This is a genomic window from Mesorhizobium sp. M0152, assembly GCF_040322415.1.
Lineage (GTDB): Bacteria > Pseudomonadota > Alphaproteobacteria > Rhizobiales > Rhizobiaceae > Mesorhizobium.
The window spans coordinates 55327-111887 of record NZ_JAMYTH010000002.1 but is presented as its reverse complement, the minus strand read 5'-3'; the positions used below and the strand labels follow the sequence as shown (position 1 = coordinate 111887).

Here is a 56561-nt window from a genome sequence, read left to right as displayed (position 1 = left end):
ATCTGAGGGACCAGAACAGCTCCTTGGGCAGCTTCAGGTTCGTCGCGGACGCAGTCAGCGAGATCCGGTAAGAGCCGGGCGGCAATTGAACATATTGCTGAAGCGCGGCGTTCCTGACGGGGGTATTCAGAAACCGAAACGTCGCTCCCCGATCGCCTTCATCCGTGCCTTGTGATCCGGCGAAAGTGATTTCAAGGCCCGAGCGATCGTGAAGCGTCCAGTCGAATGGCTTGCTGCTATAGACCGGTTCGAAGCCGCCATTGAAAATATAGCCACCGAGCTTGCGCTCCTGGTCGGACAGGCTGAAAAGAAACAGCCGATAGGCCGGCCCGTACTCTTTCTGCCTGATATAGCCGTCGATCACGGCAGACAATTCGCTCGAAGTCGGCGGCGCGTTGGATCCCGCGAGATCAAGCAGCAGCCGGTTTGCGGCCGGCAGGCCCTGGGGATTCTGGCCAAGGGTGGAAAAAAGCTTGCCTCGCCATGGTGCCTCGGACCGGACGGCCGCCAGCACGGCCCGATATCCATCCGGATTGGAGAGAATGGCCGGCCAGCCCGGGGCGATGGCCGAGAACCGGGCCGGCCACCGGCGCAGCAAGATGTCGATCTCGCCCACCGCCTTTGCCAGATCGCCCGTTTCGACCGAGCGATCGATCGATCGCTGCAACGCGTGCAGCTCGGTCTTGGACAGCATTCGAGCCCTGTCGAAGAGTTCGAAGGCAGCGTCTGTTTCGCCCTGCCGATACCTGATCTCGCCGATCAGGCTGTAGAGCCGTGCGTCCGCGACATCGAAACGAAGTGCGTTGCTGGCCTTGACGGCCAACGCATCAAGATCGGGAGCATTGTTGGTTTCGTTCAGTTCGCCCGCGATGTCGCCGATCAAGGCATCTACGTTCAATGGATCCAGAGCGAGAGAGACGGTTGGCGTCGCGGCCTCAAGGAGCCGACTTAGCCCGATCGACGAAGCCATCAACACCAGAACGGAGGCGACGAACCAGACGCTTGAACACAGGAGATTTTGGATGAGCGGGCTGGCCTGCTCCTTCATCGACTTTGCCCTCGATTTCTGGGGTATTCGTGCTGTAGTCGTAATAGTGGTAGTTCACGTACCCATAGGCGTAGTTGTGGTCGAACTTGTTCGCCGCGAATTTCGATATCGCCGCCCCGATCACGTTCGCGCCGGCCGCACGCAGCCGTTTCAGCGCCATCTTGGCCGATTTGCGCGTCACCTGGTTGGTGGAGATGACCATCAGCGTACCTTCCGCAAGTCGGCTGAGAATGGGCGCATCCGAGAGGCCGACTACCGGCGGCGCATCGATGATGACCAGATCGAAGCGTTTGCCAAGATTGGTGACGATCAGTGCCATTTTAGGCGAAGAGAGCAGATCCGCCGGATTCGGCGGGATCGTTCCAGATGTGAGAACAGTCACGTTTGGGTATTTCGTCGTCCTGAAGATGCCCGCCACATCTTCCTTGCGGACGGTGTTTGTCAGGAGATTGCTCAGCCCGATCGTGTTGTCGAGACCGAGCAGCCGATGCAGGTTCGGTTTGCGCAGATCGCCATCGACAAGCAGAACCCTTGCGCCGAGGGCGGCAAAATCCTGACCAAGCTTGAACGAGGTGGTCGACTTGCCTTCGGACGGCTCGGAACTGGTCACCAGGAGCGACCGCGGCGCGCCTTCGGCACCGGAGAATTGCAGCGACGTCCGCAGCGATCGATAGGCTTCCGAAAGCCCGGATTTCTGATCGGCGATGCTGGCCAGGAGTTCGCGGTCGCCAACGAGCGGCAATATGCCGAGCACGGCCAGTCCGAGTTCTTTTTCGATCTGCTCGGGGTTGGTGAAGGTGTTGTTCAGTAATTCGACGATGTAGATGATCGACCCGCTCAGCGCCATGAAAAGCGCCAGCGCGATCGCGAGATTGATGCTGAGGCGAGGAGAATAGGGACTCAGGGGCCGCGTCGCGAAATCGACGATCGCAGCGCTTTGCGTTTTCAGCTCCGAGCTCACCCCAACTTCATTCAGCTTGGCGATCAGGCTGTCATATTGCGATCGGTTGGAATCCACCTCGCGCTTGAGGATGGTGTATTTGATGTTCTTGTCGTTGAAGACGCCCTGTTGCTTTTCCAGTTCCGCGAGCTTGGCGCCGAGATCGGCTTCCTTGTCCTGCGCTTCCTGGTACTTCAGCCGCAGGGAATCGGTTATCGCCAGCACGCCATTGTCGTAGAGGCGCTGCAACTCCTTGATCTGCGACCGCAGCTGCTGCATTTCCGGAAAGCCGGGCTTCAGGATACCCAGCTTCTGCTGATATTGGCTTGTCAGATCCGCGAGCTTGTCGCGGAGCTTCAGCAGACCATCGCTTTCCAGAACCGGCCCCAGGCTCGAGCCGCGCCCCTTGTCTATCTGGTCCACCACCCGGCCGGCATCGAGACGATCCTGGACGGCGGTTGCCAGCGCCGTGTTGATGGCCTCGATATTTGATCCGATCAGCGATTTGTCGTCGCCGGTGACGGTGATGCCGGCATACTTTGCATAGGTTACCAGTTCCTCCTCGGAAGTCTGCAGCTTCTGCTTGACCTGTAAGACCTGTTCCTGGATGAACTGCCTTGCCAAGTCCGATGTCTCGCTGGTCTGGTCGATGCGTTGATCGATGAAACTCTGCGCGACCTGATTGGCGACATCGCTCGCATATTTCGGCTTCTGGTCGATAAAGGTGATCGACAGCAGACTTGTGTTCGTCACCAGATTGACCGTGAGATCATCCAGGACGCGCCTGATCGCCATTGCCTCGCGCTCTTCGGGGGTCTTTTCCTGGATCGAGGGCGATTTGGAAATTCTGAATGCACGATAGAAGATGTTGCTGAGCGAGAAGCTCGAGGTCGGGAACAGGAAATCGGGCTTGTCGGCAAGCCCGAGCTGAAACACCACGCGCTGCGCCAGCGCCCGGCTCTTCAGCTTCTCGCGTGCGGTCAGGAAGGTGCGGATGTCGCTGTTTTCGGAAACCACTTCGATGTCCTGGAAAACCTTTGCCGAAGGAACCAGAACTTCCAGTTGCGTCGTTGCCTGATACTTCGGCGTCTGCATCATCGTCACGACGACACCGGCGACGAGGCCAGCCATGGTCATCATGACGATCAGCCAGCGGTATTGGACCAGGTAGAAAAGCAGTTTGAGCGGGTTGAAGCCCTCGTCCTGAGCGGCATGGTCGCGACCGTAAGGGCCATAGTTCTGCGCTCCATCGTAATAGAAGTCCGCGAACGGGGCCCGGCCAGGTCCGGGATCGGCGATTTGATGCTGCCTGTTGCGATCGAGCATGACGCTGGTGACCCTAGGGAATGACCGCGATGCGGGCCGCGCTTGAGGCGAGGCCAAGGGCATCCTTCAGATTGTTCATCGCGATTTTCGACTTCGAAGCAAAAACGACGATCACATCGCCGCCATAAATGCGCGGATTGCGATTCCTGCCGGCGCGGATTTCCTCGACATTGTAGTTTGCGACCAGCTCGCTTTGACCGACATTGCGATAGACGAAGACCTTGCCGGCATCACTCACCGGGTTGAAGCCTCCGGCAAGCGCGACCGCATCCAGCAATGACGCGCTGCTGGAAACCGGATAAATGCCGGCCCTGTTCACCTCACCATCGACGGTAATGCGCTGGCCGGCCGATTCCTTGACGAAGATCGTCACATCCGGCGATTGCAGGTATTTTTCGCCGTAGGCGGTCTCGATTTCCTTTTCGAGCTGACGAACGGTTTTGCCGGCCGCGGTCATCGTACCGATGAGCGGAAGGGAAATCTGCCCACTGGCGTCGACCTGAACGGTCCTGTTCAGATTGTCGACCTGGAATACGCTGACTTCGAGCACGTCGTTGGCCGACAGCGGCTGCTCGCTACCATTTTGCGTGTTCCGCGGCGCCGGCAGATCCTTCACCATCCGCAACGCGCCACCGCCGGCAAGCGCCGACGAAGACGACCTCGGCCGCGGCGCATCGACGGAGCTGGTGGAAGGCGTGGACGAACTGCTCGCGCAAGCAGAAAGCGCAAGCAATGCGAGCAGCACGGGCGTGCCTGCACTGTGTCTTGCAAGATCGAAAATGCCCATCGCCGAGCCCCCGCTCCTGAATAGCCGTCCCGATACGCCGAAACGGCTGGCACTGCCGGCGCCCGGCTTCTTCACATTCACCTTCGAATGCGCCACTTTTCGATTGGCCGCATCTCGCAGGCGTATACAAAACGGCGGACGTCAGCCCCTCGACTACCGGCTGACGGCATCATCATCATGTTGCAGGCCAAGAAGAACTGCCGCCCCGCCGCCAACGGCGCCGGCGCCCAGCAGAACCGGCAAGACGCTAGATTCAGAACCGGCCGGCACCATGGCGGCCTGGGGCGCATCGACTGACACGCACATGCCATCCTCGACGGGATCGATCTTCACGGTCATATTCGCTGGAATATCGAGCGCGCAATTGGCACCCACGGTGAGCGAAGCGGAAGCTTGCGCCCCTGTCATGATGCGCGCGCCCAGATAGACCGGCGCTTCGGCGCCTACTCCGGCGTAGCCGCCGGCCTGCGACACCTGCACATCACCACGAACTTGCGTCAGCTGACCGACCGGACCAGCGGATATCGGCATGGCGGCGAGGCAGGAACAGGTCTGCGCAGTCTGGGCAAAAGCACCGGACGCAGAAAACAGGGCGCCTCCCGCGGTGAGCGTCGCGAAAGCAAAAACAGACTCGACCCCGTAACGAACCCTCATTTCCGCCCCTCGAAAATCAGCGATCCGCCCCCGAAAAATCGCTCACGCACTTCAAACCTAAAAAAAGGCGATATGGTCAACGTACTCAACAAGAACATCTTCCAGTCGTATTCAACGTATGGCGGCCACCGCGGCAATTGGCCGTCGCTCAGCCGCAGACAGCGTTCTCCTATCCTGCGTCGAAGTCAGCACGCCGACGGTCGGCAGCGCACCAGCGAAAATCCCCCAGCGGACGGCTGACAGCTGCCTACTCCGAACCCACCAGCCTGATAACGAGATACATCCGTTTGTCCTGTTTCCTCCCGCCACCTTTCAAGATGCAAAAAAGATGGTGATATCAGCGCCTAGCAGTTTTTGGCCACAATTCCAACCCAATTCGCGCAACGCAGCAATTTTGACCAGTGACGTGCCCTTAGGAATGTAAGATACCAGCGAATAGGCATGAACAGTTCTGATTGCGGGGGAGGATTTCTTATCCTCCAAGAAGAAATTGAAATTTCTCTTTCACCACGACTGCGCCCGAATGGAACCTGATCAGGATCTGAAAAACTGATGACGTGATCCGTGATGCGATTTCATCAAACCTGGCCAAAGACTGGGCGATCACCGCGTCAGCGGCAGACAGATCAAGCAACGCTAGTCTGGAATGCTGCAATGCGCCTTCGCCGCGATACGGCAGCGTCATTCCACCTTTGCGGAATCATTGCGCGTTCATCTGACACTTTGCCGAAGAGCGATAGGGCCGTTTGTCCTGTTCCCGCGGCGGCGAGTTGGTATGCGAGTCTGTCGCCGCGGTCGGTGCTTTTGCAGCGCCCTATGGTTGCCAGAAACGCTTGGCGATCTCTGCCTCGGCCTGCTGTTTCGTCAGACCGATGTCGTCGATGAGATGCGGATTGTTCTTCAACATTTGCCCGAGTTGCCAGCGAAAGCGCATCCGCTCGCGCAAGGTCCTTCGCTCCCGCCAGATGGCGACAATGCTTCGCTGGACAGTCAGGTGCCGATCCGACGCCGGCTCTATGAGCATTCCCGGCCGCGCTGCCTGATCCGGGGCTGACGCAAGAGTATTGGTCATCGCAACCTCCATTTGGCCTGAGGGCCTTTGCCCTCGACCTGAAAGAGGATGGATTCTGCCGGATACGAACAGCGCCGTAATTAAGGTCTCCCAAATAGTTCTCAAAAGTTCCAAACGGGCTATAGATGCGCGCTATGCAGGGAGAGCGCTTTGCCTTCGGTCCGTTTGTACTTGATCCGGGTGCGGGAACGCTGCTTCGGAACGACCTCCCCGTTGCCGTTGGCTACCGTGGTTTGAAGCTGCTTGCGGCGCTGGTTGGACGGGCCGGCGAGATCCTTGGGAAGGCCGAGTTGATGGACGCGGCATGGCCGGGCATGGCCGTCGAGGAAGGCAACCTCACCGTCCAGATCGCCCAATTGCGGAAGCTGCTTGGTCCGGCCGACGACAGCGGTGAATGGATCGCCACGGTCCCGCGCGTCGGCTACCGCTTCACGGGGATCGTCGAACTCCTCGATGGCACGAAGCGAAAACCTTTGCCGCTGCCCGACAAGCCGTCGATAGCCGTGCTGCCTTTCGTCAATCTCAGCAATGATCCGGAGCAGGAATCCTTCGCGGACGGATTGACCGAAGACCTGATCACCGACTTGTCCAGGAGCTCCGGCCTGTTCGTAATCGCGCGCAACTCGGCCTTTGCCTATAGGGGTAAGGCGATGGACGTGCGCGACATCGCACGGGAGCTTGGCGTACGCTACCTCCTGGAGGGCAGCGCAAGACGTGCCGCGGGGCGCGTGCGCATCAATGCCCAACTGGTCGACGCGGTGAGCGGCGATCACCTGTGGGCGGAACGGTTCGATCGCAGCCTGGAAGATGTCTTTGCCGTCCAGGACGAGGTCACAGCCAAGATCGTGGAGGCATTGCTCGGCCGGCTGCGCGCGCCGCCGCCGCGCAATCGGCCCAAGAATCTCGAGGCCTACGATCTGTGCGTGCGGGCGCGCAAGCTGATCGACGATTCGCCGCAGACGGCGCGGGAGGCGCATCTGATGCTCACGCGGGCTGTTTCGCTGGATCCGGAATACGCCGAGGCCTATCGCTGGCTTGCTATGAACCACTGGATGGGATGGGTGCATTGGGGCGAGCCGGTGGAACCTAACCGCCGCATTGCCCTGGAGCTGGCGCACAAGGCGGTGGCTATCGATCCCAACGACGCCGGCTGCCGCTGGGTGCTCGGTAACCTGCTTGCCTATGAGCGCAACTTCGCCGAGTCGGATGCCGAATTCGCCAGGGCCTTCGAGCTCGACCCCAACGAGGCCGATGCCTGGGCGACGTTGTCTGACATCTCCGTGCTCGCCGGATGGGTCGAGGAGGGGCTCGAACAGATCCGCAAGGCGTTTCGGCTCAACCCGTTTCCGGCAAGCTGGTACTATCTGACGCTCGGCGCGGCGCAATATGCGGCGCGCGACTACGAGGCCGCCGTCGAGACGTTGCGCCGCGACGAGACTTATCGAACGAGCTCACGCCGCTTCCTGGCGGCCAGCCTCGCGCAGCTCGGCCGGCTCGACGAGGCGCGCACGGAAGTGGAACTGTTTCTCGTCGGCAATCCGCATTTCACCACCAGCCACTGGGTCTGGACGGAGCCTTTCCGCGATACGGCGATGCTCGACCATTTCGTCGATGGCTTCCGCAAGGCCGGTCTTCCGGAGTGAGGCGCCGCCGGTCTCCTCGTCACGACGCCTTCCTGCCGTCCGCGCCACTTACTCCTCGAAGCGACCCGTGGCGTCACGATCGCGCTCGTATCGTCTCGTGACCGGAAACGGCGGCAACCAGGACTCGCGACGGACGGTCCAGCTTTCGTAAGTTGGTATCAGCTGGTCAGGGGCATCCAGGGATCCCAGATGCACTTCGATTTCGTCTGCGCTGCCTGCGAAAACGGACGAGCCGCAGTGGGGGCAGAAAAAGCGGCCGGCGTAGTCGCGTGTTTCGCCCTCGATCGTCACCGCATCCCGAGGAAACACCGCGGCAGCGTAAAAAAGGGCGCCATGATGCTTGCGGCAGTCAAGACAGTGACAAATGCCGACCCGGTATGGGAGCCCTGACGCCACAATCCGGACGTCGCCGCACAGGCAACCGCCGGTGAATCGGTCCATGCTGCGTCTCCTCTGAAATCAAGCGGTCGCAATGGCTACGACGAACAACGCTGTCATTGCAATCGCCCGCATTGCGGCGTCGGTGTGCTTACGAGCCAGATCACTCCCTCATTTCGCTGTGAGCGCAACGAGTTCCTCCATCTGCCGCAAGTACTTCTCGATGACGATCCGCTCGGAAAACTGCCGCTCGACCTTCTTCCTGCTCTCCATCCCCATCCGGTCCTTGGCGGCATCATCCATCATCGCGAACTCGATCATCCTGTTCGCCAGGTCACCGGCATCCCTCACCTTGCAAAGGAAGCCGTTGACGGCGTGATCCACCACCTCCTTGCAGCCGGGCACATCGGTCGCGATCAGCGGCTTGCCCATCGCGGCCGCTTCGAGCAGAGCGCGCGGCGTGCCCTCCCTGTAAGACGGCAGAACGATACAATCGGCCGCGGTCAAAAAGGGACGCACATCGTCAGTGGCGCCCAAATGCTCGATCAATCCCTCCTCGACCCATTGCTCGACCCGCGCACGACCGACCGCTGTGCGGTTCTCGACATCAAGAAACCCGAGGAGCTGGAAACGTGCCGCAGGCACCTTGCTGCGGACCAGGCGGGCAGCTTCGATGAACTCTCCGACGCCCTTGTCCCAGAGGAGCCGGGCCACAAGCAGAAAGACGATGGCACCGGACCGCGGGCGCTGACCAGGCGGCGGCGAGAAACGCGCGAGATCGACACCGGAGCCGGGCAGCAGCGCGGTCTGGTTCTTGCGAACCAGGCGCTCGTTGACGAACAGCATCCTGTCGTCGTCATTTTGAAAGAAGACCGTTTTCGAACGTGCCAGCGCCACCCGGTACAAGGTCTTGGCAATTTCCTGAAGAAGGCCGCCACGGGCGAAAGCCGTGCCAAGACCGGAGATGTTGTTGATGGCCGGGACGCCGGCGAAATTTGCAGCAATCGAACCGAAGACATTTGGCTTGATCGTAAAGCTTACAAACGCGAGCGGGTTCTCGCGGCGCAGCATGCGCCAGTAGCGCCACAGAAGCATCATGTCGCGAAACGGCGACGTGCCGGAATTGTCCATTTCGACCTGAATGTAGCGGCAGCCCATGTCCGATATCAGGGAAGAATAGGCATCCCTGGGTGCGGCAATGACAACGTCATAACCCTGCCCCTGCAATGCCTCGATCAGGCCCTTCCGGAAATTGACCACGTTCCAGGATGTGTTGACCGAGATGAACACCTTTTTCTCAAGCATCGCCCATGCCCCTTCGGATGCTCACATGCCGTCACAACCCACCGTTGCTGCTCGTTTATCGTGCATACCACCCCAATATTCCATCGTGGTCGGGTATAGTAGGGCCGAATGGAGGCCCCCACTGGCCTGCTATTCTTCGCCATTCCGCAAATCTGCCTCATAATCCTGACCACCGTAATAAACGCCAATAATATTCACCGTCTTCTCCGCCACCTCGAATGCGATCGTTACGCGGTGGCGATACCCGAGCATCCTCAGGCGCGGCCGAATATCATCGCGCCGGGTGCCCCGGTGCGGGAAGGTTCCCAGATTCTCGCAATAGTCCACAATAGCATCAACATATCGTGCCGCCACGGCGGGCGACCCCGCCTCCGCTATATGGCCCTCCAACTCATCAAGCTGGTTGAGAGCTTCCGGGGTGAAACGAACAGTATGGGTCACTCCGAGGTTGGCCGCTTGCGCTTGTCCGCAAGGTGCTGACGCACCTGTGTCACACTGCGCGCCCGGCCTGGATCGGTTTTCAGTTTGTCGTAGGCGCCGGCTACCTCGGTGCGTAGCCAGGTATCAAGGGCCTTGTCGCGCGCCTGCAAGGCTCGCAAGCCATCGCGGATCACCTCGCTCTCACTGGCATACTCGCCCGAAGAAACCTTGGTCTTGACCATCTGCGCCATTTCGTTCGGCAACGTGATGCTAAATTGTTGCGTGCTGCGCATTGAAATCTCCTGCCACGGGGACGTTCTCAATAGGATTAAACACTATCATATCTAGGCTAGATCGGGAACACTGCACGCTTTTCACGCATTTTTCCGGGCCTCCTGGATGCCTGCACCACTGCTCGCATGCCTCACACCAACCGCCATCGTCGCATCCGCTTCGTCGCGAAAGCCTTGAACAGGCGCAGGATCTCATCGTCATTGGCGACAGATGAGATGCGCGAAAAGCAGACATCCCTTGCAAGCGACAGATCTTCGGGGCGAGCGAGAAGCGACGCTATTGCCCGCGCGATGTCAGCCGGATCTTCGGCATCGAAATCATAGGCGCGACCCTCAGGAATGTAGCCTCTGGTGCCGCTGTCGCGCGAGATCAGTACAGCACACCCCGCCCAGGCCGCCTCGATGGGGGATATCGCCGCGGGCTCCCTCCGCGAGGGCAATATCAGGAGATCGTGGCTGGAGAAAACCGAGAGCATCTCGTCATGAGCTACATTGTTCCGAAACTGGAGCCTGTCCGCCAGTCCAAGAGTCTGGGCCTCCTGTACCAAAGCCTGACAGAAAGCGGCGTCGGACTGCGTTGCCTCCTCGCCACAGAATGTTACCGAGAACTGTGATTCCGATATCGCCGCCAAAGCTCTTAGAAGAGCGCTGTGCCCCTTTCGCTCCCGGTATTTTGCGACCATCAGGATGCGAGGCGGCCACTGCAATCGTCTCTTCCGCAGCTCTTCGACTTGCGCCGGCCCGAAAGGGCTTCCGAATGGCAGCGACACGGCAGCGCCAGTGCCGACGCGAGCATGGTTCGATGAGAGCCGCGACGTAAAATGTGGAATCCCCAAGCACTGGAACACCGTTCGGCGAACCCATGTGCTGCTCCATGCCGGAGGCGTGGCATCCTCCTGATCGTAGATGACCAATCTGCGCCCTTGCAGGACCGTGCATAATGCCGCGACCCTGCAAAACCAGCGCGTCACACCTCGAACGATCACCACATCCGGATCCTCGGCGCGCAGATGTCTCCAGTACGAAATCAAACTGGGAAAGGAAAAGGGCGAATTCGGAATGCCGCTCGAACGTCGGCGCATAATCCTCCGCGACAGAGCGGACGGGGCCATGACATTGGGAGAAAGCAGGGTGTGGTTCTCGGTGGGGCCGGTTTCGACGACATCGACCGCGACGTGATGCCCCGCCGACGTCAGTATGCGAACCCACGGCACGGCGTTGGTATGGTATCTCGGCAGGCAAAACAGGTACCTCAAACCGTCGGCCCTTCCGCCATGCGGACCCGCCTTTTCAGCAGCGATCGCGAAGCCATTGCCATTGCCGCGTAGATCGCAGCCGATACGATCAAACCTGCCCAGGCTATGCCCGAAATCCCGATCCAGCCGGATAGAGCCAGGGAAAGGGGGAGGTAGACGATGGTCGCAAGCGTCAGGATTTTGAGAAGCGGCTTCGTCCCGGCCAGAACCTGGATCAACGGATTGAAGTGCATGCCGGCCAGGCCGAAGCATTCCGCCGCGAACAGAATAGCAAACAGTTGCGGCGCTTCGGCATAGGCCGCGCCGACAGCCAGAAGGACGACGACTTTTTGCAGCAATATCGCGACAACCGTCATTCCACCGGCAGCACACGCCGAAAGCACGGTGACATGGTTGTTCAATCTGAATAGCCGATCGGGGGGCTCGGCGTTGGACAGTCTGGCAATTTCGGGAAAGATCACCTGGTTCAATGGACCAGTCAGCCGAGAGACCATCGTCGCGAGGCGCGATGCCACGGAATAGGACCCGGCGGCGACTTCTCCCAAAAGAGATGCCACCAGGAACAATCCGACATGTCGCCTGGCGCCCACAAGCGTGGAGACCAAACTGGTCCCGGTCGCCATGGCAAGAAAAATCCGGAAGAAACGCCGTCTGGATCGTGAACCAAGCGGATTGAACAGGCCGATGTTTTCCCGCCTGGCACGGAAGAGCAGCCGGACGAACAGCGTCAGATTGTAGAATGCGCCGGCGGCAGCCAACACGGTCACATAGGCGAGCAATGACGCATCGACAGCCCAAAGCACGAGCGAGACGATCACCATCGCAGCCCCTTGCGCGACTTGATTGCCGGCAATGACGTCGTATCGGCCGTCCAGCCGAAGCATGCCTTTTGGGGTGCCCGAAAGACTGGCCAGCAAGGTAAGGCTGTAGATTGCCGCCAGGAGACGATTGTCCCGCGACACGCCAATAGCCTCTCCAAACAGCAGAATTCCGCCGATCGCCACGACGGTGGCGAAAAGCGCGGCCGAAATGTCGAGAGCGATCCCGCAAGATGCGGCTGGCCCGAGACGTCGGCGCGACTTCGCGCATAGCCTGATCACAGGCTGCCAACTCTCAAACGTGCAAAGGCCGGAGATGAACGTGGCGTAAGCCTGTGTTACGGCAAGGGTACCAAAATCTCCCGGCCCCAGCGACCGTGCGTTGAGCGCCAGCGCGAGGATGGAACATAGAGCTGCCACCGCGCTCGAGGATGTCGTCAGCGTCGCATCCCGCACGACCCGCCGTGCGCGCGCCCACCCGGAAGGCTGGGCGGCCACCGCCACGTTCTCAACCATTGTCTCGGCGCAGGACCGGCGCTCCCTGGGGACGCATCATCACCTCGGCAGGGGCTTGCGGAAAACATTTTCGGTGAACGTAAACCACGCCGAATATGAAAAACGACACAAGAACGGCTCGCTTGGCGGAGATGAACGCGCCGAGCAGCTCCTTGCGCTGAATGTAGAACGTGAAGTGGATGATGCTCACGATCAGCCCCGCCTTCAGGGCCGCACTGCGGACATTGCGGACTATCGCTTCAATGGCGACGCAGACGAGCGAAAGAATGATGACGAGCAGCGGAAACCCGGCATACCCGAAATTGGCGTAGAACTCCGCCCAGATGTTTGCGGCGACACCACCGCTGTAGCCGGGAAAGAGAAATGGCTGGACCTGCTCGTTGTAAGTGCATCCGTCCTTGCCAAAGACCATGTCCGAGAACGGAATGAAGGAAAGAGGCACCAACCAAAGGTTCGAGCAAGGCAAGGTGTAATCATACCTTACGATCAGATCCAGGTGTGCCAACGTTAAGAATTGCTCCAACCCTACCAGCGCAGAATCCGACAATTGGTCGAACTGTATTCTCTGGCCTACCAGCTCAAAATTTCCGGACTTTATCGCCGCGTATACCGACTTGTATACCGCCAGAAAACAGAACGATAAAATTCCTCCGAGTAGATATCTCTTCTTGACCAGAAATAATGATTTGTTTCTGTATTTCACATAGGCGAACGACAAGATAGCTACGGCGATGGAAGAACGATGCCCGACGTAGAGCGTCAAGGCCAATCCAAGGCAGCTCAACGCTATGACCAGCTTGGATTTACGCCAACCGGACAGCACGCCGAATACGACACCGATTATGCAGGTATTGTAGAATATGTACTGAAATCTTCCGGTCGACGATAAGACGTCTGCTTTTGACGCGGAAAACAGTGCGGGGGTCGCTATCGAAATGCCGCCAAAGACCAGCAGCATCGCTATTATTGTTACCGCCTCTCCCCGGCTATCGTGCGCGACCTCGAAACTCTGGGTTCGAGGCAGAAAGAGAGCCATCGCCGCGGCGATGCAGGAAAGAGACAGGAGAATGGCGTATCCAGTCCCCGCATGGTAGATGAAATCGTATTTTCGCCCGCCGACGTCGACGTATTGGAACCCTCCAACAACGTATGGGACGAAATAGACCAAGCTGGATATGAACAGGAGCATTTGCGGGGTCAGCGCAAATGGTGAAACCAGATAATCCCTGCCGATCCGCCCCACTTTTCGATCCAATGCTTTAAATCGAAGCGATGACAGCTTCGCTGATATGATCATGCATGTCGCGCCTGGTCTTCAATGGACAATCTCTCCCACAGCGCGCCATATGATTTTGCCATCCGCTCAAGTGAAAACCGAGACGCGATACGATCCCGAGATGCCTGCCGCCTGATTGTCCAGGAAGCCGAATCCCGCATCTCCAAAGCCATGATCTCCATGGAGCGCGAGAGCGCCTCGGGATCCCGCTCGGGAACGACGAATCCCACGTTCCCGACAAGCAACCCCACATCTCCAACATCCGTCGCAACACAGGGCGTACCGCACGCCATTGCCTCCGCGATCACATTGGGAAATGCTTCGCTGCTGGAGGCGAGGACGTGAATGTCGAACGCGTTCATCAGATCGGCAATGTCGTCGCGCGGCCCGAGAAGCATCACCTTGTCGCGAACGCCATGGTGATCCAGCAATCCGACAAGCTCGGCATTTTCGGCCGTGATCCCCGGACCGACAAGAATGCACTGGAAGGGAAGCCTGGTGCGCGCGGACAGCGCGGATAAGGCGGCGACAAGGTTCTTGTGATCCTTGTCCGGGTGCCAGCGCGCAACATTTCCAATGATGAACCGGTCGGCCTCTATCGACCAGCCCTGGCGCAATCGTGCACGGGCTTTCCCATCCGGTTCGAAAACAGCCAGATCATAGCCATTCGGTATTATTGTCCACTTCGAGCTTGAGTACCCCGCGCGGACATGGCGCTGTGATGCCTGCTCCGAACAGCTCACGATCCGGGCGGGAACCGCTCCGGATATCGATGCGCATATCCTGTCCACCGCCCTGGTGGCGAAGGGGGCTGCACGTGGGTCCAGTCCGGAACTATGCATCCCCCAAAGGATCGGCTTGATGCCGAAAAGACGCGCCAGGACGCCTCCGACCAGATTGGCGTGGTACATCCAGCACTGAACCACATCCGGCCGATAGGTCGCGAATATGCGCCGAAGCGTTGCGAGGCCCTTGAGGCTCAACCTCCCCTTCGGCATCGACAGACAAACCAGGGATATCCCGGCCTCACGAAGCAGCGGCCCATATTTTCCCTCGCCAGAAAGCGAAACGACGAAATGCGAATGGCTGCGCTCGGCCGTGCAGAGACGAAACAGGGCCGCCTCGGCGCCGCCATTCTGAAGTCCCGTGATGATGTGCAGGACCTTAATGCGGTCGCTCCTTCGCCACGGCGTTCGTCGGGTCCACACCCATCGCGAGCAAATAGGCGTCGGCAATCTTTTCGACGCTGAAATCCTGCGCCCGGCGTCTCACATCCGGGCGGTCGGTTTCATCAAGAGTCGCCAATATCGCGGCCGCGAAGCCTTGGGCGTCGCCCACAGGAACAAGCCGTCCCCACTTGCCGTCCTCCAGAATTTCGGACGGCCCGCTTTCGCAATTCGTGCTCACCACCGGTGTTCCGCAAGCCATCGCCTCGATGATGGTGTTCGGGAATCCTTCCCGGCGGGACGACTGAAGGAACAACGCGGCGTGCCGCATCCATGGATATGGGTTCTTCGAAAAGCCGACCAGGGCGACCGAAGAGTTCAGCCCGAGTTCGTCGATCATCGTTTGCAGCGATGCACGCAATGGCCCTTCTCCGACAATCGCCAGTTTGACGGGCCTCGTCCTTGCGACCCGCGAAAAGCTGCGGATGAGCGTGGCGTGGTCTTTTGCGAAATCGAGACGACCGACGGCCACCAACAAGGCCCTGCCGTCCTCATCCGCGAAGGCATGACGGACGGGCTCGTCCGCCTGTGCCTCGATGTATTTGATATCCAAAGGATTGTGGATCGTTTCGATGCAATTCCGATCGACCCCGACGCTTCGAATGAGGTCTTCCGCAACACCACGCGATACGGCGATGATCTTGTCGGCATGACCGTAAGTCAGCCGCATGAAAAATGGCAAAAACCTTTCACGAACCAGTTTCGTATCGGCGATCGTCCTGGACAGGTTGCTCCTTTCAGAGATGACTATCCGTACCTTGTGCGATGAGAAAACAGACGAAACTATTCCCAGGATATTCGCGTGCGGCAAAGCCGTCAGCATCACCCGTGGCTGCTCTTTCCTCAGGTATCGGATCAGGCCGACTATGGAAAAGAGCAAGCGCGAGGCCTGGAGGTCGCTGACCCTTACGCCGTCGGGAACCAAGGCGAGATAGTCACCCGTCGCGCGCCCGAGCACCAGATCGGTCAGCAGTCCGCGCCTGTCAAATTCGCGGGCCAGAGTAAGCATGGCCCGCTCGGTGCCTCCGGCACGAAGGGAAGGGATAAAAACGGCTATATGCACTGAGTGGCTGCTGGGCATTGTTTCGCCTCGGCGCAGCAGCGACACTATCTCACCATCGGTTTGGCGCGCAAAAAGTGACCTCTCTAGCCCCGCTCAAAATACGATTTGTACCAGTCGACGAACCGCCCTATCCCCTCGGTCACCGATGTGCCGGGGCGATAGCCGACCGCCCGCTCCAGGGCGGAGGTATCGGCAAACGTGTCGGGCACGTCGCCCGCCTGCAGCGGCAGCAGCTCGACGATGGCCTTGCGGCCGAGCGCGTTTTCGAGCGCCTCGACATAGGCGGTCAGCTTGACCGGATTGCTGTTGCCGATGTTGAAGATGCGCCAGGGCGCGCTGCTCGTGGCCGGATCCGGGTGGCCGGAATCCCAGGCGGGGTTGGCGGCAGCGGGGCTGTCGCTGGCCCGGATCACCCCTTCGGCGATGTCCTCGACATAGGTGAAGTCGCGCGTGTGGTTGCCGTTGTTGAACAGCTTGATCGGCTCGCCGGCAAGAATGTTCCTGGTGAACAGGAACAGCGCCATGTCCGGCCTGCCCCAGGGGCCGTAGACGGTGAAGAAGCGAAGCCCGGTGGTCGGCAGGCCGAACAGATGGCTGTAGCTGTGCGCCATCAGTTCGTTGGCGCGCTTGGTGGCGGCGTAGAATTGCAGCGGATGATCGGCCGGGCGATGCTCGGAAAACGGCATGTCCGTGTTGGCGCCGTAGACGCTCGACGTGCTGGCATAGGTCAGGTGCGCCACGCGGCCGCTGCGGCAGGCCTCCAGCATGTTGGTGTAGGCGACGATGTTGCTTTCGACATAGGCGCGCGGGTTTTCCAGGCTGTAGCGAACCCCGGCCTGGGCGGCGAGGTGGATCACCCGGTCGAAGGCATGGTCGGCAAAGCAGCCGTCCACGACGTCTCTGTCGGCGAGATTGCCGTGGATGAACTGATAGCCCGAATTGGTCTTGCGGCTTGCCTCGCCCAGCAGCCCGAGCCGCGCCTGCTTGATCCGCGGATCGTAGTAGTCGTTGATGCTGTCGATGCCGACAACGTCGTCGCCGCGCTCCAGGAGGCGCCTGGCCACATGATAGCCTATGAAGCCGGCGGCGCCGGTAACTAGAATTCTCATCAGAACCGCCCGTCCGTGATGTCCCTCGGAAACAGACCCTTGATGTCATATATGACACCCGGGTTCTTGCAAAGCGCCTGCAGGCCGGCAACGCCCAGTGCATGAAACTGCCTGTGCGCGACGGCGACGACGACACCGTCATAGCGTTCGGCGGGTGTGTCCTTCATGCTCGTCACGCCGAAGGCGTCCGCGCATTCCTGCGCGTCGACCCAAGGGTCCCAGATGTCGATCTCGGCATTGTATTGCCGCAGTTGCGCGACGACGTCGGCGACCCTGGAATTTCTCAGGTCCGGACAGTTTTCCTTGAAGGCCGCGCCCATGACCAAAATCCGGCTACCAACGACAGGGATGCCCTTGCGCATCATCAGGCGGGCCGTCTGGTCCGCCGCGTGCTGGCCCATGCCGTCATTGATGCGGCGGCCGGCAAGAATCACCTCCGGATGATAACCGAGTTCCTGAGCCTTGTGAGTGAGATAATAGGGATCGACGCCGATGCAGTGCCCGCCGACAAGACCGGGCGTGAAACGCAGGAAATTCCACTTTGTGCCGGCTGCCTCCAGCACTTCCGCCGTATCGATGCCCAGCTTGCCGAAGATCAGCGACAGCTCGTTCATCAGCGCGATGTTGAGGTCGCGTTGCGTGTTCTCGATCACTTTGGCCGCTTCGGCCACCGCAATGCTGGAGGCCCGGTGCGTGCCCGCCGGCACGATCGAGGCATAGAGCGCGTCGATGGCTTCAGCCGCCTCCGGCGTCGAGCCGCTGGTGATCTTGACGATGGTCTGAAGGCGATGCTCGCGGTCACCCGGATTGATGCGCTCGGGACTGTAGCCGAGGAAGAAATCCTCGTTGAAGCGCAGACCCGAATGTTTCTCTATCAGCGGTGCGCACACCTCTTGCGTGCAGCCGGGATAGACGGTCGATTCGATGACCACCACCGCGCCCGCGGACATCACCTCGCCGACCGTCGTCGACGCCATGATCAGCGACCGCAGATCCGGCCGGTTGGCCCTGTCGATCGGCGTCGGCACCGTGACGATGAAAACCCCGCAATCGCGGAGATCAGCCTTGTCGCTCGTGAACTTCAGTCGCGATGCGGCAGCGATTTCTTCCCTGCTGGCCTCGAGTGTGTGGTCGTCACCGCGCCGCAGTGCATCGACACGCGCCTGGCTGATGTCGAAACCGACGACATCCCTGTTCGCGCCGAAGGCTACCGCCAATGGCAGGCCGACATAGCCAAGCCCGATGATCGCTATCTTCCTGGAGGCGATGTCCATCCGGTTCCCGCGCCCGCAATCGACCCAAGCCTCGGCGTCGGTTATCGTGCGCCGAAACCGGTAAGCATCGTTTTCACAGTTCTAAGAACGATCAAGACATCCAGCCAGGGCGAGAAATTCTTGATGTAATAAAAGTCGTAATGTAATTTCTCCATCACATCGTCAATCGCCGCAACGTGCCCCTGGTTTACTTGTGCCCACCCGCTGATACCGGGCCTGACGATGTGCCTATAGCGATAGAACGGCAACTCGGTCTCATACATTTTCGACAGCACCACGGCCTCCGGCCGTGGCCCGATCCAGCTCATTTCGCCGCGCAGAATGTTGATGGCTTGCGGCAGTTCATCGATCCTGAACTTGCGCAGGACACGCCCCATCGGAGTGATGCGGTCGTCGTCACGCTTGGTGATCACGCTGTTCTTGTCGCTGCCGGTATCAGGCTCGGTCCTCATCGAACGGAACTTGTAGACGGTGTAGATCTTGCCCCGGTAGCCCACGCGCCGCTGCCGGAACAGCGCGGGACCGTCAGAATCCAGCCGGATCAGCAGCGCGATCAGCGCCAGGGCAGGAGCAAGAGCAAAAACCAGCACAAGCGCGGAAGCCCAGTCGGCTGCCTGCTTGATCTTGAGATAGGCCTGGTTCGGATTGAGCGAACCAAGCGTGTTTTCAGACAGATGCTCTATCTCGACTCGGCCGGTCAACGACTCGCTGACCTGCTTGACATGGTAGACGGGCGTGCCCGAAAGGGCCCGATCGGCGATGTATCTCTCCCATTCGTCGCCGAGATCGGCACGCAGATCGGCAACCACACCGTTTGCCTTTTCGACGATGACGTTGGTCGACTGGATCCAGAACCAATGCACGCCCTGCAGTGCCCTGAGGCGCTCGACATCACCGCCGGGAACGACGACGAGGCGGTATGGGTCGAGACGCCGCGCGACGAGGCTCAGGCCAAAATACCAGAGCGTGGACTGCGTGAAACTGGCGGCGGCCTGGAAGCGGCTGTACTCGAAGCGAAAAAAGAAGATCGTCAGGAAAACGGCGCCATAAGACAAGGCAAAAGTCGGCAAGATATAGCTGGCAGCGGCCACGCCCGGGAAATTCCCGATGCGGCGATGCGCAAGAAAGCCGGCCAGATGCGCCATCACCGCGGCGGCTACCGTCACCTGAAGATTAATCGTGTAGATAACCTCGGGATTGAAGGCAATCCGGATGATCGCCGGTGCAAAAATCGCGAAAGTCAGCCCACCAAGGAGCTGAAATCGAATTCTGAACAGGAAATGCCGGCTTCCCACAAGAGTTGATGCTGCGACATTCAACTTCTTCCCCTCCCCGGAAGTTGCCGTGTCAGCGATTGCCTTTGCCATGACGCACCTGGGCCTGCAAAGCGAACCAGGCATCTCGTCATCGACGGCATTCGACTCAGTCGAGGATCAATGGCTACGCCAGTGCTACTGCATCAGCAAGTATTTATTTTCATAGCAACAGTTAGTAGGTCTTTTGATCGACGGCATTATTCGGTGCGATCGAAAAGCCGAAGCTAACAGCCCGATTTATTATTCACAGCTAATAAAGGGCTCTGTTGTCCGAGCTCGATCTGGACGTCAAAATTTTTTGGCGCCGGCCAGGCGCCATGAAAGCACCTGTCGATTCACCTGGGTCCGAGATAGTGTAAGGGCCGCACTTGCTTTAGCGCACCGGCGTCCATCTTGGAGCGCTTCTGGCCTACAGGTCCGATGGATATTAGCGTGGGTACTCCAAAACGATCACATAGCCAGATGGCTCTGTGAATGGACCGTTCTCCGTCGAAACATCACGTGTTGGCTGCCAAATCACGTTGATGATCCGGCTTCCCTCTTCACCCAGGCTATGGAGAAGCGTTTTTAGCCTTTCAACGTCGTCTGGGCATGTAGCGACAGCGTAGGGCATGAAACCTCCAAGGCTTTGCGGTAAGCTTATAGGAGTTCGGCCCTGATCGCGACAAACGGGGCGTCAAATTTCAAACTGAGGCACTACGGGGCCCGTTCTGATCGCCCTTCGTAGGCCCGAAACAAATTCGGCCCCGGGATGTCCTCAAATCTCAGGAGCGCTTCAGCAACGACCAGACGGCCGGAACCAGGCTTGCCGCGAGCGCAACCTTAATGAGATCGCCGACGATGAACGGCACGACGCCGAACTGCCAGGATTTTTCCGGGCCGATGAGCAGCGCCAGCCAGGCAAAGCCCATCGCCATCATCACCACCTCGGCAACCAGCATGGCGTTGAAAAGCTTGATTGGATGGCGATCCCAGCCGCGATCGGCGGCCCAACCGACGATTGCCGCCATGACCACGAAGCCGGCGAGATAGCCGCCTGTCGAGCCGAGCATGTAGGCAATGCCAACGCCTTTTTCAGGCGTGCCCTGGAAGACCGGAAAGCCCATCGCGCCCTCCGCCATGTAGAGCAGCAGGGTGGCGACGCCAAGGCGCATGCCGAAGGCGGCGGCGATCAGCAGGACGGCGAGCGTCTGCATGGAAATGTCGACGGGCCCCAGCACCACCTTGGTCTTGGCCGACAAGGCCAGCAGCAGCGTACCGCCGATCGCCAGCAAAAACTGTGTCGCGAGGCGGGCCGCACTCTCCTGCGGCAGAGCCAGAGAAACAAGCGGGCGCATCGTCGTTGCAGTTGCCATGGTTCTTTCCCAATCCGATTTGCCGCCATCCGATGATCGCGGTCTTGCGTTTTCCTATATTGGCTCACGTGCTATGCGGCAATCAGTTTTGCCGTCCACCGGAACAATGCGCCGACACCATGGCTCTCAAATTCGACACCAGCTTCGATCCCAGCTACGGCCAAGGGGTGGACATGGCCCCCGGCGTGCGGCGCGTCACGGCCCAAAACCCGAGCCCGTTCACCTTTCACGGCACCAACAGCTACATCGTCGGGCGCGACACGCTGGCGGTGATCGATCCGGGCCCCGATGACGAGGCGCATCTCGAGACGCTGCTCGGCGTGATCGCCGGCCGGCCGGTCAGCCATATCTTCGTCAGCCACACACACCGCGACCATTCTCCGCTGGCGGCAAGGCTGAAGGAGCGCACCGGCGCCACAGTGCTGGCGGAAGGCCCGCACCGGCCGGCAAGACCCCTGGATACCGGTGAGGTCAATGCGCTCGACGCCAGCGCCGACACCGCTTTCGCTCCCGACATCACGCTGCCGGACAACACGGTGGTCGACGGCGACGGCTGGGCGATCCGCGCTGTCTTGACCCCCGGCCACACCGCCAACCACGCGGCATTCGCGCTGGAAGGGACCGGCATCCTGTTTTCGGCCGATCACGTGATGGCGTGGGCGACGTCCATAGTCGCGCCGCCGGACGGGGCGATGGCCGATTACATGGCGTCGCTGGACCGGCTGATCGAACGCGGCGACCGCCTGCTGCTGCCCGGCCACGGCGGACCGGTCACGGCGCCGCGCGATTTCATGCGCGGGCTGAAGACGCATCGCAAGATGCGCGAGCGCGCCATACTGGAGCGGGTCAGGGCCGGCGACCGGACGATCGCCGCCATGGTCAAGGCGATCTACAGGGATACCGACCCGCGTCTGCATGGTGCTGCCGGACTGTCGGTGCTTGCCCATCTGGAGGACCTTGTGGCGCGCGGCCTGGTGGCGACAGGCGCCGCTCCGGCCATCGACGGCATCTTCACGCCTGCGCCTTAGGCGGTTCGACAGAGCTACTCGGCGGAGGTCGCGCCAACCTGGCCGGCGACTTCCTGGTCCAGTTCCGCCAGGAAGTCGGTGACGCGCGCGGCGTTGTCGCCAAGGTCGTGACGGCCGTAGCGCGAGGCCGACCGCATGTCGACGATGACGGTATCGCCGTCATCGGTCACGCGGATCGCCACGTCGGCGGGCAGGGCGAGCACGAAGCTCCGGGCGACGGCGGTAATGGTCACTTCGCTTTGCCCGGCGAGCTCGGGATAAGGTTCGGAAAGATCCCAGTTGCGCCGGTCGAGCACGGTTTCGACGGCATTGACGACGGTCTCGAACGGCAGGTCGTAGCTGCGGGCGGTGACCAGCGGATAACTTTCCGTCTGCAGCCGCTGTTCGCCTGGCGTCGACGGGGAAAGCACGTTCATGTCCTTCGTCCGGTCGCCGACGTCGAGTACCGGCGGATCGTCGAAATCGGTCGAGATGTCGCGGAGCGGCGGAAAAGTTGCGGCCCAATAGACGGCAACGCCGTAGGGGGAAAGCACCAGCAGCGCCAGCAAGACGGCGACAGCGATGTCATGGCCGCCGCGATCGCCGAAATTCCACAGCCTCGAAAACGCAAAGGCGGCAAACAGCAGCGCCAGCGCCGCCAGCAGCCCGACGATCGCCAGCACCCACAGGAATACCGGTGTCTCGACGAGACCGAGATAATGGCCGGCGAAGACGGTCAGCAAGAGCACGGCCGAAAAGGCGGCGGTGCGGCGCGACCATCCGGCCGCCTTCGAGGTTTGCCGTTCCGGAATGCTGACCATTATTCTCTGCGCTGCCCAACCCGAACGGAGACTTAGAACGTTTTGACGGCGGGTTGAAGCCGAAACCCGCAACGTTCCGTCAATCCGTCGGCAGACGGTAGTCCTTGAACTGCTGGCGCAAGGTTATCTTCTGGATCTTGCCGGTGGCGGTATGCGGTATCTCGCCGACGAAGGCGACATCGTCGGGCATCCACCATTTGGCCACCTTGCCGTCCATGAAGCCGAGTATGTCAGCCTTGCTCGGCTCCTTGCCCGGCTTGGCGACGATCACCAGCAATGGCCGCTCGCCCCACTTCGAATGCTGGACGCCGATGGCCGCCGCTTCCGCGACGTCCGGGTGGCCGACGGCCAGGTTTTCCAGGTCGATGGTCGAAATCCATTCACCGCCGGACTTGATGACGTCCTTGGCGCGATCGGTGATCTGCATGTAGCCGCCGGCGTCGATGTGGGCGACGTCTCCGGTGTCGAACCAGCCATCCTCGTCGAACTGCTCCGGGGCGGCGCCGCCGTAATAGGCGCGGGCGACGGCGGGCCCGCGCACCTTCAGCCGGCCAAACGTCCTGCCGTCCCAGGGTTGCGCATTGTTGTCGTCGTCCGTGACCTTCATTTCGACGCCGAAGGGCGGATAGCCCTGCTTGCCCTGAACATCGAGCCGTGCCTCACCCTCGAGCCCGGCATATTCCGGCTTCAAGGTGCACAGCGTGCCGAGCGGCGACATTTCGGTCATGCCCCAGGCATGGATGACCTGGACGCCGTAATTGTCCTGGAATTTCGTCATGATCGCGCGCGGGCAGGACGAACCGCCGATGACGACCTTGTTCAGGTGGGGAAGCGTCTTGCCGGTCTCCTCCAGATGCTGCAGCAGCATCATCCACACGGTCGGCACGGCGGCGCTGAAGGTCACTTTCTCGGTGTCGAGCAATTCATAGATGGAGGCGCCGTCCATCTTGCAACCGGGCATGACCAGCTTGGCGCCGATCATCGGCGCACTCTGGCCAAGGCCCCAGGCATTGGCATGGAACATCGGCACGACCGGCAGGATCGTGTCGCGCGACGACAGGCCCATCGCGTCGGGCATGGCGGCGATCATGGCGTGCAGCACGTTCGAGCGGTGGCTGTAGACGACGCCCTTGGGATCGCCGGTCGTCCCCGACGTGTAGCACATGCCGGCGGCGGTGCCTTCGTCGAAGGTCTTCCAGGCGAAGTCGCCATCGGCCTCATCGAGCCAGTCTTCGTAGGCGACGACATTGGGCAACGTCGTCGGCGGCATGTGCGCCTTGTCGGTCAGCACGATTACCTGTTTCAGCGATTTGACGGCGCCGGAGATCTTCTCGAGCAGCGGCATGAAGGTCAGGTCGACGAAGACGGCCTTGTCCTCGGCATGGTTCATGATCCAGACGATCTGCTCGGGGAACAGGCGCGGATTGAGCGTATGATAGATCGCGCCGATGCCCATGATGCCGTACCAGGCCTCGATATGGCGCGCGGTGTTCCAGGCCAGCGTGGCGATGCGGTCGCCCAGGCGATAACCGTCGCGTTCCAGCCGCTGGGCGACCTTGAGAGAACGGCGATGGATGTCGGCATAGGTGGTGCGCACGATCGGTCCCTCGATCGAGCGCGACACGATTTCGCGCACGCCATGCTGCCGTTCGGCGTTGTCGATGAGCTTGTGGCACAGCAGCGGCCATTCCTGCATCAGGCCCAGCATCTCGTTCCTCCCTGTTTTTACGTCGTGCTTTTTGTTCCATTGTGAAGCGAACCGGCGGATTGTCCAGCCATCCACCAATTCGGCGCCGTATTGGTCGAAATGACCGGGAAAACCGCCACAATCCGGCCATCGTCGGCGTTAAGTTTCGTTAACGGGCAAAGGGGTGCGATTGGCGACTGAAAGAGGTTCGCATGAACGCGCAGCTCGACGACAAAACCCTCGAGAGTACACTTGCCGAAAGCCTGGTCGATCTGGAGCCGGACACGAAGGCTGTTTCCGAAGATGAATTCGTTGAAGTCGTCGGCGGCGCGCTTGAAGCGGTCGGCGGCACGCTGCTGTTCAAGATGTGCGTCCAGAGCGACGGCGAAGGCCAGCACGTCGCGGCCGCATCCGTCGGCGACGGCGGCAACCGCCAGTTCCTGCTGCTCACCCTGCCGACCGGCGGCGGCTCGCTGAAAGTCGAGACCGTTTCGAGAAGCAGCAATCCGGTGGCAGGCATCGCGGCCGCCTATGCGGGACTGATGGACGCATTCAAAACCGCCGCCTGAACACGCAAAGGCGCGATCGGCAGAGCCTGGGAAACGGCTTCCGTTTTCAGCGACAACGGGTCTTGCGCAATCCACCTGTCCGCCACACCTTAAGGTCGGGCAAAGGAGGAACCAGCATGGACAAGATCGCCAACCCGGCACCCGGCTTCCAGCGCAATCCCGACAAGATCATCACCATCGAGCCGTATGACGGCACTGTCACCGTGCGCGCCGGCGATACGGTCATCGCCTCGTCCGGAAAAGCCAAGGTGCTGACCGAGGCTCCCTACCCCGCGGCCTTCTACATCCCGTTCGCGGATATCGATTTCGGCAAACTCCGTGCCACGGAGCATCAGACCCATTGCCCCTACAAGGGCGATGCGAGCTATTGGAGCGTGCTGCCTGCCGGAGAGGCGGGCAAGGACGCGATGTGGGCCTATCGGCGGCCCTTCGACGAAATGGCCGAGATACGCGACCACGGCGCGTTCTACGCCAGCAAGGTCAGCATAGAGGCCAAGCCGGACTGAGCGCCTGGGCTTGAAGGCACCCCGGGGCGTTTTCAGTCGGTGGTGCCGTTGTTGCCGAACCCGTCGGCATCGTCGAGCCGCACAAAGGTCATGCCCTTGTCCTTGAGCGCGAGCAGGCCTTGCACCACGCCCTCGCCGGCGGCATGGGTCGGCTGGTTGATGTGGGCGATGATGACGTCACCGTCCTTGGCCGCGGCGATGCGCCGGGTGGTTTCCCTGGCGCCAAGCAGCGAGCCGCCGTCGCCATTGATCGAGAAGCCGGCGATCTTGAAGCCGAGCTTGCGGATCATCGCGATTGCCGCGGGGCTGTATTCGGCGGTGGCGCCACGAAACCATTTCGGCGCCGGCTCGCCTGTCCCGGCAAGAGCCGCGGCACCCGATTCGACCTCGGCCAGCACGGCCTGCGGGCTGCCGGCGCTGCGTATGCCGTAGATCTTCTGAGGCGTGTCGACCGCAGGAATATGCCGGCCGCCATGATTTTCCAGCTCGAACAGCTCCGGATGCGCCCGCATGATTGCGACGGCCGCGGCGTTCCGCTTGAGCCAGATGCCGGTGACGAAAATGGTGGCGGGGATCTTGTTTTCCACCAGCGCCGAGAGAATGCGGGTGTCGGTCCGTCCGCCGCAGGCATCGAGCGTCAGCGCGACGCGGCCGGCTCCGCTGGCATCGGGCTTGATGTGCAAAATCGGCTCGACCAGCGGCGCGGCATGGCCGCCCGTTGCCACGGCCAACGACATGGCGACCGCCCAGAGATATTTTCGCAGCAGGCGCATCAAACGAATTCCGTGGCCGGTGATTTCAGGCGGGTACCCCAAGACCCGCATCAAGGCGGAAATCGGGACGGTGCCTAGCAGGAAAATGCCTGGCGCGGCGATTTGACCGTCCACTTGGTGAAAGAACCATTCGACGACAGCCCTGAACGGCCGCCCCGGGGCGGGGTTCAGACAGCGCGCTCCCGCTTCAAATCGGTGCGCGCAAGGACCTCGCGGACCGCGTCGACAACGGGCTTGACCTCCACACGCCAGACGCAGCACACCCTGCTGGGGTCCGGCCAGCGGCACAAGTCCTTGGCAACGCACTCGCATGGCATCGGCGGCCGCAGCGCAATGCTGGGCACGCCGACAGGCCCCCAGCGCGCCGGATTCGTCAAACCGAAAAGCCCGACCACCGGCGTGCCCACGGCAGCGGCCATATGCATCGGGCCACTCTCGTTGCCGAGAAACAGCCTGGCCTGTTTCAGCACGGCCAGCAGGCTGCCGAGCGACAGCGCTCCGACAAGGTCGACGACCGGCGACTTCGTGTTGGCCAGGATCTGTCCGGCGGTCTCGCGTTCGTCCGGCCCTCCCACTAGGACGACACCCAATCCGGTCTCTCCGGCGATCTCGTCGATCGCCGCGGCGAACCGTTCGGGCTGCCATCGTCGGCCCTTGAAACTGGCGCCGGCATGCACGGCGATGAAGGCGTTCGGATGGAGATCGTGCTTGTCCAGAAGCGCCGACATTTTCGCGGTCTCAGCCGGCAGCGGCTGAATGTCCGGCACCGTCACGCGCAAATCGACGCCAAGCGCTTCAAGCGGCGAGAGATAGCGGTAGACGAAGTGCTGGCCACCAAAACCGTACGGTTTGGCAAACACGTTGGCGGGCTGCCTCTCCAGCAGCCGCAAGGGACGCTCGGTGGGATTGTAGCCGACACGGGTCGTTGCGTTGACCAGCCCGCTGAGTATGCGCGAGGTCTTGGAATCGGTCACGTCGATCGTCAGGTCGAAGCGGAAGCGGCGCAGCGCCCGCACTACCCCATAGAGTTCTTTTGCGCGCTCCAGCGGCGTGCCGCGCATGCGGGACCGCCTGAACGTCACCACATCGGAAGCGATGCCGTGCTCGATCACGAAGCTCTCGAGTTGAGCCTCGCAGAGAAGCACGATCTTGGCGCCTGGGAATTCGAGCAGCAGGTTCTTGGCGAGTGGCGAGACGAGAACAATGTCGCCAATATACTTCGTTTGAATGATCAAGATCGATTGGAACGGCACGGGTCTACAGCGTCTGTTTTTTGCGGGGGTAATTTCGGCTTATTCGCGAATTGGGCTAAAATAATGTCGAGTTTAGCCGATTCTTCCAGCACGTTCGCGTGAACTTGCATAGGAAACCGTAAGCCTTGATCCGGGCCTAAGCCTCGTGTTCGCGCCCTCTCATTTGCTACCCCGCACCGCCGCCTGCGCGGCCGCCAGCCTGGCGATCGGCACGCGGTAGGGCGAGCAGGAGACATAATCGAGCCCGACCTCCTCGCAGAAACGGATCGACGCCGGATCGCCGCCGTGTTCGCCGCAGATGCCGAGCTTGATGGCCGGCCGCGTCTTCCTGCCCTTTTCGGCGGCCATGCGCACCAGTTCGCCGACGCCGTCTATGTCCAGCGAGACGAACGGATCCTGCTCGATGATGCCCTTCTGGCGGTAGGTCTCCAGGAACGAGGCGGCATCGTCGCGCGAGATGCCGAAGGTGGTCTGGGTGAGGTCGTTGGTGCCGAAGGAGAAGAACTCGGCGTATTCCGCGATGATATGGGCGCGGATCGCCGCGCGGGGGAGCTCAATCATGGTTCCGGTCAGATATTCGATGTTGACGCCGGTCTCGTCCATGACGCTTTTGGCGACCGCATCGATGCGCGCCTTGACGTAGTCGAGTTCCTTCGCGAGACCGACCAGCGGCACCATGATCTCTGGCACCACCAGGGCGCCGGCTTTCTTGCCGGCCTCGACGGCGGCCTCGAAAATGGCGCGCGCCTGCATCTCGGCGATCTCGGGATAGGAGACCGCCAGCCGGCAGCCGCGATGGCCGAGCATCGGGTTGAATTCGTGCAGCGCCTCGGTGCGCTGCCGAAGCTTGCCGGGCGAGACATTCATGGCGGCGGCAACCTCGGCGATTTCGGCCTCGGTCTTGGGCAGGAATTCGTGCAGCGGCGGGTCGAGCAGGCGGATCGTCACCGGCAGGCCGGCCATGATCTCGAACAGTTCGAGGAAATCCGAGCGCTGCATGGGCAGGAGCTTGGCAAGGGCCGTGCGGCGATCCTTCTCGGTGTCGGCCAGGATCATCTCGCGCATGGCGACGATGCGGGCACCATCGAAGAACATGTGCTCGGTGCGACAAAGCCCGATGCCCTCGGCGCCGAAGGAGCGCGCCATGCGCGCATCGAGCGGCGTTTCGGCATTGGTGCGCACCTTCATGCGCCGCGCCGCGTCGGCCCATTCCATGATGGCGGCGAAATCGCCCGAAAGTTCCGGCTGCAGCATCGCCACGGCGCCCTTGAGCACCTGGCCGTTGCCGCCGTCGATGGTGATGATGTCGCCCTTGCGGAAGATCTGCCCCATCGAGATCAGCGTGCCGGCCTTGTAGTCGACGCGCAGCGAGCCGGCGCCCGACACGCAAGGCTTGCCCATGCCGCGCGCCACGACGGCCGCGTGGCTGGTCATGCCGCCGCGCGTGGTCAGGATGCCCTCGGCCGCGTGCATGCCGTGGATGTCTTCGGGGCTGGTCTCGATGCGCACCAGGATCGCCTTGCGCCCTTGCGTCTTCAGTTCCTCGGCATCGGCGGAGGAAAATACGATCTCGCCGGTCGCCGCGCCGGGCGATGCCGGCAGGCCGACGCCGATGACGTCGCGCGCCGCCTTCGGGTCGATGGTCGGGTGCAGCAACTGGTCGAGCGAGGCGGGATCGATGCGGGCGACGGCCTCCTCCTTCGTGATCAGGCCATCCCTTGCCATCTCGACGGCGATCCTGAGCGCCGCCTTGGCGGTGCGCTTGCCGGACCGGGTCTGCAGCATCCACAATTTGCCGCGCTCGATGGTGAATTCGAGGTCCTGCATGTCGCGGTAGTGCTTTTCCAGCCTGTCGGAGATGGTGACGAAGGACTGGAAGGCGTCCGGCATCAGCTTCTGCAAGGACGGCTTGTCCGAGCCGGCGCCGATGCGGGCGGCCTCGGTGATGTTCTGCGGCGTGCGGATGCCGGCGACGACATCCTCGCCCTGCGCGTTGACCAGGAACTCGCCATAGAGCTGCTTTTCGCCGGTCGATGGATTGCGGGTGAAGGCGACCCCGGTGGCCGAGGTTTCGCCCATATTGCCGAACACCATGGCCTGGACGTTGACCGCCGTACCCCAGCTTTCGGGGATATCATGCAGACGCCGATAGGTGATTGCGCGGTTGTTCATCCAGCTCGAAAACACCGCGCCGATCGCGCCCCAGAGCTGCTCGTGCGGATCCTGCGGGAACGGCCTGCCGAGCTCTTCCTCGACCTTGGCCTTGTAGAGCGCGATCACGCCTTGCCATTCGATGGCCGTCAGCTCGGTGTCGAGCTCATGGCCGAGGCTGGCCTTCTGGTCCTCGAGGATTTCCTCGAACACCTCGTGATCGAGGCCCATGACGACGTCGGAGTACATCTGGATGAACCGGCGGTAGCTGTCATAGGCAAAGCGCGCATCGCCGGAATCGGCGGCCAGCGCCTCGACCGTCTCGTCGTTCAGTCCGAGATTGAGCACGGTGTCCATCATACCCGGCATCGATGCGCGGGCCCCCGAACGCACCGACACCAGGAGCAGCTTCGACGGATCGCCGAAGCGGCGGCCGGTCAGGCGCCCGATGTGATCGAGCGCGACCGCGACATCGGCTTCCAGGCCGGCCGGATAGGTGCGGCCACTGGCGTAAAAGGCATTGCAGACCTCGGTGGTGATGGTGAAGCCCGGCGGCACCGGCAGGCCCAGGCTGCACATTTCGGCCAGATTGGCACCCTTGCCACCCAGAAGGTTCCTGTCGCCGGCACGGCCTTCCGCCGCGCCATCGCCAAAGGTGAAAACCCATTTGGTCATGCCTGCTCTCCGGTTGCAGGAGATTGGAAAGATTGGCGAAACGATATTCCGCCGTGTCCTACCTTGGAGCGATATGATGCTGCACTGCGAAAGGCAAGGCGTCGCAAAGCCCGCCGGCCGCTACAATCGATTAAGGGAAAGCGATGTCCGGGAATGCGGCAAAAAGACTTGCTATTTCCGGCGTTTTGGTTTAGAACATAACATGAACAAATGAGGCTCCCATGAAACTGTCCGGAAAACTCGACTATCTGGAAATGCCGGCGACCGGTGGAACGCTGGACCGGCTGAAGGCTTTCTACAGCGCCGCCTTCGCCTGGTCGTTCACCGATTATGGGCCGACCTATTCGACCTTTGCCGCGGGCCTGGACGGAGGCTTTCAGGCCGATGCCGCGGAAGCGCCGGCCAAGCCACTGCCCGTGCTCTACAGCAGGGAACTGGAGAAAACCCTCGCCGCGGTCGAAAGTGCCGGCGGCACGATCGTCAAGTCGATCTTCGCGTTCCCCGGCGGCCGACGCTTCCACTTTGTCGATCCGGCCGGCAACGAGCTGGCCGTCTGGAGCGAGTAGGCCAGGCGTGGTGATCAGCCGGAATGTCGCAATCTCCAGCATTGAGCTTTCCAACGGCTCGTCTTATAAGGCCGCGCGCAGCGGACATGTGCCGGCTGTTGGGGCGTCGCCAAGTGGTAAGGCATCGGTTTTTGGTACCGACATTCCCAGGTTCGAATCCTGGCGCCCCAGCCACCCGTTCCGTGTCCAGCCCGGACACATAGGTAACAGATTGTACCTAAGACATGGGTAACACTTTTGGCCCGAAGGGGTTTTGGAGTGGTTCGAGCCTGCATGTCTCATCGTCGAAATATCCCAGATCATAGTCGATGAAGCTAACCAGCCAGATGTGGTTCTCGATATGTTTGATGCCAACGGTCTGGCCGGCAAAGACGAGGCTGAGGTTGATCTTCTTACGATTGTAGCAGATGCGGCCGCAGGTGGTGATGGTGACGGCCTTGTGGTGAAACGGATAATCGAGATCGGGCAGGCCGGCGTAAATGCGCGGTGATAGCGTGCGGCGCTCTGCTGGACAGTGCATGCCGAGCGCGGCCGCTCACTGCAAATGGTCTGTATCGCCTTGAACATCTCCCTCTTTTCCATACAAGGTCGTCGAAGATTCGGCCAAGAGGGGTGGCGCTCCAAGATGGACCTTCAATGAACCTTCCTATCTTCGCCATCAATCTCGATCGCGAGACCGGTCGCTGGAGCGAATTGCGCGCCAGCGCCGAAGCGGCCGGCCTGAGCTTGCAGCGCATTGCCGCCATCGACGGCAGCGCCCTCGCTAAAGAGGAATGGACGGAGATCGATCTTCCGGCCGCGCGCAAGCTAAGCGGGCGCGCCATTCTGCCCGGCGAGTATGCCTGTTACCGCAGCCATATCAAGGCACTGGAAACCTTCCTGGCCGGTGGCGGCGCCCATGGCCTGATTGTCGAGGATGATGTCCTCTTCAGCGAAAACATCATGCGGCGCATCGAGGCCATCATCGCGGCGGTCCCGGATTTCGACGTCATCAAGCTGAACAACCACCGCATGAGCTTTTTCATGCGCGCCCTCGAGACGACCGAAGGCGACGAGATCGGTCGCGCGCTGCATGGCCCGCAAGGCTCGGCCGCCGCCTATCTGGTGACGAGGGAGGGCGCGCGGGGGCTGTTGTCGGCGCTCGCGGTGATGAAAATGCCGTGGGACGTCGCGATCGAACGATTTTGGGATACCGGCCTGAAAGTCTATTCGGTCCGCCAAAACGTGCTTGGCTTCGCCAAGAGCAGTGAGACCTCGGGCATAGCCGGCCCCTCGGGCAGCTACAAATTCGCAAGGCTTGCCTGGCCGAGCCGCTGGAGCGCCGTGGCGTTGCGGGCCAGGGACGAACTGAGCCGCCTGCATCACGTCCTCCTCCCGCCGCCCTTGCCGCGGGAAACCCCTGACTACGCCAGGGACGACGCGCCGCGCAGCACCTTGCTTCTGTTGCTTGCGGCACTCGCCGTCTTCGCCCTGGTCTCCTCGGTCTGGCGTGAGGCCGACACCTATCGCTATGCGGGGATTGCCCTCGCCCTGGCCGCAGCCATCCGCTGGTTCAGGCGGGATCTATGGACCTACAGCAAACCGCTGATCGGATGGGTCGGCGTTCTGTGCCTGGGTTGGTCGTTCTATGTCTTCATCCGACTGGCGATCGTCTATTTCGGCACCCACCAGTTGGGTGCCGCCGAAGGCATCTACCTGTTTCCGATGTTTTATGCGACGACCGGCTTCGCCCTCTTGCTGTTTGTCAGGCGGCCCGCGCGGTTCGTCCTCTGGTTCATGATCCTCAGTCTCGTCTTCCTGGCGGCGGACACCGGCTATTCCGACATACTTCACGGCATCAAACCGGAGCCGTGGCTTTTCAACAATCCCATTCACGCGTCGGTGGCGGCTGGCTTCATCTTCCTGTGTACGCTGCAATTCATGGCATACACGGCCCATAGAACGGACCTGAAAACAGCAACCAGGAGCCTGCACTGGGCGCTGTCGGCAGCCGTCCTCCTGCTTGCCCTGGTCAACATCATTGCGCTGCGATCAAAGGGCGTCTGGCTTGCGCTCGCGCTCGTCCTGCTGCTGTTGGCGGTCATGACCCTGGCGAGAGGGCATCGCCGCGAGCTGATCGTCGGGGGCGGCGTGCTGGCGATCGTGGCAGCCGGCGTTGTCGCCACGCAAAACATCTTCTGGTCGACTGCCGGCGACACCATGGTCTTCGTCAAGAGCTTGATTTCGGATGTTTTGAGCCATGGCATCCTGCCGGCCTTCGACCGTGCCATCGCGAGCGACACGATTCCGCTTGCGGCCAGGGAACGGCTGATGTTGTGGGCCGATGCGATCGAGGTCTGGAAACGCCACCCGATCCTTGGAGCCAGTTCCAACTGGCTCACCGAATGGCAGAGCAGGACCTATCATCCCATGATCTTCAACGTCTTCCACAACGGCTATCTGGAGATAGCCGTGCGCTACGGTGTGGTCGGGCTGGCGTTCTTCGTATTTCTCTACACCTGGTCGTCCAGGCAGGTCCTGCTGGCCATGCGGGCCAAGCTTATCGCTCCGGCCGCATGGTCCTGCTACATCTCGACGCTGGTCTTCTTCGCCATCACCATCCTCAGCAATTCGAACAACCGGCTGTCGATCGGCGAGGCCTATATGTGGTTCGCTGCTGCATTCGGCTTCTATTGTTTCTATCTTCGCCAGCAGAAGAACCTTGTCACGCCGAGAACTTATTTCTAGACGAGCCGGCGCGGCGCGTCAGCTCGCCTCGCGCATCGCCTCGGCGGCTTGCAGGTCGACCGACACCAGCTGGCTGACGCCCTGCTCGGCCATGGTCACGCCGAACAGCCGGTCCATGCGCGCCATGGTGATCGGGTTGTGCGTGATGATGACGAAGCGCGTCTCGGTGGTCCTGGACATCTCGTCCATGAGATTGCAGAAACGCTCGACATTGTGGTCGTCGAGCGGCGCATCGACTTCGTCGAGCACGCAGATCGGCGCAGGGTTGGTCAGGAACACCGCGAAGATCAGCGACATCGCCGTCAACGCCTGTTCGCCGCCCGATAGAAGCGTCATGGTCTGAGGCTTCTTGCCAGGCGGGCGGGCGAGGATTTCAAGCCCCGCCTCGAGCGGGTCGTCGGACTCGATCAGCTGCAATTCCGCCGTGCCACCGCCGAAGAGATGCGAGAACAGCCGCTGGAAATGGCTGTTGACCACGTCGAAAGCGGCCAGCAGCCGCTCGCGGCCCTCGCGATTGAGGCTCTGGATCGCCTGTCTCAGCTTGCGGATCGCCTCGATGATGTCCTCGCGCTCCGAAACGATCGCCTCCAGCCGGTCGGAAAGCTCCTTCTGCTCCTCCTCGGCGCGCAGGTTAACGGCGCCGAGCCGCTCGCGCTCGATCTTCAGCCGGTCGAGCTGGCGCTCGATCTCGGGCATTTCAGGCATTGCGTCATCGGCCTCCAGGCCGGTGTGGCGGATGACCAGATGTGGAGGCGTGTTCAGCGTTTCCTGGATGCGCGCCTCGACTTCCAGCCGGCGTTCGTCGGCCGCGGTCAGCCGTTCCTCGGTGCGGGCACGCGTCTCGCGGGCCTCGGCCAGCGACTGGATGGCACCGGTGGCCGCCTTGTCCAGTTCGGCCTGCCTGCTCTCGGCCTCCTGCAAACGGTCGGCGGCCGCCTTGCGCAAGGTCTCGGCCTCGGTGAGCTGCGACAGCAATGCGCGCCGTTTGGCGTCGATTTCGTCGGGAGCATCGGCCAGTCTCTCGCGTTCGGCCTCGGCCTCGGCCTTGCGTTCACCGAGCGACGCGATCTGCGTGGAGGCGTTTTCGGCACGTTCCTGCCAGTTGCTGCGCTCGACGCCAATGGCATCGAGCCGGCGCGCGCGGGCCTCGGCCTCGCGCCGCAACCCTTCATGGACGGCACGCGCATCGGCAAGCGCGGCGCGGTCGCGCGCGACATTGGCCGAGGACTGTTCGAGCTGCAATTGCAGGTCGCCGAGATCGGGCGCGTCCTGCAAAAGCATTTCGGCCTCGACGAACGCAGCCGACGTCTCTTCATGGCTGTCGACGATGCGGGCGCGCGCCTCGTCCAGTGCGGCGCGCCGGCTCGACAATTCGCCGCCGGCCTTCTCGGCCTCGGCCAGCGCGTTGCGGGCAGCGTCGAGCCGATGCTGGGCGTCGCGCCCGGCCTGGCGCGCGTTGCGCTCGGTCTCGCTTGCCAGGCGGAGCGCCTGCTCGGCCTGTGCCAGCGCCTCCTCGGCCTGGCGCAGGACGAGCGTCGCCTGCACGGCCTCGGCATCGAGTTCGGCCAGCCGGTTCTTCTGTGCCAGCCGCTGGGCGGCCGCGGTCGGCGCATCGGCGCTGGCGGCAAGGCCGTCCCAGCGCCAGAGCGCGCCCTCACGGCTCACCAGTCTCTGGCCGGGCGCCAGCAGCGCCTGCAGCCGGCTGCCGTCTGCGGCCTCGACAATGCCGATCTGCGCCAGGCGGCGGGCAAGCTGCGCCGGGGCGCGAACCACGCTGGCAAGGCTTTTGATGCCTTCCGGCAGCGCGGCGTCACCGGACTGGATTTCGCTCCCGCCCCAATGCACCGGCGCGCTGCGGTCGAGCGGCACGTCAAGGTCTTCGCCAAGTGCCGCGCCCAGCGCCGTCTCGAAGCCGCGCTCGACGCTGATCTGCTCCAGCACCGAAGGAAAGAGATCGCCGCTGGCGGCGTTGAGGATCTTGGCCAGCGTGCGCGCTTCGGTCTCGATCCGCGCTAGCTCGGCCCTGGCGTCCTGGAGCGGCGGCCGGGCAGCGCTTTCAACGACGCGGGCATCGATGACCGACTGCTCGGCCTGCGACACGGCAGCCTCGGCTTCCTCCAGCAGCGCAATGGCCTGTTCGACCAGAACCCGTTTTTCGGCCGGATCCGGCAGGCCGGCCACCTTGGAAAGGATGTCGGACAATTCCCGGTCGACCTCGGCGAGCTGGCGGGCGAAGCGGTCGCGGCGCTCGGCGGTCTCGCGCAAGGTGCGTTCGATCTGGTGGCGCGAGGCGGCGGCTTCGGCTCGCTCGGCGGTCAGCGCGGCCAGTCTTGCCTCGCTCTGCGAAAGCGTCGAGGCGGCCTGTTCGAAGACGGCCCGGGTGGTGGCCTCGCGCTCGGCGGCGCCGGCGTTCTCGGAATTCAGCGTGGCTTCTTCGGTGCGCAGGCGTTCGAGAACGTCGGCATTGTCGCGCACCATCCGCTCCTCGCGGGCGATGTCGCCGTCGAGCTGCTGCAACCGGCGCTCGAGTTCCGCCTGGCGGCTGCGTATGCGCCCGGCCTCCTCCTCGACCTGCGATCTGGCGATGGACAGGCGCTGGAAGGCAGCGGCGGCGGCGGCTTCCGCATCGCGAAGGTCGGGCAAGCGGTGAGCGCCGATGCCTTGCTCCCTGGCCGCGTTCATCTGCGCGGCGGCGCGGTCGCCAACCAGTGCGGTGGCGACGGCCAAAGCCGAACGCGCCTCGCCTTCCTGGGTCTTGGCCAGCGTCCAACGCAGATGCAGCAATGTCGCTTCGGCCTTGCGGATGTCGGCCGACAGGTTCTTGAAGCGGGACGCCTGGCGCGCCTGGCGCTTGAGGCTTTCGATCTGGCTTTCCAGCTCGCCGACGACATCGTCCAGCCGTTCGAGATTTTGCTCGGCCGCCTTCAGCCTCAGTTCGGCCTCGTGGCGCCGTGTATGCAGGCCCGAAATGCCCGCCGCCTCTTCCAGCAGGGCGCGCCGCGCCTGCGGCTTGGCCTGGATCAGCTCGCCGATACGGCCCTGCCCGACCATCGATGGCGAGCGCGCGCCGGTCGACTGGTCGGCGAACAGAAGCTGCACGTCCTTGGCGCGGGCTTCCTTGCCGTTGATGCGGTAAAGCGAGCCGGCCTCGCGCTCGATGCGGCGCGACACCTGCAATTCATCCGCGTCGTTGAAGGCGGCGGGCGCCGAGCGGTCGCTGTTGTCGAGGAAAAGCGTGACTTCGGCGGTGTTGCGCGCCGGGCGCGTGCCCGAACCGGAAAAGATGACGTCGTCCATGCCGGACGCGCGCATGTTCTTGTAGGAGCTTTCGCCCATCACCCAGCGCAGCGCCTCCACAAGGTTCGACTTGCCGCAGCCGTTCGGCCCGACAATACCGGTCAGGCCGCGTTCGATGACGAACTCGCCGGGCTCGACGAAGGACTTGAAACCGAGGAGGCGAAGGCGCGAAAACTTCATTCACGCCGCCCTGTCAGCGGGTTCCGCAAAAGCGTTCCGCCGTTTTGCGGCGTGACTCCGCGGCAAGACGAAACGGCCGCCAGCGCCGAATGCTGCCGCTTCGGCGCTGAACGAGCGTCAGAGCAGAGGGTCGATGATTGCCGACATTTCCTCAATCGACATCGCCCCTTTGTAGGTCTTACCGTTGATGAAGAAGGTCGGCGTCGAGTCGACCTTGAATTCATTGGCGCCGCGCTTCTGGACCGATCTCACATCGTCCAGAAGTTTCTGGTCCGTCAAGCAGGCCTCGAATGACTCCTGTGTAAAACCAGCAAGCTTCGAGATTTGCAACAGCGCATCCTTGGTGTTGGAGACGCCGACCCAGTTCGCCTGCTGCCGGAACAAGACGTCGACCATCGGGAAATAGTTGTCCTTGGCGCAACGCGCCAGCATGAAACCGGCCTCGGCGCTCGGATCGAACGGGAATTCGCGCAGGATGTAGCGGGCCTTGCCGGTGTCGATGTACTTCGTCTTCAGTTCCGGAAAAGTGGTCTCGGCGAAATGCGCGCAGTGCGGACAGGTCATCGAAGCGTATTCGACGATGGTGACCTTGGCGTCGTCCTTGCCGAGTTGCTTGTCGGGCAGCGCGCCCGGCTTCATCAATTCCGCCACGTCGACCGTGCCTTGCGCTTCCGGCGCCTTGGCCGCGGCCGGCGTTACCGGTGTCGCAGGGGTCGCTGGAGACGCGGGTTTCACGTCCGCCGCCTTGGCCTCCTCGCTGGAGTCGCTGCAGGCGGCGAGCAGGGCCACCGCGGGAATGGCGGCCAGCGAAGACAGGACGTTTCTGCGAGACAGACTTTTGCCAAACGGGGGACGGTTCATACGAATCACCTGACAAGGGTTGGATTTTGCAATGCAATGGCACGAAAAAGCGAGAGTTGGCGCGAATTAAGGCATCTCCATCCCCAAGCCAATCGCCAAACCTGACAGAGGCGATCACGAATGCGAGATGTCGACGACGAATCCATGACTTCGATCAAGGGGTTTTCGGCTTCCTTTCACCCAAAATGGTTGCGCCAAGCCTTTCCAGCGAGGCACGCAGCCCATCATCCTCGATCAGTGCGACGGTGCCGGACAGCTTTGCTTTCTCGGCCTCGGTCAGCGGTCTTGGAGCAGGCTTCGGACGCACCTTGTCCGACATTACCGGTTTTTGCACGATCCTGATGCGCCCGATAGCGTTGAAGCCGAGGAAGGCATTGACCCGGTTGATGATCTCGCCGGTCTCATGCTGGAGATGAAGCGCCGCCATGCCTTCGCAGGCGATGACCAGCACCGCCGGCTCGAACGGATCGTCTTCATGCATGCGGCGCGGCCATTGGATTTTTTCGGGGCGCGAGCGGCTGGCCAGCCGTGGGCCGGCGATCTCTTCCCATGACTGGACGAGACCGATCGAAATGCCGGCCCGCTTGCGCAACACCGGATCGAGGATTTTGGTGGCAAGATCGCTCACCGGGACGGGATTGCCGTAGGGCGTTCTCCCTGCCATGTACGTTCTCCAGCCACGACCTCACCAGATACCGGCCAGGCCAACACAAGATCAATGGCACCAGCAGACCAGACCCGCAAGGCCCAGATCAGCACAGCGATGCCCGACGATACGGCGTCGCGCCTTCTGGCCTGGTATGACGCGCATCATCGCGAGCTGCCCTGGCGCGTCGCCCCGAGCGAGCACGCGCGCGGCGTTCGGCCCGATCCCTATCGTATCTGGCTGTCCGAAGTCATGCTGCAGCAGACCACGGTCGAGGCGGTAAAGTCCTATTTCCGCGCCTTCGTCGAGAAATGGCCCGATGTCGAGGCACTGGCCGCGGCGCCGACCGAGGACGTGATGAAGGCCTGGGCGGGGCTCGGCTATTACTCCCGCGCCCGCAATCTCAAGACTTGTGCCAACCTCGTCGCCCAGCGCGGTGGCCGGTTTCCCGACACCGAGGCCGGCTTGAAAGACTTGCCCGGCATCGGCGCCTATACGTCGGCGGCGATCGCGGCGATCGCCTTCGACCGGCGTGCCGCCGTTGTCGACGGCAATGTCGAGCGGGTCGTTTCCCGCCTGTTTTCGATCACGACACCGCTCAGCGAAGCCAAGGCCGAGATACGCGCCCATGTCGAGCCCATGGTGCCGGCGGCAAGGCCCGGCGACTTCGCCCAGGCGATGATGGATCTTGGCGCCACGGTCTGCACCCCGCGCCGGCCACGCTGCATGCTGTGCCCGCTGCGCGAGGGCTGCAGCGCGATCCTGTCGGGCGATCCGGAGCGTTTCCCGGTCCGCCTGCCCAAGGCGGACAAGCCGCTGCGGCGTGGTGCTGCTTTCGTGGCCATGCGCGACGACGGTGCCATCCTGTTGCGCAAGCGGCCGGAAAAGGGCCTGCTCGGCGGCATGACCGAGGTGCCGACCACGGCCTGGACGGCGCGGGCGGACGGAGCGACCACGCAGGCGGCAGCGCCGTTTCCGGCCGGCTGGCGGCGCGCCGGAACGATCGGGCATGTCTTCACCCATTTCGCGCTCGAACTCGAAGTCTTTCATGCCCACATCGAAGGCGGTGCGCCAGAAGGGCATTTCTGGTCGCTGGCCCACGAGATTTCCGGGGAGGCGCTGCCGACCGTCATGAAAAAGGCAATCGAGGCTGCGATACCCGGCGCGACGAAGAAACCGTCGCCACACAGTGCAAAGAGGCCCCATGACTGAAATCCGCCACATCGTCTTCGACATCGGCAGGGTGCTGATCCACTACGATCCCAACATTCCGTTCAGCCGGCTGATTCCCGACGAGAAAGAGCGGAAATGGTTCTTCGACAATGTCTGCACGCATGATTGGAACATCGAGCAGGATCGCGGGCGGAAATGGGAAGACGCCGAGGCGCTGCTGATCGCGGATCATCCCGATCACGCGGAAAACATCCGCAATTTCCGCCGTCATTGGCACGACATGGTGCCGCACGCCTACGACGACAGCGTCGCCATCATGGTCGGCCTGATCGACAGCGGCCACGACGTGACCATGCTGACGAACTTCGCCTCCGACACGCTGGCCGAAGCCCGCAAGCGCTTCGATTTCCTCGATCGTCCGCGCGGCGTCACCATCTCCGGCGAGATCGGCAAGATCAAGCCGGACCGCGACATCTACGACCATCACGTGGCTGCGTTCGGGCTCGAACCATCCGCCACGCTGTTCATCGACGACAGCCAGAAGAATGTCGACGGCGCCAGGGCGGCCGGCTGGCAATCGGTGCTGTTCACCGATGCCAAGACACTTCAGGCAGATCTTCAACGCCTTGGAATCAGAGCGTGATCTGAATCGCTTCCAGCGTTTTCCTGAGGCTTTGCATCAACGATACGAACGGCAGGGGCTCAGGCCCCTGCCCGTTCCATGCCAAGCCGGGCGATGCGGCGAAGTTCGTCGATCGGGGTGAGCCCGCCGCTGCGCTCATAGTGCCAGAAGGTCCAGCCGTTGCAGGCGTCGAGGCCCTGCACCTCGGCGCCGATCTTGTGGATCGAGCCGGCGCTGTCGCCGATCGCCACCGTGCCGTCGGCGCGGACCTTGGCCGCCCAACGCTTCTTGGCGTCGTAGAGCGTCGCGCCCGGCGCCACCAGCCCGGTATCGATCAGGCTGACGAAGGCAACGCGCGGCTCCGCGCGCTTGCCGGTCAGCACGGTGAGATCGGCGCCGTCGAGCGGCCGCACCGCGTCGATGCGCTCGTTGGCGGCGTCGATATAGGCCTGCTCGCGCTCGATACCGACGAAATGGCGGCCGAGACGCTTGGCCACGGCCCCGGTGGTGCCGGAGCCGAAGAAGGGATCGAGCACGACGTCGCCGGGCTTGGTCGAGGCCATCATGATGCGGGCTAGCAGCGCTTCCGGCTTCTGCGTCGGGTGCAGCTTGTCGCCATTGTCGTTCTTCAGCCGCTCGGCGCCGGTGCAGATCGGGAACAGCCAGTCGGAGCGCATCTGGATGTCGTCGTTCGACGCCTTCAGCGCTTCGTAATTGAAGGTGTAGCCCTTGCCCTTCTGGTCACGCGAGGCCCAGATCATCGTCTCATGGGCGTTCTGGAAGCGGCGGCCGCGGAAATTCGGCATCGGATTGGTCTTGCGCCAGACCACGTCGTTAAGGATCCAGAACCCCAGATCCTGCATCTTGGCGCCGACCCGGAAGATGTTGTGATAGGAGCCGATGACCCAGATGGTGCCGTTGGGCTTCAGGACCCGGCGCGCCGCCAGCAGCCAGGCGCGGGTGAAGGCGTCGTAGGTCTCAAAGCTCTCGAACCGGTCCCAATCGTCGTCGACCGCGTCGACCTTGGACTGGTCGGGGCGATGCAGATCACCGTCGAGCTGCAGGTTATAGGGCGGATCGGCGAAGATGACGTCGATGGATTTTTCGGGCAGCCGGTCGAGCGCCGCGACGCAGTCGCCCTTGAGGATCGTGTCCAGCCATTCGGATCGCTGGGGAGCGTGGGAAAGCTCGTCGAGAAGACGCACGGCAGACATTCTGACACCCAAGGCACGCGTTACTGTTTTTACTGACTGTTATGGTTACCGATCAGCGTAAATATTCGGTGAAGAGCTGAGGATGGCCGCCGGGTTTGCGAAGACCGGGCCGTTGGTGTATGCCGCGCCGCCTGAGCCCGTGGAGGCTCGCTCATCCTCCCATGTCCCGGATTGCTATGCCCCAGCCAGACCTTGTCATCTTCGATTGCGACGGCGTGCTCGTCGATTCCGAAATCATCGCCGCACGGGTCGAGGCGGAATTGCTGACCTTGGCCGGATATGAAATATCGGCCGAGGAACTCGCCGAGACCTACGCCGGACTGACCTTCAAGGACATCATGATGCGGGTCGAGGAGAAGTCCACTATCCCGTTCCAGGTGTCGCTGATCGACCGCGCCGAAGAGCTGGTCGACCGCAAATTGCGCAGCGACGTGCGCGCCATCGAGGGCGTGCGAGAGGCGGTCGCCGCGGTCACGGCGCCGCGCTGCATCTGCTCGAATTCACGCTCCGAACGGATCGAATTCATGCTGGAGAAGGTGCATCTGCTGCCGTTCTTCAAGGGGCGCATCTTTTCCGCGAAGGAAACACCTACCGGGAAGACCAAGCCTGCGCCCGACGTGTTCCTGGTCGCGGCGGATAAGCTCAACGCCGACCCGGCGAACACTTTCGTCATCGAGGATTCCGTGCACGGCGTCCACGGCGCCAGGGCGGCCGGAATGCGCGTGATCGGCTTCACCGGCGCCGGCCACAGCTATCCCGGCCACGCCGATGCGTTGACGGAGGCCGGTGCCGAGACGGTGATCCGCCGCTGGGCGGAACTGAAAAGCGTGATCGCGGCCTTGTCGGAGTGGTCGGCGGATGCCTGAGACGCGCCCTTCGCGGCGCACGTCTCAGGCAACACCGAGACTCAGTTCGTCGCCGCGGCTTTCTTCCTGTGGGTATTCTTCTTTGGCTTGTCCGCCTTCGGCGCGGTCTCGTCATAGCCGGCATAGGCTTGGTAGTCCTGCGCCGTCGGCTCGGGCACGACGACGCTGGAATCGGTGAAGACGAACTGGGTGGCGACGGAAGGATCGGTGACCTGGACCTGGTGCTGGTGAAGCTGCGAGTAAAGCACCTCGGTGCCGTGCATCACGGCGGTGCGTATCGGCATGGTGATGGTGCCGGGCGAGAACATCGGTCCAGGCACGATCTTGCCGGCGACCGCGATCTTCATCGTCAGTTGCCCGTTGGCGCGGCTGCAATCGCGGGTGACGTCGGAAATCGACGCCTGGTAGATGATCTTGGCCGAATCGTCGGGCGGAGCGGCGGCCGCATCGGCCGCGGCCTGGACGTCTTGCGCGACGTCGGCCTTTTTCTTCGGCTTCGGAGCGGCCGTCTTGGCGTAGGTGTTGAAGAATGCCGTGCCGTCGCGCACCGCCACCTTCGGGCAATAGGCCTGCAACTGGCTGGCCAGCACCTTGGGATCCTGCGGCGGCGGAGGCGCAGTCGGATCCTTTTTGCCGAAGCCGAGGTTCAGGATGCCATTGTCGCCCGATTGGCAGCCGGCGGCGGCAAGCATAAAGCCGGTGAGCGCAAGACCCGCCAAAAAGCGACCGCTGAATGTATGAAACGCCATGAAACTGCACTTCCCTCTCGCAAAGCTGGTGACGTATATCAACCGCGCGGCAAAAATGCGACTGAGCGAGCGCAGAAATTAACCACCTTGTGGTGAACGGAAAAGCCAAGCAGTAATGGATCTGTGACGATGCAATATGTGAGTACCCGCGGGGAAGCGCCCGCGCTTGGTTTTTCCGACGCCGTTCTGGCGGGCCTGGCGCGCGACGGCGGCCTCTACGTGCCGCGCGAGTGGCCGCAATTTTCCGTTTCCGAGATCCGCGCCATGCGCGGCCTTGCCTATCCCGATCTTGCGATCCGCGTGCTGACGCCGTTTCTCGGCGGCGAAATCGCGGCCCCGGTCTTCGAACGCTTGGTACGCGAGGCCTATGCCACCTTCCGCCACGAGGCCGTCTGCCCGCTGGTGCAAACCGGCCCCAATACTTTTATCCTCGAACTCTTCCATGGACCCACGCTGGCGTTCAAGGACGTGGCGATGCAGTTGCTGGCCAGGCTGATGGACCATGTGCTCGCCGAACGCGACCAGCACGCCACCATTGTCAGCGCCACGTCGGGCGATACCGGCGGCGCGGCCATCGATGCCTTCGCCGGGCGCAGCCGCACCGACATCTTCATCCTTTTCCCGCATGGCCGCGTCTCGCCGGTGCAGCAGCGGCAGATGACGACGTCGAGCGCGCAAAACGTCCACGCGCTGGCGGTCGAAGGCAATTTCGACGACTGCCAGGGCCTGCTCAAGGACATGTTCAACGACCACGGTTTCCGCGACCGGGTGGCGCTGTCGGGGGTCAATTCGATCAACTGGGCCCGCATCATGGCCCAGATCGTCTACTATTTCTCCTCGGCGCTGTCGCTCGGCGCGCCGGACAGGCCGGTATCCTTCACGGTGCCGACCGGCAATTTCGGCGATATCTTCGCCGGCTACGCCGCCAAGAAGATGGGCCTGCCCATCGAGCGGCTGGTGATCGCCACCAACGACAACGATATCCTGGCGCGCACCTTCGCGACCGGCGAATACCGCACCAAGGGCGTCTTTGCGACCACTTCGCCGTCGATGGACATCCAGGTGTCGTCCAATTTCGAGCGCCTGCTGTTCGAGGCCTCCAACCGTGACGCGGCGACCGTGCGTCGCTACATGGCGGGCCTGAAGCAGTCCGGCGCCTTCACCATCGAAGCCGCCGAAATCGCTGCAATGCGGACCGAATTCGACGCCGGCCGCGCTGATATGGACGAGGTCGCCTCCACCATCCGCTCGACGCTCGCCGCCAGCAACTACCTGCTTGATCCGCATACGGCGGCGGCCGTGCATGTGGCGGCTGGCAAGGCCGCGAATGCCGTGCCGATGGTGGTGCTGGGCACCGCCCATCCGGCAAAATTTCCTGCCGCCGTGGAGGCCGCCAGCGGCGTCTTGCCCGCACTGCCCGCATGGCTAGGTGGGTTGATGACGGCGGATGAAAAATACACGGTACTTCCATCCGACCTCAAAATGGTGGAAGATTACGTCAGCCGCCACGCGCGAGCGGCGCGTTAGGGAGTACGAGCCATATGGGTGTTGAGGTAAGCCGTCTGTCGAACGGCCTGACAGTCGCGACCGAAACCCTTCCAAGCATCGAATCGGTTGCCCTGGGTGCCTGGGTCAAGTCCGGCGCCCGCAACGAACGTGACGAAGAGCATGGCATGGCCCATCTGCTCGAGCACATGGCGTTCAAGGGCACGAAACGGCGAACCGCCTTCGAAATCGCCTCGGAAATCGAGGATGTAGGGGGCGAGATCAACGCCGCCACCAGCGTCGAGACCACCTCCTATTATGCAAGGGTGCTGTCCGACGACGTGCCGCTGGCCGTCGACATCCTTGCCGACATATTGCAGGAGTCCGAATTCGACCCGCAGGAGCTCGAACGCGAGCAGCACGTCATTCTGCAGGAGATCGGCGCCGCGCACGATACGCCCGACGACATCGTCTTCGACCGGTTCACCGAGACGGCGTTTCGCCACCAGACGATCGGCCGCTCCATCCTGGGCACGCCGGAAACCGTCAAATCCTTCACCTCCAAGCAGTTGCACGATTTCATCGGACGCCAGTATGGCGCCGAGCGGATGGTGATCGTGGCTGCCGGCGACATCAAGCATGACAAGTTCGTGCGCGAGGTCGAAAAGCAGCTCGGCGGCTTCCGTGCCAAGGCCGACAGCACCATCCCGCAATACGCGCAATATGTCGGTGGCGATTTCCGCGAGGATCGCGACCTGATGGACGCGCAGATCGTGCTCGGTTTCGAAGGCCGCGCCTACCATGTGCGCGACTTCTACGCCTCGCAGGTGCTGTCGATGATCCTCGGCGGCGGCATGTCGTCGCGCCTTTTCCAGGAAGTCCGCGAGAAGCGCGGCCTTTGCTATTCCGTCTATGCTTTCCACTGGGGCTTCTCCGATACCGGCATTTTCGGCGTCCACGCCGCAACCGGGCAGAGCGACATCGCCAAGCTGGTGCCCGTCATCATCGACGAGTTGCAGAAGGTGGGGGAAAACATCCTCCAGGAAGAGCTCGACCGCGCTCGCGCCCAATATCGCGCCGGACTGATCATGTCGGCCGAAAGCCCGGCCAGCCGCGCTTCGCAGATTGCCCGGCAATTGCTGCTCTTCGGCCGGCCGATCGCCAAGGAGGAACTGATGGAGCGTCTGGCGGCGCTGACGGTCGAGCGACTGACCGACCTGTCGTCGCGGCTGTTCTCGACCAAGCCGACGCTTACCGCTGTCGGGCCCGTGGGTACTCTGGCGCCATACGAAGCGGTCCTTGATTCGCTTGCGGGCACGCAGACCGCGGCCCGCAAGCTCGCCGTCTAAGCCCCAAAGCGTCGTGTTCGCGCTCCCTTTCTTTCGCCGTGACCTGCCGGCGCTGAAAGGCGAGCGCGTGACATTGCGGGTGCCGCTGACCAACGACTATCGCGAATGGTCGGCGCTGCGCGGCGAGAGCCGCGCCTTCCTCGAACCGTGGGAGCCACGCTGGACTCCCGACGAACTCGACCGCACGGCATGGCGGCTGCGCATCAGCCGCTACCGCGAGGACTATGCGCAGGGAACCGCGATCGCCTTCTTCATCTTCGAGAAGAGCAGCGGCAGGCTGGCGGGCGGCATTACGCTCGGCAACATACGCCACGGCGTCTCGCAGAGCGGCCATGTCGGCTACTGGATCGGCGAACGTTTCGGCGGCCGCGGCCTGATGACCGACGCCGTCAAGGTCGTGACCCGCTTCGCCTTCGATACGCTGAGATTGCACCGGATCGAAGCGGCCTGTATCCCCGACAACATCAGGTCGATCCGCGTGCTTGAAAAAGCCGGATTCCGGCGCGAAGGACTTCTTCGATCCTACCTCAGGATCAACGGCATTTGGCAGGACCACTACCTCTACGCCCGGATCGCGGACGATCCGCCAAGCGCGGAAACGAAGGACTGATTTTGACGAATTTCCTGCGAAACGGGCCGTTGTTCGCTTTTGTCCTCGCGACAATCCTGATGCTGTGCGCGGCTTCGTCCGCCTTTGCCGTCGAGCCGATCAAGATCGCCCGCGACGACATCGCCCTCGACCTTTCGGGCGCCGTCGAGATCTACCGCAACCAGGGTGAGAATTTCCAGGTGTCGACCGCGCCCGGGCCGGACGGCATCGTGCGGCGCATCGAGGTCGAGGCCAACGATGCCCGCTCGACCGGCGACTGGGCGGTGTTCGCGCTCGCCAACACCACCGACCAGCAGCTCGACAGGCTGATCGTGGCGCCGCATTTCCGGCTGGTGAATTCGGGCATCTTCTGGCCTGATCTCGGCTCGACGCGCATCGCCGCCATCACGCCCAGCGAAGGCTTCGCGCTCGATCGCCAGACAAGTCCCGACGCCGACGTGTTCCGGGTGACGCTGAACCCCGGCACGGTGATCACCTTCATCGCCGAACTCGCCTCGCCGAAGCTGCCGCAGGTCTATTTGTGGGATCCCGAATCCTACAAGGATTCGGTCAATTCCTACACGCTGTTTCGCGGCATCGTCATCGGCATCGCCGGCCTGCTGGCGCTGTTCCTGACCATCCTGTTCGTGGTCAAGGGAACGTCGATGTTCCCGGCGACCGCGGCGCTTGCGTGGGCGGTGCTTGCCTATATCTGCGTCGATTTCGGCTTCCTCAACAAGATCATCGAGATCTCGCCCGGCAACGAGCAGATGTGGCGGGCGGGAACGGAGGTGGCGCTCGCGGCGACCTTCGTGGTGTTCCTGTTCGCCTATCTCAACCTCAACCGATGGCACGGCCATTTCAGCTATGGCGCGCTGGTCTGGATCCTCGGGCTCTTGCTGATCGCCGGTGTGGCGATCGTCGATCCGGCGGTCGCCGCCGGCATCGCCAGGCTGTCCTTCGCCGCCACGGCTCTCACCGGGCTCGGCTTGATCGTCTTCCTCGGCATACGCGGCTACGACCGCGCCATCATGCTTGTGCCCAGTTGGGTGATGGTGCTGTTGTGGCTATGCGGATCGTGGATGGCGATCACCGGCATGCTGGACAACGACATCGCCCAGCCGGCGTTGGGCGGCGGGCTGATCCTGATCATCCTGTTGATCGGCTTCACCGTCATGCAGCACGCTTTTGCCGGCGGCGCGCTGCACCAGGGGCTGTTCTCCGATCTGGAACGGCAGGCGCTGGCCGTCGCCGGATCCGGCGATACCGTGTGGGACTGGGACGTGCTGCGCGACCGCGTCGTCACCAAGCCCGATGTCAGCCTGCAACTCGGCCTTGCGCCGAACAGCCTCGGCGGTGCGGCGCGCAACTGGCTGCCGGTGCTGCATGCCGACGACCGCGACACTTTCCGCACCACGCTCGACGTGGTGCTGGAACACCGGCGCGGGCGGGTGTCGCAGAATTTCCGGCTGCGCGGCGCCGACGGGCATTATCACTGGTTCGCCTTGCGGGCTCGGCCGGTGATCGGATCGGACGGCGAGGTCATACGCTGCGTCGGCACCATGGTCGACGTCACCGAGCAGAAGAAATCCGAGGAAAGACTGCTGCACGACGCCGTGCACGACAATTTGACCGGGCTGCCGAACCGTGAATTGTTCATGAACCGGCTCGAGGCGATCATTTCGATCGCGCGGACCGAAGAGAAGGTGCGCCCGACCGTCTTCGTCATCGACATCGACCGCTTCAAGCAGGTCAATGACGGGCTCGGCATCTCGGCCGGCGACACCATCCTGCTCACCATAGCGCGGCGCCTGCACCGGCTCCTGAAGCCGAAGGATTCGCTGTCGCGTTTTGCCGGCGACCAGTTCGCCCTGATGCTGCTTTCCGAGCAGGACCCCGCCCGCATCGCCGGGGTGGCGGATGCGATCAAGCATGCGATCAACAACCCGATCACCTTTGCCAAGCGCGAGATCGTGCTGACCGCCTCGATCGGCCTGATCACCTGGACCTCGGCGCAGACGTCGGCCGAGGACATGGTCAAGGACGCCGAGCTTGCCATGCATCAGGCCAAGCGCTTCGGCGGCGACAGGATCGAACCGTTCCGCCCGGCGTTCCGCACCGTCGGAACCGACCGGCTGCAGTTCGAATCCGACCTGCGGCGCGCCATAGAACGGCGCGAATTCACGCTTGCCTACCAGCCGATCGTGCGGTTGGAGGACGGCAGCGTCGCCGGCTTCGAGGCCTTGCTGCGCTGGGACCATCCGCGCCGCGGCATGATCCCGCCGGCGGATTTCATCCCGGTCGCCGAGAGCTGCGGGCTGATCGTGCAGCTTGGGCTGTTCGCCATGCAGCAAGCGGCCGAGGATCTTGCCGGATGGCAAAAGCAGATCGGCGACGCGCCGCTGTCGGTCTCGGTCAATTTGTCGAGCCGCCAGCTCATCCGCCGCGACCTCGTCAGCGACGTCCGCTCCGTCATCGCAAGGGCCAATCTGAAGCCGCGCTGCTTCCGGCTGGAACTCACGGAATCGCTGGTGATGGACAATCCCGAGCAGACCGCGCACGTACTGACCAAGCTGAAACAGCTCGGCATCGGCCTGTCGCTGGACGATTTCGGCACCGGCTATTCCTCGCTCGCCTATCTGACACGGTTCCCTTTCGACACCATCAAGATCGACAAGAGCTTCGTCGACGACAACACGCCCAAACGCGCGGTGCTGCTCAAATCCATGGTCAACATGGCGCATGAGCTCGGCCTGTCGGTGGTGGCCGAGGGCATCTCGGATGAACGCGATGCGCTGGAACTGCGCCAGATGGGCTGCGAATACGTGCAGAGCTTCATGTTCGGCGCGCCAATGCCTGGAGACCAGGTGCTGAAGACGCTGAAGGAGCAGTATCCGCTGACCCAGGCTTAGAGGCCTCGTAGGCGAACTCCTGCCTTGGTTACCGTCACCTCGTCATCCTGGGGCGGAGCACGGAGCGCAGCGACGCGGCGCAGACCCCTAGGATGACGAGGTTAGGGGGCGGCTTTCGGCCATTTCGAATGCTTGCGATTCACGCGTGACCGGCGGCGAGGCTGAGATGCGCGAGATTGATGCCGATCGAGGCGAGAATCCGGTCGTATTTGCGCTCGATGTCGGTGTCGAACAGAAGCTCGGCGCTGGCCGGGCAGGTCAGCCAGCCATTCTCGGCGATCTCGGTCTCCAGCTGGCCGGCGCCCCAGCCCGAGTAGCCCAGCGCCATCAGCGCATGGCGGGGGCCGCGGCCCGTCGATATGGCGCGCAATATGTCCACCGTCGCGGTCAGGCAGATGTCGTCGGAAACGGTCAGCGAGGATTCCACACGATAGTCGCCCGAATGCAGGACGAAACCCCGGCTGCGGTCGACGGGCCCGCCATTGCGCACGACGAAATCGCGCGCCTGTGCCGGCAGGCGGATCGCCTCCTGCTCGTTCATGATGCCGAGCTGTACCAACAAGTCCGGAAACAGCATCTGCTGTGTCTGGTTGATGATCAGGCCCATCGCGCCTTCATCGCTGTGGGCGCAGATGTAGATGACCGAGCGCGTGAAGCGGTCGTCCTTCATGCCAGGCATGGCAATCAGAAACTGGTCGTCGAGAAAACCGCGGCGGGCTTCCGTCTTCTTATGGCGCAACAAGTCCATACCGAGAGCGTAACGCGTTTCCCAGGCGCCGAAAAGGTGCACCATACCGGAATCGATCAAAGCCCATATTGCCGGGCTGCGGCGACTTGCGCGCGAAGGTCACGCAAATATGATATCGACAAGCCGGTGAAATCATTGCGCGGCCACGAACGGACGATCAAATCAAGACCATGCGAAGCTTGAAAATCCTGTTGCTCGGTGCCGCTATCGGATCGGCGACCGTCCTCCCCGCCTCCGCCTCCTCGTCCGGCTGGTATAACAGCGAAGGCGGCAAGGTGCGGCTGGTAACCAGCGGCAAGCCGGACGATGCCGGCCGCATCCAGGGCGTTCTCGACATAGCGCTAAAGCCCGGCTGGAAAACCTATTGGCGCGACCCCGGCGATGCGGGCGTGCCGCCGCAGCTCGACATTTCGGCCAGCACGAACATCGCCGACGCCCGGTTGTCCTTCCCGGCGCCGCGGCGCCATGACGACGGCTACGGCAAATGGGCGGGCTACGATTATCCGGTCTCGCTGCCGGTGGTGTTCACGCTGTCGGCGACCAAGGACCCGGCGGTCATCGATGCCGATATCTTTCTTGGTATTTGCGAAACGATCTGCATACCGGTGCAGACGCGGCTGAGCGTCGACCCCGGCTCCGACCCGGACAATGTCGATGACGCGGCACTGGTGAAGGCAAGTTTCGCGGCGTTGCCGGCGCCGGCAAGATCCGATTTCGGCATCAATGTGCTGCCGGGCGATCATGAGACACTGGTTGTCGAGGCGAGCTTTCCCGGCGATCCGGCGGCAGCGGATTTCTTCGTCGCCGCCGAGCGGGATTACATGTTCGGCGCCCCTTCCCGCAGCGAAAAGGACGGCAAGCTGATCTTCACGGTGCCGATCCTCGATCGCCCTTCGACGAAACCCACGGATGGCGGACTTCATTATACGCTGACGAGTTCGGCGGGCGCGGTCGAAGGACTTCTGCCTTTCCCTTGATCCAGCTGGCCCGGACGGTTGCGGGAAATCGCCGAGTTCGCTAGGCAAGGACACGTCCTTCCCCATCCCCAAGCGAGGAACTCATGACCATTTCTGTTGGCGACAAGCTGCCTGACGCGACCTTCAAGACGATGACCGCCGATGGCGCGAAGGCGATCACGACGGCCGAGATATTCCCGGGAAAGAAGGTGGTTCTATTCGGCGTTCCCGGCGCCTTCACGCCGACTTGCAGCAACAACCACCTGCCCGGCTATCTCGAGAACCATGACGCCATCCTGGCGCGCGGCGTCGACACCATCGCCGTCGTTTCGGTCAACGACGTCCACGTCATGGGCGCATGGGCGCACTTTACCGGCGGTGAAGGCAAGATCCTCTATCTCGCCGATGGCAGTGGCGATTTCGCCAAGGCGGTCGGCCTCGACAACGACCTTTCCGCAGGCGGCATGGGGCTGCGCTCCAAGCGTTTTTCGATGATCGTCGATGATGGCAAGGTCACCGCGCTCAATGTCGAGACCAAGCCCGGTGTCGACGAGTCGGGCGCGGCTCATATCCTCGGACAGCTCTGAACGTCAGAGATTGCGCCGGGCTTTGGGACCCGCAAACGGTCCCGGCGTCGCACCTGCACTCCAGAACCGCCGGTTTTTCAAGGAACTTCAACGATGTCTGACATCATCTGGCGCAGCATCGCGATCGGCATCGGCGCCACCGTGCTGATGGATCTCTGGGCCGCCCTCCTCTACAAAGTGTTCGGCCAGCAACGGCCGAACTGGGCGCCGGTCGGACGCTGGGTCTGGCATCTTCGCGACAAGGTCTTCCACGACGATATCGGCGATGCGGCGCCCTACGCGCATGAATCGGCGCTGGGCTGGGCCTTTCATTATTTCGTCGGCATCGTCTACGGCATCATTCTGGTCGTGGTGGCCGGAGCGAGCTGGCTGACAGCGCCGACATTCCTGCCCGCCTTCATCCTCGGCATCGTCACTGTCGGCGCCGGCTGGTTCCTGCTGGCGCCCGGCATGGGTGCCGGCTGGGCCGCCTCGAAGCGGCCCAATCCGACGAAGATCCGTGCGCTCAATCTGGTGTCGCACACGGTATTCGCGCTCGGGCTCTACGGCACGGCGCTGCTGATCCGCTAGTCAAGTCAACTGTTACGGCGCGGCACCGGCACGATGGTTCCGCACCCCGATTCAATAGCTCTGGGTCGAGCGCCGCACCTTTGCCACCGCCGGTTGCTTGGTCTGCGTGACTGCCTGCCGTGGAGCGGCAACAAGTTTGGCCGGGCCTTTCTTGAACGGCGCCATGCCTTCACGCGCGAGTTCGTCGGCGCGTTCGTTTTCGATATGGCCGGCATGGCCCTTGACCCAGATCCAGGTGACCTTGTGACGCCGGTTGGCCTCATCCAGCGCCTGCCAGAGTTCACCGTTCTTGACCGGCTTCTTGTCGGCGGTCTTCCAGCCGTTCTTCTTCCAGCCATGGATCCATTTGGAAATGCCGTCCATGACATATTTGCTGTCGGTATGAAGAGCGACCGTGCAAGGCTCTTTCAGCGCGTTCAGCGCCGAGATGGCCGCAAGCAGTTCCATGCGGTTGTTGGTCGTCTCGGCCTCGCCACCGGACAGTTCCCTGGTGGCGCCGTTGAAGCGCAGGATGGCGCCCCAGCCGCCAGGGCCTGGATTGCCCGAACAGGCGCCGTCGGTGAATATCTCAACGTTTTTGCTCATGCCAATCCATATTCCGAAGCAGACCTGATTGCCCGATGAAACCGCATCCTGCGGATATATTCGGTCGGATCGCGTTTCATCACCAGTCCGCCATCGGGAACTGTCAGCCAGTCGTACAGCCGGGTCAGCATGAAACGCAGCGCCGATCCGCGCGCCAGCATCGGCAGTGCTGCCTTTTCCTGATCGCTCAGGGGCCGCACGCTCTGATAACCGGCAAGCAATGCCTTGCCCTTGGTGAGATTGAAGGAAAAATCCTTCTCGAAGCACCAGGCGTTCAGGCATGTGGCGACGTCGTAGGCGTAAAGGTCGTTGCAGGCGAAATAGAAGTCGATCAGGCCGGAGAGCTTCTCGCCGAGAAAGAAAACATTGTCCGGGAAAAGATCCGCATGGATGATGCCTTCCGGGAGGCCCTTCGGCCAGTTCCGCTCGAAATCGGTGAAGTCGGCGTCGACTTCGGCCGCGAGGCCCGGCTCGACCTCGTCGGCACGGTCGCGGGCTGCCGCCCAAAGCTTGCGCCAGCCATCGATGGCGAGCGCATTCGGACGGGTCATTGGAAAATCGGCTCCGGCCAGATGTAGCGCGGCCAGCGCCTTGCCGACCTCGGCGCAATGGATCGATGCCGGCCGCCGGAGCGAGAGCCCCTCGAGGAAGGTGATGATGACGGCCGGCCTCCCGGCCAGCGTGCCGATGACGCTGCCGTCATGCGCGGTCACCGGCAGCGGGCAGGACACGCCCTTTTTGGCGAGATGACCCATCAGCCCGAGGAAAAACGGCAGGTCGGCCTTCTCGACCCGCTTTTCGTAGAGCGTCAGGATGTAGGAACCGCTGGAGGTGTGCAGCAGGAAATTCGAGTTCTCGGTGCCCTCGGCTATGCCCTTGTAGGACAGGAGATTGCCGACCGGGTAGCGCTTCAGGAATGCGCCGAGCTCGCCTTCCGCAACGTCGGTATAGACCGCCATGCGCCTTACGCGGCCCCGTTGACGAAGGCCATGTCGGCCGCCGTCAGTTCGACATCGCGCAGTACCCGCATGACGGGAAAATCCTCCGTTTCGGTGGCCGTGATGGCCAGGTCGATCGTGACATCGAAGCGCTGGCGGAACGCATCGATGATCTCGTCGACAATGATCTCCGGCGCCGACGCCCCCGCCGACAGGCCGAGCGTCGAGATGTCGCCGATGTCGTCCCACGGAATCTCGGCGGCTCGCTGCACGAGAAGCGACATGGTGGCGCCGGCGCGCTCCGCCACTTCGACGAGACGCCGCGAATTGGAGGAATTGGGCGCGCCGACGATCAGGTAGAGATCGGCGCCCGCGGCGGTGTCCTTGACCGCTTCCTGGCGATTGGTGGTGGCATAGCAGATCGATTCCGCGGCCGGCGCCCGCAGGTCGGGAAAGCGGTCCTGCAGCGCCCGGATGATGCCGGCGGTGTCCTCGACCGAAAGCGTGGTCTGGGTGACGAAGCCGAGCGCCTTCGGGTCGGCCGGCGCAAGCCTCGCGGCATCGGCTTCGGTCTCGATCAGCGTTACCGCGCCTTCCGGCAATTGTCCCATGGTGCCGATCACCTCGGGATGTCCGGCATGGCCGATCAGGAGCACATGGCGGCCGAGCCGCTGGTGGCGCATCGCCTGCTTGTGGACCTTCGAGACCAGCGGACAGGTGGCATCGAGATAGAACAGGTTGCGCGCCTGGGCATCCGCCGGCACCGATTTCGGCACGCCATGCGCCGAGAAGACGACCGGCGACTGCCGATGTTCGGCGGGGATCTCGGAGAGCTCCTCGATGAAGACAGCGCCAAGGCTTTGCAGCCCTTCGACGACATAGCGGTTGTGCACGATCTCGTGGCGGACATAGACCGGCGCGCCATATTTTTTCAGCGCCAGCACGACGATCTGGATGGCACGGTCGACGCCCGCGCAAAAACCGCGCGGCTGGCAGAGCCGGATCGTCAGGGGAGGCTTTGTCGTGGTCTGAAGCATTTAATCCGGGCCGGTTGAACAGAGCCGAAATGAGGTGCCTACCCCCGTCCTGTCAAGGGCGATGGCCCTGTCAAGGTGTCGGTGGCGCTCATTCCGCTTTCGCGGGCTTGCGAAGCCGCAGGACGAGAATAGCCGCGAGGGCCGCGGCAAGCCCATACCAGGTCATCGCATATTGCAGATGGCTGTTCGGCAGGTCCATGATGGTAACACCGCCGATGGGCAAACCGCCCGGGTTCGGCGTCTTGTCGGCGTCGATGAAGATCGGCACCAGCGTCGCGCCCGCCGGCAGGCCGGCGCTCGCCGCCATAGCGTCGCGGTCTTTCCAGTAGAAGATGTTCTTCGGCACGTCATTGTCTGGAAGCATCATCGACGGCTTTGCCGGCAGCGGATTGCGGGCGAGCCCGGTGACCGTCACCTTGCCAGCGACCTGTCCCTTGGCGCGCTTGGCGGCGTCCTTGAGGTCGTAGGATACGAAACCGCGATTGATCAGGACGAAGCGGCCATCGTCGAGGGCCAGCGGTGTGTAGACGTTGAAGCCCGCGTCACCTTCCCATGTCGCATAGAAATGCCGTTCGCCCGAATGCAGGAACGTGCCGCTGACGGTCACCGGCGTATAATCGACATCACCGGTCGAGGCGAATTCCTTCTCGACTTCGGCCAGCGGCCGCGGCGCCGAGTGGGTGCGCTGATCGATGGTCTGGAGAAGACCTTCCTTCCAGTGCAGACGCTGCACCTGCCAGGTGCCGAGCGCGAGCAGGATCAGCAGCAGAACCAGGCCAAGGCCGAGCAGCAATACCGATCCCGGCCGCGAACGGCCGCCGTCCTTGGCGGACATGTCGGTCATTCGCCGCGGTCCAGCCGGCCCTCGGCAGCCTTGTTGCGGTACTGCAGCGTGAGCAGAACGCCCTTGATCAGCCGGAGCGCCGTCAGGCACAGCACCACGGCCAGCGGGATCCAGACCAGCAGATGCAGCCAGAGCGGCGGGCTCAGCGTCACTTCAACCCAAAGCGCCAGGCCGACGATGATAAAGCCGATGATCAGGATGACGAAGACCGCGGGCCCGTCGCCGGCATCGGCATAGGAATAATCGAGGCCGCAATTGGTGCAGCGTTTGCCGACGGTGAGAAAGGCCGAAAACAGCCGCCCCTCGCCGCAGCGCGGGCAGCGACCATGCAGGCCGGCCGAAATCGGGTCGATCGGAGGCCAGATCGCCTTGTCTTCACTCATGGAAGCGTCGTCGCTCATTGCTTACCGCTCAATCTCGATGGATATCCCATCGACCGCCATTGCCCAGGTTTCGTCCGTGTCGGAGTCCGTAGCTGCAATGCAGCCGTCGGTCCAGTCGACCAATTGAAGCAGAAGAAGGCGGCCACGTCGCCGCGGCCGC

General features: G+C 62.4%; 51 protein-coding genes, 1 tRNA gene and 1 pseudogene (1 of these 53 running past the window's edge). 17 read left to right on the top strand and 36 right to left on the bottom strand.

What is annotated here, in order from left to right:
• The 6 genes from NKJ26_RS02710 to NKJ26_RS02685 all read right to left on the bottom strand — a co-directional run.
• Positions 1 to 1048 carry the 5' portion of a tetratricopeptide repeat protein gene (locus NKJ26_RS02710; RefSeq protein WP_352599412.1) on the bottom strand. 212 nt of this gene lie to the left of the window's left edge, so only the first 1048 of its 1260 coding nucleotides appear in the window; the start codon lies at positions 1046 to 1048; the stop codon falls past the left edge of the window.
• Positions 936 to 3314: a GumC family protein gene (locus tag NKJ26_RS02705; protein ID WP_352693454.1), complete on the bottom strand. Its 2379-nt coding sequence runs from the start codon at positions 3312 to 3314 to the stop codon at positions 936 to 938. The genes NKJ26_RS02710 and NKJ26_RS02705 overlap by 113 nt, the downstream gene beginning before the upstream one ends.
• Positions 3315 to 3327: 13 nt before the next feature.
• Entirely contained in the window at positions 3328 to 3933 is a 606-nt protein-coding gene (locus NKJ26_RS02700; RefSeq protein WP_352693452.1) for a polysaccharide biosynthesis/export family protein, read from the bottom strand.
• Between the two features lie 321 nt (positions 3934 to 4254).
• Positions 4255 to 4755 (bottom strand): hypothetical protein, encoded by a 501-nt coding sequence (locus NKJ26_RS02695; protein ID WP_352693450.1) that lies wholly within the window; start codon positions 4753 to 4755, stop codon positions 4255 to 4257.
• Between the two features lie 472 nt (positions 4756 to 5227).
• On the bottom strand, positions 5228 to 5440 hold the full coding sequence (locus tag NKJ26_RS02690; RefSeq protein WP_352693448.1) for a hypothetical protein: 213 nt from the start codon (positions 5438 to 5440) through the stop codon (positions 5228 to 5230).
• 129 nt (positions 5441 to 5569) lie between these two features.
• Entirely contained in the window at positions 5570 to 5779 is a 210-nt protein-coding gene (locus NKJ26_RS02685; protein ID WP_352693840.1) for a DUF1127 domain-containing protein, read from the bottom strand.
• Between the two features lie 173 nt (positions 5780 to 5952).
• On the opposite strand from NKJ26_RS02685, the gene NKJ26_RS02680 reads away from it, so the two are divergent.
• On the top strand, positions 5953 to 7470 hold the full coding sequence (locus tag NKJ26_RS02680) for a winged helix-turn-helix domain-containing tetratricopeptide repeat protein (RefSeq protein ID WP_352693446.1): 1518 nt from the start codon (positions 5953 to 5955) through the stop codon (positions 7468 to 7470).
• A gap of 48 nt (positions 7471 to 7518) precedes the next feature.
• On the opposite strand, the gene NKJ26_RS02675 is transcribed toward NKJ26_RS02680, so the two are convergent.
• From NKJ26_RS02675 to NKJ26_RS02615, 13 genes are all read right to left on the bottom strand, one after another.
• The gene (locus NKJ26_RS02675) at positions 7519 to 7911 is read right to left on the bottom strand and encodes a GFA family protein (RefSeq protein ID WP_352693444.1); all 393 of its coding nucleotides are present in this window, start codon (positions 7909 to 7911) and stop codon (positions 7519 to 7521) included.
• Between the two features lie 108 nt (positions 7912 to 8019).
• Positions 8020 to 9153: a glycosyltransferase family 4 protein gene (locus NKJ26_RS02670; RefSeq protein WP_352693442.1), complete on the bottom strand. Its 1134-nt coding sequence runs from the start codon at positions 9151 to 9153 to the stop codon at positions 8020 to 8022.
• A 129-nt stretch (positions 9154 to 9282) separates the two neighbouring features.
• Complete coding sequence (locus tag NKJ26_RS02665) at positions 9283 to 9594, bottom strand: type II toxin-antitoxin system RelE/ParE family toxin (RefSeq protein ID WP_352599397.1); 312 nt, start codon at positions 9592 to 9594, stop codon at positions 9283 to 9285.
• Positions 9591 to 9866, bottom strand: a complete 276-nt coding sequence (locus NKJ26_RS02660) for a type II toxin-antitoxin system ParD family antitoxin (protein ID WP_352599395.1) — start codon at positions 9864 to 9866, stop codon at positions 9591 to 9593. The genes NKJ26_RS02665 and NKJ26_RS02660 overlap by 4 nt, the downstream gene beginning before the upstream one ends.
• A gap of 131 nt (positions 9867 to 9997) precedes the next feature.
• Positions 9998 to 11122 (bottom strand): glycosyltransferase family 4 protein, encoded by a 1125-nt coding sequence (locus NKJ26_RS02655; RefSeq protein ID WP_352693439.1) that lies wholly within the window; start codon positions 11120 to 11122, stop codon positions 9998 to 10000.
• Positions 11119 to 12456, bottom strand: a complete 1338-nt coding sequence (locus NKJ26_RS02650; RefSeq protein ID WP_352693437.1) for a lipopolysaccharide biosynthesis protein — start codon at positions 12454 to 12456, stop codon at positions 11119 to 11121. The genes NKJ26_RS02655 and NKJ26_RS02650 overlap by 4 nt, the downstream gene beginning before the upstream one ends.
• Positions 12449 to 13753: an O-antigen polymerase gene (locus NKJ26_RS02645; RefSeq protein ID WP_352693435.1), complete on the bottom strand. Its 1305-nt coding sequence runs from the start codon at positions 13751 to 13753 to the stop codon at positions 12449 to 12451. Before NKJ26_RS02645 ends, NKJ26_RS02650 begins: the two co-directional genes overlap by 8 nt.
• The gene (locus NKJ26_RS02640; RefSeq protein ID WP_352693434.1) at positions 13750 to 14967 is read right to left on the bottom strand and encodes a glycosyltransferase family 4 protein; all 1218 of its coding nucleotides are present in this window, start codon (positions 14965 to 14967) and stop codon (positions 13750 to 13752) included. Before NKJ26_RS02640 ends, NKJ26_RS02645 begins: the two co-directional genes overlap by 4 nt.
• Positions 14897 to 16039, bottom strand: a complete 1143-nt coding sequence (locus NKJ26_RS02635; protein WP_352693838.1) for a glycosyltransferase — start codon at positions 16037 to 16039, stop codon at positions 14897 to 14899. Before NKJ26_RS02635 ends, NKJ26_RS02640 begins: the two co-directional genes overlap by 71 nt.
• A gap of 65 nt (positions 16040 to 16104) precedes the next feature.
• Positions 16105 to 17130, bottom strand: a complete 1026-nt coding sequence (locus NKJ26_RS02630; protein WP_352693433.1) for an NAD-dependent epimerase — start codon at positions 17128 to 17130, stop codon at positions 16105 to 16107.
• A complete protein-coding gene (locus NKJ26_RS02625) occupies positions 17130 to 18404 on the bottom strand; it encodes a nucleotide sugar dehydrogenase (protein WP_352693431.1) in 1275 nt (424 codons plus the stop codon). Before NKJ26_RS02625 ends, NKJ26_RS02630 begins: the two co-directional genes overlap by 1 nt.
• A gap of 41 nt (positions 18405 to 18445) precedes the next feature.
• A complete protein-coding gene (locus tag NKJ26_RS02620) occupies positions 18446 to 19771 on the bottom strand; it encodes a sugar transferase (protein ID WP_352693430.1) in 1326 nt (441 codons plus the stop codon).
• Positions 19772 to 20484: 713 nt separating this feature from the next.
• A complete protein-coding gene (locus tag NKJ26_RS02615; RefSeq protein ID WP_352598662.1) occupies positions 20485 to 21075 on the bottom strand; it encodes a biotin transporter BioY in 591 nt (196 codons plus the stop codon).
• A gap of 119 nt (positions 21076 to 21194) precedes the next feature.
• On the opposite strand from NKJ26_RS02615, the gene NKJ26_RS02610 reads away from it, so the two are divergent.
• Positions 21195 to 22103 (top strand): MBL fold metallo-hydrolase, encoded by a 909-nt coding sequence (locus NKJ26_RS02610; protein ID WP_352693429.1) that lies wholly within the window; start codon positions 21195 to 21197, stop codon positions 22101 to 22103.
• 14 nt (positions 22104 to 22117) lie between these two features.
• Here NKJ26_RS02610 and NKJ26_RS02605 read toward each other — a convergent pair whose 3' ends face one another.
• On the bottom strand, positions 22118 to 22903 hold the full coding sequence (locus NKJ26_RS02605; protein ID WP_352693427.1) for a DUF1499 domain-containing protein: 786 nt from the start codon (positions 22901 to 22903) through the stop codon (positions 22118 to 22120).
• 79 nt (positions 22904 to 22982) lie between these two features.
• A complete protein-coding gene (locus NKJ26_RS02600) occupies positions 22983 to 24611 on the bottom strand; it encodes a fatty-acid--CoA ligase (protein ID WP_352693426.1) in 1629 nt (542 codons plus the stop codon).
• A 191-nt stretch (positions 24612 to 24802) separates the two neighbouring features.
• Here NKJ26_RS02600 and NKJ26_RS02595 point away from each other — a divergent pair, with 191 nt between their 5' ends.
• Both NKJ26_RS02595 and NKJ26_RS02590 read left to right on the top strand, forming a co-directional pair.
• Positions 24803 to 25159: a hypothetical protein gene (locus NKJ26_RS02595; RefSeq protein WP_352598666.1), complete on the top strand. Its 357-nt coding sequence runs from the start codon at positions 24803 to 24805 to the stop codon at positions 25157 to 25159.
• Positions 25160 to 25275: 116 nt separating this feature from the next.
• On the top strand, positions 25276 to 25665 hold the full coding sequence (locus NKJ26_RS02590) for a DUF427 domain-containing protein (RefSeq protein WP_352693425.1): 390 nt from the start codon (positions 25276 to 25278) through the stop codon (positions 25663 to 25665).
• A gap of 32 nt (positions 25666 to 25697) precedes the next feature.
• Here NKJ26_RS02590 and NKJ26_RS02585 read toward each other — a convergent pair whose 3' ends face one another.
• The 3 genes from NKJ26_RS02585 to ppdK all read right to left on the bottom strand — a co-directional run bounded on the left by NKJ26_RS02585 (position 25698) and on the right by ppdK (position 30517).
• Positions 25698 to 26438 carry a polysaccharide deacetylase family protein gene (locus tag NKJ26_RS02585; RefSeq protein WP_352693424.1) on the bottom strand — a complete coding sequence of 247 codons (741 nt, stop codon included), beginning with the start codon at positions 26436 to 26438 and terminating at the stop codon, positions 25698 to 25700.
• Between the two features lie 167 nt (positions 26439 to 26605).
• The gene (locus tag NKJ26_RS02580) at positions 26606 to 27673 is read right to left on the bottom strand and encodes a glycosyltransferase family 9 protein (protein WP_352598669.1); all 1068 of its coding nucleotides are present in this window, start codon (positions 27671 to 27673) and stop codon (positions 26606 to 26608) included.
• Between the two features lie 177 nt (positions 27674 to 27850).
• The gene (ppdK, locus tag NKJ26_RS02575) at positions 27851 to 30517 is read right to left on the bottom strand and encodes a pyruvate, phosphate dikinase (RefSeq protein WP_352693423.1); all 2667 of its coding nucleotides are present in this window, start codon (positions 30515 to 30517) and stop codon (positions 27851 to 27853) included.
• A gap of 221 nt (positions 30518 to 30738) precedes the next feature.
• Between ppdK and NKJ26_RS02570 the strand changes: the two genes are divergently transcribed.
• Complete coding sequence (locus NKJ26_RS02570) at positions 30739 to 31083, top strand: VOC family protein (RefSeq protein WP_352693421.1); 345 nt, start codon at positions 30739 to 30741, stop codon at positions 31081 to 31083.
• Positions 31084 to 31182: 99 nt separating this feature from the next.
• Positions 31183 to 31257: transfer RNA gene (locus NKJ26_RS02565), tRNA-Gln, on the top strand.
• Between the two features lie 43 nt (positions 31258 to 31300).
• Here NKJ26_RS02565 and NKJ26_RS02560 read toward each other — a convergent pair.
• Positions 31301 to 31612 (bottom strand): annotated as a pseudogene (locus tag NKJ26_RS02560) (IS481 family transposase); the annotation flags it as partial.
• A gap of 107 nt (positions 31613 to 31719) precedes the next feature.
• On the opposite strand from NKJ26_RS02560, the gene NKJ26_RS02555 reads away from it, so the two are divergent.
• Complete coding sequence (locus NKJ26_RS02555; protein ID WP_352693419.1) at positions 31720 to 33810, top strand: O-antigen ligase family protein; 2091 nt, start codon at positions 31720 to 31722, stop codon at positions 33808 to 33810.
• An 18-nt stretch (positions 33811 to 33828) separates the two neighbouring features.
• Here NKJ26_RS02555 and smc read toward each other — a convergent pair whose 3' ends face one another.
• The 3 genes from smc to NKJ26_RS02540 all read right to left on the bottom strand — a co-directional run bounded on the left by smc (position 33829) and on the right by NKJ26_RS02540 (position 38812).
• Positions 33829 to 37287: a chromosome segregation protein SMC gene (gene smc / locus NKJ26_RS02550; RefSeq protein WP_352693417.1), complete on the bottom strand. Its 3459-nt coding sequence runs from the start codon at positions 37285 to 37287 to the stop codon at positions 33829 to 33831.
• Positions 37288 to 37404: 117 nt separating this feature from the next.
• Complete coding sequence (locus NKJ26_RS02545) at positions 37405 to 38148, bottom strand: DsbA family protein (protein WP_352693415.1); 744 nt, start codon at positions 38146 to 38148, stop codon at positions 37405 to 37407.
• A 154-nt stretch (positions 38149 to 38302) separates the two neighbouring features.
• Positions 38303 to 38812, bottom strand: a complete 510-nt coding sequence (locus NKJ26_RS02540; RefSeq protein ID WP_352598675.1) for a DUF721 domain-containing protein — start codon at positions 38810 to 38812, stop codon at positions 38303 to 38305.
• A gap of 54 nt (positions 38813 to 38866) precedes the next feature.
• Here NKJ26_RS02540 and mutY point away from each other — a divergent pair, with 54 nt between their 5' ends.
• Positions 38867 to 40006: an A/G-specific adenine glycosylase gene (gene mutY / locus NKJ26_RS02535; RefSeq protein WP_352693413.1), complete on the top strand. Its 1140-nt coding sequence runs from the start codon at positions 38867 to 38869 to the stop codon at positions 40004 to 40006.
• Entirely contained in the window at positions 39999 to 40610 is a 612-nt protein-coding gene (locus NKJ26_RS02530) for an HAD family hydrolase (protein WP_352598677.1), read from the top strand. Before mutY ends, NKJ26_RS02530 begins: the two co-directional genes overlap by 8 nt.
• A 59-nt stretch (positions 40611 to 40669) precedes the next feature.
• Here NKJ26_RS02530 and NKJ26_RS02525 read toward each other — a convergent pair whose 3' ends face one another.
• Positions 40670 to 41803, bottom strand: a complete 1134-nt coding sequence (locus NKJ26_RS02525) for a site-specific DNA-methyltransferase (protein ID WP_352598678.1) — start codon at positions 41801 to 41803, stop codon at positions 40670 to 40672.
• Between the two features lie 176 nt (positions 41804 to 41979).
• Here NKJ26_RS02525 and NKJ26_RS02520 point away from each other — a divergent pair, with 176 nt between their 5' ends.
• Positions 41980 to 42669: an HAD family hydrolase gene (locus NKJ26_RS02520; RefSeq protein ID WP_352693411.1), complete on the top strand. Its 690-nt coding sequence runs from the start codon at positions 41980 to 41982 to the stop codon at positions 42667 to 42669.
• Positions 42670 to 42710: 41 nt separating this feature from the next.
• On the opposite strand, the gene NKJ26_RS02515 is transcribed toward NKJ26_RS02520, so the two are convergent.
• Entirely contained in the window at positions 42711 to 43418 is a 708-nt protein-coding gene (locus tag NKJ26_RS02515) for a hypothetical protein (protein ID WP_352693409.1), read from the bottom strand.
• 129 nt (positions 43419 to 43547) lie between these two features.
• Here NKJ26_RS02515 and thrC point away from each other — a divergent pair, with 129 nt between their 5' ends.
• Genes thrC through NKJ26_RS02495 form a run of 4 tightly spaced genes read left to right on the top strand, consistent with a single transcriptional unit; the run spans position 43548 to position 49753 of the window.
• The gene (gene thrC, locus NKJ26_RS02510) at positions 43548 to 44945 is read left to right on the top strand and encodes a threonine synthase (RefSeq protein WP_352693407.1); all 1398 of its coding nucleotides are present in this window, start codon (positions 43548 to 43550) and stop codon (positions 44943 to 44945) included.
• 14 nt (positions 44946 to 44959) lie between these two features.
• On the top strand, positions 44960 to 46252 hold the full coding sequence (locus NKJ26_RS02505; RefSeq protein ID WP_352598683.1) for a M16 family metallopeptidase: 1293 nt from the start codon (positions 44960 to 44962) through the stop codon (positions 46250 to 46252).
• A gap of 13 nt (positions 46253 to 46265) precedes the next feature.
• Positions 46266 to 46862 carry a GNAT family N-acetyltransferase gene (locus NKJ26_RS02500; RefSeq protein ID WP_352598684.1) on the top strand — a complete coding sequence of 199 codons (597 nt, stop codon included), beginning with the start codon at positions 46266 to 46268 and terminating at the stop codon, positions 46860 to 46862.
• Between the two features lie 2 nt (positions 46863 to 46864).
• Positions 46865 to 49753 (top strand): EAL domain-containing protein, encoded by a 2889-nt coding sequence (locus tag NKJ26_RS02495; RefSeq protein WP_352598685.1) that lies wholly within the window; start codon positions 46865 to 46867, stop codon positions 49751 to 49753.
• A 139-nt stretch (positions 49754 to 49892) separates the two neighbouring features.
• Here NKJ26_RS02495 and NKJ26_RS02490 read toward each other — a convergent pair whose 3' ends face one another.
• Complete coding sequence (locus NKJ26_RS02490) at positions 49893 to 50501, bottom strand: YqgE/AlgH family protein (protein WP_352693836.1); 609 nt, start codon at positions 50499 to 50501, stop codon at positions 49893 to 49895.
• Positions 50502 to 50671: 170 nt separating this feature from the next.
• On the opposite strand from NKJ26_RS02490, the gene NKJ26_RS02485 reads away from it, so the two are divergent.
• The 3 genes from NKJ26_RS02485 to NKJ26_RS02475 all read left to right on the top strand — a co-directional run bounded on the left by NKJ26_RS02485 (position 50672) and on the right by NKJ26_RS02475 (position 52614).
• Entirely contained in the window at positions 50672 to 51478 is an 807-nt protein-coding gene (locus NKJ26_RS02485) for a protein-disulfide reductase DsbD domain-containing protein (RefSeq protein ID WP_352693404.1), read from the top strand.
• Positions 51479 to 51561: 83 nt separating this feature from the next.
• The gene (locus NKJ26_RS02480; RefSeq protein WP_027022932.1) at positions 51562 to 52044 is read left to right on the top strand and encodes a peroxiredoxin; all 483 of its coding nucleotides are present in this window, start codon (positions 51562 to 51564) and stop codon (positions 52042 to 52044) included.
• A gap of 93 nt (positions 52045 to 52137) precedes the next feature.
• Positions 52138 to 52614: a DUF2938 domain-containing protein gene (locus tag NKJ26_RS02475; RefSeq protein WP_352693402.1), complete on the top strand. Its 477-nt coding sequence runs from the start codon at positions 52138 to 52140 to the stop codon at positions 52612 to 52614.
• 51 nt (positions 52615 to 52665) lie between these two features.
• Here NKJ26_RS02475 and rnhA read toward each other — a convergent pair whose 3' ends face one another.
• The 5 genes from rnhA to NKJ26_RS02450 form a co-directional block, all read right to left on the bottom strand.
• Positions 52666 to 53199: a ribonuclease HI gene (gene rnhA, locus NKJ26_RS02470; RefSeq protein WP_352693400.1), complete on the bottom strand. Its 534-nt coding sequence runs from the start codon at positions 53197 to 53199 to the stop codon at positions 52666 to 52668.
• Positions 53196 to 54158 (bottom strand): homoserine kinase, encoded by a 963-nt coding sequence (locus NKJ26_RS02465; protein WP_352693398.1) that lies wholly within the window; start codon positions 54156 to 54158, stop codon positions 53196 to 53198. The genes rnhA and NKJ26_RS02465 overlap by 4 nt, the downstream gene beginning before the upstream one ends.
• Positions 54159 to 54163: 5 nt before the next feature.
• Entirely contained in the window at positions 54164 to 55174 is a 1011-nt protein-coding gene (ispH, locus tag NKJ26_RS02460) for a 4-hydroxy-3-methylbut-2-enyl diphosphate reductase (protein ID WP_352693396.1), read from the bottom strand.
• An 88-nt stretch (positions 55175 to 55262) separates the two neighbouring features.
• A complete protein-coding gene (locus NKJ26_RS02455; RefSeq protein WP_352693394.1) occupies positions 55263 to 56018 on the bottom strand; it encodes an SURF1 family protein in 756 nt (251 codons plus the stop codon).
• Positions 56015 to 56401, bottom strand: coding sequence for a DUF983 domain-containing protein (locus NKJ26_RS02450; RefSeq protein WP_352693392.1), 387 nt, complete (start codon positions 56399 to 56401; stop codon positions 56015 to 56017). Before NKJ26_RS02450 ends, NKJ26_RS02455 begins: the two co-directional genes overlap by 4 nt.
• Positions 56402 to 56561: the final 160 nt, after the last annotated feature.

Bases quoted from the DNA above. Each gene is read 5' to 3' on its own strand.
- NKJ26_RS02595 (WP_352598666.1), top strand. From the start codon at position 24,803: ATGAACGCGCAGCTCGACGACAAAACCCTCGAGAGTACACTTGCCGAA.
- NKJ26_RS02705 (WP_352693454.1), bottom strand. From the start codon at position 3,314: ATGCTCGATCGCAACAGGCAGCATCAAATCGCCGATCCCGGACCTGGC.
- NKJ26_RS02520 (WP_352693411.1), top strand. From the start codon at position 41,980: ATGCCCCAGCCAGACCTTGTCATCTTCGATTGCGACGGCGTGCTCGTC.
- NKJ26_RS02690 (WP_352693448.1), bottom strand. From the start codon at position 5,440: ATGACGCTGCCGTATCGCGGCGAAGGCGCATTGCAGCATTCCAGACTA.
- NKJ26_RS02610 (WP_352693429.1), top strand. From the start codon at position 21,195: ATGGCTCTCAAATTCGACACCAGCTTCGATCCCAGCTACGGCCAAGGG.
- NKJ26_RS02600 (WP_352693426.1), bottom strand. From the start codon at position 24,611: ATGCTGGGCCTGATGCAGGAATGGCCGCTGCTGTGCCACAAGCTCATC.
- NKJ26_RS02670 (WP_352693442.1), bottom strand. From the start codon at position 9,153: ATGCTTGAGAAAAAGGTGTTCATCTCGGTCAACACATCCTGGAACGTG.
- NKJ26_RS02485 (WP_352693404.1), top strand. From the start codon at position 50,672: ATGCGAAGCTTGAAAATCCTGTTGCTCGGTGCCGCTATCGGATCGGCG.
- NKJ26_RS02590 (WP_352693425.1), top strand. From the start codon at position 25,276: ATGGACAAGATCGCCAACCCGGCACCCGGCTTCCAGCGCAATCCCGAC.
- rnhA (WP_352693400.1), bottom strand. From the start codon at position 53,199: ATGAGCAAAAACGTTGAGATATTCACCGACGGCGCCTGTTCGGGCAAT.
- NKJ26_RS02625 (WP_352693431.1), bottom strand. From the start codon at position 18,404: ATGGACATCGCCTCCAGGAAGATAGCGATCATCGGGCTTGGCTATGTC.
- NKJ26_RS02465 (WP_352693398.1), bottom strand. From the start codon at position 54,158: ATGGCGGTCTATACCGACGTTGCGGAAGGCGAGCTCGGCGCATTCCTG.
- NKJ26_RS02615 (WP_352598662.1), bottom strand. From the start codon at position 21,075: ATGGCAACTGCAACGACGATGCGCCCGCTTGTTTCTCTGGCTCTGCCG.
- NKJ26_RS02450 (WP_352693392.1), bottom strand. From the start codon at position 56,401: ATGAGTGAAGACAAGGCGATCTGGCCTCCGATCGACCCGATTTCGGCC.
- thrC (WP_352693407.1), top strand. From the start codon at position 43,548: ATGCAATATGTGAGTACCCGCGGGGAAGCGCCCGCGCTTGGTTTTTCC.
- ispH (WP_352693396.1), bottom strand. From the start codon at position 55,174: ATGCTTCAGACCACGACAAAGCCTCCCCTGACGATCCGGCTCTGCCAG.
- NKJ26_RS02675 (WP_352693444.1), bottom strand. From the start codon at position 7,911: ATGGACCGATTCACCGGCGGTTGCCTGTGCGGCGACGTCCGGATTGTG.
- NKJ26_RS02455 (WP_352693394.1), bottom strand. From the start codon at position 56,018: ATGACCGACATGTCCGCCAAGGACGGCGGCCGTTCGCGGCCGGGATCG.
- NKJ26_RS02475 (WP_352693402.1), top strand. From the start codon at position 52,138: ATGTCTGACATCATCTGGCGCAGCATCGCGATCGGCATCGGCGCCACC.
- NKJ26_RS02570 (WP_352693421.1), top strand. From the start codon at position 30,739: ATGAAACTGTCCGGAAAACTCGACTATCTGGAAATGCCGGCGACCGGT.
- NKJ26_RS02685 (WP_352693840.1), bottom strand. From the start codon at position 5,779: ATGCTCATAGAGCCGGCGTCGGATCGGCACCTGACTGTCCAGCGAAGC.
- smc (WP_352693417.1), bottom strand. From the start codon at position 37,287: ATGAAGTTTTCGCGCCTTCGCCTCCTCGGTTTCAAGTCCTTCGTCGAG.
- NKJ26_RS02525 (WP_352598678.1), bottom strand. From the start codon at position 41,803: ATGTCTGCCGTGCGTCTTCTCGACGAGCTTTCCCACGCTCCCCAGCGA.
- NKJ26_RS02555 (WP_352693419.1), top strand. From the start codon at position 31,720: ATGAACCTTCCTATCTTCGCCATCAATCTCGATCGCGAGACCGGTCGC.
- NKJ26_RS02585 (WP_352693424.1), bottom strand. From the start codon at position 26,438: ATGCGCCTGCTGCGAAAATATCTCTGGGCGGTCGCCATGTCGTTGGCC.
- NKJ26_RS02645 (WP_352693435.1), bottom strand. From the start codon at position 13,753: ATGATCATATCAGCGAAGCTGTCATCGCTTCGATTTAAAGCATTGGAT.
- NKJ26_RS02635 (WP_352693838.1), bottom strand. From the start codon at position 16,039: ATGCCCAGCAGCCACTCAGTGCATATAGCCGTTTTTATCCCTTCCCTT.
- NKJ26_RS02695 (WP_352693450.1), bottom strand. From the start codon at position 4,755: ATGAGGGTTCGTTACGGGGTCGAGTCTGTTTTTGCTTTCGCGACGCTC.
- NKJ26_RS02620 (WP_352693430.1), bottom strand. From the start codon at position 19,771: ATGGCAAAGGCAATCGCTGACACGGCAACTTCCGGGGAGGGGAAGAAG.
- NKJ26_RS02530 (WP_352598677.1), top strand. From the start codon at position 39,999: ATGACTGAAATCCGCCACATCGTCTTCGACATCGGCAGGGTGCTGATC.
- NKJ26_RS02540 (WP_352598675.1), bottom strand. From the start codon at position 38,812: ATGGCAGGGAGAACGCCCTACGGCAATCCCGTCCCGGTGAGCGATCTT.
- NKJ26_RS02515 (WP_352693409.1), bottom strand. From the start codon at position 43,418: ATGGCGTTTCATACATTCAGCGGTCGCTTTTTGGCGGGTCTTGCGCTC.
- NKJ26_RS02505 (WP_352598683.1), top strand. From the start codon at position 44,960: ATGGGTGTTGAGGTAAGCCGTCTGTCGAACGGCCTGACAGTCGCGACC.
- ppdK (WP_352693423.1), bottom strand. From the start codon at position 30,517: ATGACCAAATGGGTTTTCACCTTTGGCGATGGCGCGGCGGAAGGCCGT.
- NKJ26_RS02660 (WP_352599395.1), bottom strand. From the start codon at position 9,866: ATGCGCAGCACGCAACAATTTAGCATCACGTTGCCGAACGAAATGGCG.
- NKJ26_RS02480 (WP_027022932.1), top strand. From the start codon at position 51,562: ATGACCATTTCTGTTGGCGACAAGCTGCCTGACGCGACCTTCAAGACG.
- NKJ26_RS02605 (WP_352693427.1), bottom strand. From the start codon at position 22,903: ATGGTCAGCATTCCGGAACGGCAAACCTCGAAGGCGGCCGGATGGTCG.
- NKJ26_RS02545 (WP_352693415.1), bottom strand. From the start codon at position 38,148: ATGAACCGTCCCCCGTTTGGCAAAAGTCTGTCTCGCAGAAACGTCCTG.
- NKJ26_RS02700 (WP_352693452.1), bottom strand. From the start codon at position 3,933: ATGGTGAAGGATCTGCCGGCGCCGCGGAACACGCAAAATGGTAGCGAG.
- NKJ26_RS02630 (WP_352693433.1), bottom strand. From the start codon at position 17,130: ATGAGAATTCTAGTTACCGGCGCCGCCGGCTTCATAGGCTATCATGTG.
- NKJ26_RS02680 (WP_352693446.1), top strand. From the start codon at position 5,953: ATGCGCGCTATGCAGGGAGAGCGCTTTGCCTTCGGTCCGTTTGTACTT.
- NKJ26_RS02650 (WP_352693437.1), bottom strand. From the start codon at position 12,456: ATGGTTGAGAACGTGGCGGTGGCCGCCCAGCCTTCCGGGTGGGCGCGC.
- mutY (WP_352693413.1), top strand. From the start codon at position 38,867: ATGGCACCAGCAGACCAGACCCGCAAGGCCCAGATCAGCACAGCGATG.
- NKJ26_RS02490 (WP_352693836.1), bottom strand. From the start codon at position 50,501: ATGGACTTGTTGCGCCATAAGAAGACGGAAGCCCGCCGCGGTTTTCTC.